The sequence below is a fragment of the Microcoleus sp. AT3-D2 genome (assembly GCF_036705715.1).
GTDB lineage: Bacteria > Cyanobacteriota > Cyanobacteriia > Cyanobacteriales > Microcoleaceae > Microcoleus.
This window is the reverse complement of record NZ_JAUBVE010000026.1, coordinates 1-57,671: the sequence shown is the minus strand read 5'-3', so window position 1 is coordinate 57,671 and position 57,671 is coordinate 1. Positions and strand designations below refer to the sequence as shown.

General features: G+C 44.7%; 47 protein-coding genes and 1 pseudogene (1 of these 48 running past the window's edge). 18 read left to right on the top strand and 30 right to left on the bottom strand.

What is annotated here, in order from left to right:
- From QUB44_RS13890 to QUB44_RS13870, 5 genes are all read right to left on the bottom strand, one after another.
- Positions 1 to 29: the 5' portion of a D-hexose-6-phosphate mutarotase gene (locus QUB44_RS13890; RefSeq protein ID WP_333368199.1), read on the bottom strand. Its footprint begins 1,141 nt before the window's first position; 29 of the gene's 1,170 nt are visible here — the first part of the coding sequence; its start codon is at positions 27 to 29; its stop codon lies beyond the left edge, outside the window.
- 88 nt (positions 30 to 117) lie between these two features.
- Positions 118 to 261 (bottom strand): SDR family NAD(P)-dependent oxidoreductase, encoded by a 144-nt coding sequence (locus QUB44_RS13885; RefSeq protein ID WP_333167455.1) that lies wholly within the window; start codon positions 259 to 261, stop codon positions 118 to 120.
- 59 nt (positions 262 to 320) lie between these two features.
- Positions 321 to 1,382 carry an NADH:flavin oxidoreductase/NADH oxidase gene (locus QUB44_RS13880; protein ID WP_333368196.1) on the bottom strand — a complete coding sequence of 354 codons (1,062 nt, stop codon included), beginning with the start codon at positions 1,380 to 1,382 and terminating at the stop codon, positions 321 to 323.
- 36 nt (positions 1,383 to 1,418) lie between these two features.
- Positions 1,419 to 1,610: a hypothetical protein gene (locus tag QUB44_RS13875; RefSeq protein WP_333368192.1), complete on the bottom strand. Its 192-nt coding sequence runs from the start codon at positions 1,608 to 1,610 to the stop codon at positions 1,419 to 1,421.
- A 9-nt stretch (positions 1,611 to 1,619) separates the two neighbouring features.
- A complete protein-coding gene (locus tag QUB44_RS13870) occupies positions 1,620 to 2,762 on the bottom strand; it encodes a transposase (protein ID WP_333368190.1) in 1,143 nt (380 codons plus the stop codon).
- 52 nt (positions 2,763 to 2,814) lie between these two features.
- On the opposite strand from QUB44_RS13870, the gene tnpA reads away from it, so the two are divergent.
- The gene (tnpA, locus tag QUB44_RS13865) at positions 2,815 to 3,213 is read left to right on the top strand and encodes an IS200/IS605 family transposase (protein ID WP_333368187.1); all 399 of its coding nucleotides are present in this window, start codon (positions 2,815 to 2,817) and stop codon (positions 3,211 to 3,213) included.
- A gap of 371 nt (positions 3,214 to 3,584) precedes the next feature.
- Here tnpA and QUB44_RS13860 read toward each other — a convergent pair whose 3' ends face one another.
- On the bottom strand, positions 3,585 to 4,679 hold the full coding sequence (locus QUB44_RS13860; RefSeq protein ID WP_333368184.1) for an acyltransferase: 1,095 nt from the start codon (positions 4,677 to 4,679) through the stop codon (positions 3,585 to 3,587).
- Positions 4,680 to 4,797: 118 nt separating this feature from the next.
- Between QUB44_RS13860 and QUB44_RS13855 the strand changes: the two genes are divergently transcribed.
- Positions 4,798 to 5,094 carry a cation:proton antiporter domain-containing protein gene (locus tag QUB44_RS13855; RefSeq protein ID WP_333368181.1) on the top strand — a complete coding sequence of 99 codons (297 nt, stop codon included), beginning with the start codon at positions 4,798 to 4,800 and terminating at the stop codon, positions 5,092 to 5,094.
- 85 nt (positions 5,095 to 5,179) lie between these two features.
- On the opposite strand, the gene QUB44_RS13850 is transcribed toward QUB44_RS13855, so the two are convergent.
- A complete protein-coding gene (locus tag QUB44_RS13850; protein WP_333368178.1) occupies positions 5,180 to 6,289 on the bottom strand; it encodes an acyltransferase in 1,110 nt (369 codons plus the stop codon).
- Between the two features lie 118 nt (positions 6,290 to 6,407).
- Between QUB44_RS13850 and QUB44_RS13845 the strand changes: the two genes are divergently transcribed.
- A complete protein-coding gene (locus QUB44_RS13845) occupies positions 6,408 to 8,723 on the top strand; it encodes a cation:proton antiporter domain-containing protein (protein WP_333368175.1) in 2,316 nt (771 codons plus the stop codon).
- Between the two features lie 188 nt (positions 8,724 to 8,911).
- Here QUB44_RS13845 and QUB44_RS13840 read toward each other — a convergent pair whose 3' ends face one another.
- Entirely contained in the window at positions 8,912 to 9,124 is a 213-nt protein-coding gene (locus tag QUB44_RS13840) for an Hfq-related RNA-binding protein (protein WP_333368172.1), read from the bottom strand.
- 311 nt (positions 9,125 to 9,435) lie between these two features.
- Here QUB44_RS13840 and dapF point away from each other — a divergent pair, with 311 nt between their 5' ends.
- Both dapF and QUB44_RS13830 read left to right on the top strand, forming a co-directional pair.
- Complete coding sequence (gene dapF, locus QUB44_RS13835; RefSeq protein ID WP_333368169.1) at positions 9,436 to 10,278, top strand: diaminopimelate epimerase; 843 nt, start codon at positions 9,436 to 9,438, stop codon at positions 10,276 to 10,278.
- Positions 10,279 to 10,507: 229 nt separating this feature from the next.
- Positions 10,508 to 11,650: a hypothetical protein gene (locus QUB44_RS13830; RefSeq protein ID WP_333368166.1), complete on the top strand. Its 1,143-nt coding sequence runs from the start codon at positions 10,508 to 10,510 to the stop codon at positions 11,648 to 11,650.
- A gap of 194 nt (positions 11,651 to 11,844) precedes the next feature.
- Here the strand turns inward: QUB44_RS13830 and QUB44_RS13825 are convergent, their stop codons facing one another.
- Positions 11,845 to 13,029 carry an aspartate aminotransferase gene (locus QUB44_RS13825; protein ID WP_333368163.1) on the bottom strand — a complete coding sequence of 395 codons (1,185 nt, stop codon included), beginning with the start codon at positions 13,027 to 13,029 and terminating at the stop codon, positions 11,845 to 11,847.
- Between the two features lie 99 nt (positions 13,030 to 13,128).
- Positions 13,129 to 14,274, bottom strand: coding sequence for an iron-containing alcohol dehydrogenase family protein (locus QUB44_RS13820; protein ID WP_333368159.1), 1,146 nt, complete (start codon positions 14,272 to 14,274; stop codon positions 13,129 to 13,131).
- Positions 14,275 to 14,475: 201 nt separating this feature from the next.
- Here QUB44_RS13820 and QUB44_RS13815 point away from each other — a divergent pair, with 201 nt between their 5' ends.
- Entirely contained in the window at positions 14,476 to 14,919 is a 444-nt protein-coding gene (locus tag QUB44_RS13815; protein WP_333368156.1) for a DUF29 domain-containing protein, read from the top strand.
- Here QUB44_RS13815 and QUB44_RS13810 read toward each other — a convergent pair.
- Positions 14,856 to 15,254 (bottom strand): hypothetical protein, encoded by a 399-nt coding sequence (locus QUB44_RS13810; protein ID WP_333368153.1) that lies wholly within the window; start codon positions 15,252 to 15,254, stop codon positions 14,856 to 14,858. The two genes, QUB44_RS13815 and QUB44_RS13810, sit on opposite strands and share 64 nt — an antisense overlap.
- A 105-nt stretch (positions 15,255 to 15,359) precedes the next feature.
- Positions 15,360 to 17,423 carry a WD40 domain-containing protein gene (locus tag QUB44_RS13805; RefSeq protein ID WP_333368150.1) on the bottom strand — a complete coding sequence of 688 codons (2,064 nt, stop codon included), beginning with the start codon at positions 17,421 to 17,423 and terminating at the stop codon, positions 15,360 to 15,362.
- Between the two features lie 315 nt (positions 17,424 to 17,738).
- Here QUB44_RS13805 and QUB44_RS13800 point away from each other — a divergent pair, with 315 nt between their 5' ends.
- The 3 genes from QUB44_RS13800 (at position 17,739) to QUB44_RS13790 (ending at position 19,205) form a co-directional block, all read left to right on the top strand.
- Positions 17,739 to 18,158, top strand: a complete 420-nt coding sequence (locus QUB44_RS13800) for a GIY-YIG nuclease family protein (RefSeq protein WP_333368147.1) — start codon at positions 17,739 to 17,741, stop codon at positions 18,156 to 18,158.
- A gap of 5 nt (positions 18,159 to 18,163) precedes the next feature.
- Positions 18,164 to 18,370, top strand: coding sequence for a hypothetical protein (locus tag QUB44_RS13795; RefSeq protein WP_006631417.1), 207 nt, complete (start codon positions 18,164 to 18,166; stop codon positions 18,368 to 18,370).
- Positions 18,371 to 18,560: 190 nt separating this feature from the next.
- Positions 18,561 to 19,205 (top strand): peptidase M15, encoded by a 645-nt coding sequence (locus tag QUB44_RS13790; RefSeq protein WP_333368144.1) that lies wholly within the window; start codon positions 18,561 to 18,563, stop codon positions 19,203 to 19,205.
- On the opposite strand, the gene QUB44_RS13785 is transcribed toward QUB44_RS13790, so the two are convergent.
- On the bottom strand, positions 19,206 to 20,894 hold the full coding sequence (locus QUB44_RS13785) for a DNA repair helicase XPB (RefSeq protein ID WP_333368141.1): 1,689 nt from the start codon (positions 20,892 to 20,894) through the stop codon (positions 19,206 to 19,208). It lies immediately after the preceding gene.
- A 379-nt stretch (positions 20,895 to 21,273) separates the two neighbouring features.
- Positions 21,274 to 23,139 carry a hypothetical protein gene (locus tag QUB44_RS13780; RefSeq protein ID WP_333368138.1) on the bottom strand — a complete coding sequence of 622 codons (1,866 nt, stop codon included), beginning with the start codon at positions 23,137 to 23,139 and terminating at the stop codon, positions 21,274 to 21,276.
- 374 nt (positions 23,140 to 23,513) lie between these two features.
- Here QUB44_RS13780 and QUB44_RS13775 point away from each other — a divergent pair, with 374 nt between their 5' ends.
- The 4 genes from QUB44_RS13775 to QUB44_RS13760 all read left to right on the top strand — a co-directional run bounded on the left by QUB44_RS13775 (position 23,514) and on the right by QUB44_RS13760 (position 28,367).
- Positions 23,514 to 24,938, top strand: coding sequence for an aspartate ammonia-lyase (locus QUB44_RS13775; RefSeq protein WP_333368135.1), 1,425 nt, complete (start codon positions 23,514 to 23,516; stop codon positions 24,936 to 24,938).
- A 173-nt stretch (positions 24,939 to 25,111) separates the two neighbouring features.
- Positions 25,112 to 25,438: a hypothetical protein gene (locus QUB44_RS13770; protein WP_333167491.1), complete on the top strand. Its 327-nt coding sequence runs from the start codon at positions 25,112 to 25,114 to the stop codon at positions 25,436 to 25,438.
- A gap of 125 nt (positions 25,439 to 25,563) precedes the next feature.
- Entirely contained in the window at positions 25,564 to 26,523 is a 960-nt protein-coding gene (locus QUB44_RS13765) for a DUF362 domain-containing protein (protein ID WP_333368132.1), read from the top strand.
- Between the two features lie 584 nt (positions 26,524 to 27,107).
- Positions 27,108 to 28,367, top strand: a complete 1,260-nt coding sequence (locus QUB44_RS13760) for a glycosyltransferase (protein WP_333368129.1) — start codon at positions 27,108 to 27,110, stop codon at positions 28,365 to 28,367.
- 186 nt (positions 28,368 to 28,553) lie between these two features.
- Here QUB44_RS13760 and QUB44_RS13755 read toward each other — a convergent pair whose 3' ends face one another.
- Positions 28,554 to 28,727 (bottom strand): hypothetical protein, encoded by a 174-nt coding sequence (locus QUB44_RS13755; protein ID WP_333368126.1) that lies wholly within the window; start codon positions 28,725 to 28,727, stop codon positions 28,554 to 28,556.
- 773 nt (positions 28,728 to 29,500) lie between these two features.
- Here QUB44_RS13755 and QUB44_RS13750 point away from each other — a divergent pair.
- Positions 29,501 to 30,046, top strand: a pseudogene (locus tag QUB44_RS13750) (class I SAM-dependent methyltransferase); the annotation flags it as partial.
- A gap of 474 nt (positions 30,047 to 30,520) precedes the next feature.
- Here the strand turns inward: QUB44_RS13750 and QUB44_RS13745 are convergent.
- The 7 genes from QUB44_RS13745 to QUB44_RS13715 all read right to left on the bottom strand — a co-directional run bounded on the left by QUB44_RS13745 (position 30,521) and on the right by QUB44_RS13715 (position 38,269).
- The gene (locus QUB44_RS13745) at positions 30,521 to 31,366 is read right to left on the bottom strand and encodes a WecB/TagA/CpsF family glycosyltransferase (protein ID WP_333368123.1); all 846 of its coding nucleotides are present in this window, start codon (positions 31,364 to 31,366) and stop codon (positions 30,521 to 30,523) included.
- Between the two features lie 78 nt (positions 31,367 to 31,444).
- Positions 31,445 to 32,527, bottom strand: a complete 1,083-nt coding sequence (locus QUB44_RS13740; protein WP_333368120.1) for an NAD-dependent epimerase/dehydratase family protein — start codon at positions 32,525 to 32,527, stop codon at positions 31,445 to 31,447.
- A gap of 59 nt (positions 32,528 to 32,586) precedes the next feature.
- Positions 32,587 to 33,816: a glycosyltransferase gene (locus QUB44_RS13735; protein ID WP_333368117.1), complete on the bottom strand. Its 1,230-nt coding sequence runs from the start codon at positions 33,814 to 33,816 to the stop codon at positions 32,587 to 32,589.
- Positions 33,817 to 33,916: 100 nt separating this feature from the next.
- The gene (locus QUB44_RS13730; protein ID WP_333368114.1) at positions 33,917 to 35,077 is read right to left on the bottom strand and encodes a glycosyltransferase family 4 protein; all 1,161 of its coding nucleotides are present in this window, start codon (positions 35,075 to 35,077) and stop codon (positions 33,917 to 33,919) included.
- Between the two features lies 1 nt (position 35,078).
- A complete protein-coding gene (locus QUB44_RS13725; RefSeq protein ID WP_333368112.1) occupies positions 35,079 to 35,987 on the bottom strand; it encodes a glycosyltransferase family 2 protein in 909 nt (302 codons plus the stop codon).
- 62 nt (positions 35,988 to 36,049) lie between these two features.
- On the bottom strand, positions 36,050 to 37,303 hold the full coding sequence (locus QUB44_RS13720; RefSeq protein ID WP_333368109.1) for a glycosyltransferase family 4 protein: 1,254 nt from the start codon (positions 37,301 to 37,303) through the stop codon (positions 36,050 to 36,052).
- A 24-nt stretch (positions 37,304 to 37,327) separates the two neighbouring features.
- Positions 37,328 to 38,269, bottom strand: a complete 942-nt coding sequence (locus QUB44_RS13715) for a glycosyltransferase family 2 protein (RefSeq protein ID WP_333368106.1) — start codon at positions 38,267 to 38,269, stop codon at positions 37,328 to 37,330.
- A gap of 554 nt (positions 38,270 to 38,823) precedes the next feature.
- Here QUB44_RS13715 and QUB44_RS13710 point away from each other — a divergent pair.
- Positions 38,824 to 39,726 carry a class I SAM-dependent methyltransferase gene (locus QUB44_RS13710; RefSeq protein ID WP_333368103.1) on the top strand — a complete coding sequence of 301 codons (903 nt, stop codon included), beginning with the start codon at positions 38,824 to 38,826 and terminating at the stop codon, positions 39,724 to 39,726.
- 145 nt (positions 39,727 to 39,871) lie between these two features.
- On the opposite strand, the gene QUB44_RS13705 is transcribed toward QUB44_RS13710, so the two are convergent.
- The 3 genes from QUB44_RS13705 to QUB44_RS13695 form a co-directional block, all read right to left on the bottom strand.
- Entirely contained in the window at positions 39,872 to 41,086 is a 1,215-nt protein-coding gene (locus QUB44_RS13705; RefSeq protein WP_333368100.1) for a hypothetical protein, read from the bottom strand.
- Entirely contained in the window at positions 41,083 to 42,420 is a 1,338-nt protein-coding gene (locus QUB44_RS13700; protein WP_333368097.1) for a flippase, read from the bottom strand. The genes QUB44_RS13705 and QUB44_RS13700 overlap by 4 nt, the downstream gene beginning before the upstream one ends.
- A gap of 127 nt (positions 42,421 to 42,547) precedes the next feature.
- Complete coding sequence (locus tag QUB44_RS13695; RefSeq protein WP_333368094.1) at positions 42,548 to 43,969, bottom strand: O-antigen ligase family protein; 1,422 nt, start codon at positions 43,967 to 43,969, stop codon at positions 42,548 to 42,550.
- Between the two features lie 205 nt (positions 43,970 to 44,174).
- On the opposite strand from QUB44_RS13695, the gene QUB44_RS13690 reads away from it, so the two are divergent.
- The 3 genes from QUB44_RS13690 (at position 44,175) to QUB44_RS13680 (ending at position 48,807) form a co-directional block, all read left to right on the top strand.
- Positions 44,175 to 45,647, top strand: coding sequence for a polysaccharide biosynthesis/export family protein (locus QUB44_RS13690; RefSeq protein ID WP_333368090.1), 1,473 nt, complete (start codon positions 44,175 to 44,177; stop codon positions 45,645 to 45,647).
- Between the two features lie 135 nt (positions 45,648 to 45,782).
- Positions 45,783 to 48,119, top strand: coding sequence for a polysaccharide biosynthesis tyrosine autokinase (locus QUB44_RS13685; protein WP_333368087.1), 2,337 nt, complete (start codon positions 45,783 to 45,785; stop codon positions 48,117 to 48,119).
- A gap of 322 nt (positions 48,120 to 48,441) precedes the next feature.
- Positions 48,442 to 48,807 carry a response regulator transcription factor gene (locus QUB44_RS13680; protein WP_039886668.1) on the top strand — a complete coding sequence of 122 codons (366 nt, stop codon included), beginning with the start codon at positions 48,442 to 48,444 and terminating at the stop codon, positions 48,805 to 48,807.
- Between the two features lie 66 nt (positions 48,808 to 48,873).
- On the opposite strand, the gene QUB44_RS13675 is transcribed toward QUB44_RS13680, so the two are convergent.
- The 5 genes from QUB44_RS13675 to QUB44_RS13655 form a co-directional block, all read right to left on the bottom strand.
- Complete coding sequence (locus QUB44_RS13675; RefSeq protein ID WP_333163936.1) at positions 48,874 to 49,371, bottom strand: hypothetical protein; 498 nt, start codon at positions 49,369 to 49,371, stop codon at positions 48,874 to 48,876.
- 491 nt (positions 49,372 to 49,862) lie between these two features.
- Positions 49,863 to 52,781: a response regulator gene (locus QUB44_RS13670; protein WP_333368083.1), complete on the bottom strand. Its 2,919-nt coding sequence runs from the start codon at positions 52,779 to 52,781 to the stop codon at positions 49,863 to 49,865.
- A 424-nt stretch (positions 52,782 to 53,205) separates the two neighbouring features.
- Positions 53,206 to 54,681 carry an ATP-binding protein gene (locus QUB44_RS13665; RefSeq protein WP_333368080.1) on the bottom strand — a complete coding sequence of 492 codons (1,476 nt, stop codon included), beginning with the start codon at positions 54,679 to 54,681 and terminating at the stop codon, positions 53,206 to 53,208.
- A gap of 175 nt (positions 54,682 to 54,856) precedes the next feature.
- Positions 54,857 to 55,318, bottom strand: coding sequence for a response regulator (locus QUB44_RS13660; protein WP_333368077.1), 462 nt, complete (start codon positions 55,316 to 55,318; stop codon positions 54,857 to 54,859).
- Positions 55,281 to 57,239, bottom strand: coding sequence for a CHASE3 domain-containing protein (locus QUB44_RS13655; RefSeq protein ID WP_333368074.1), 1,959 nt, complete (start codon positions 57,237 to 57,239; stop codon positions 55,281 to 55,283). Before QUB44_RS13655 ends, QUB44_RS13660 begins: the two co-directional genes overlap by 38 nt.
- Positions 57,240 to 57,671: the final 432 nt, after the last annotated feature.

Sequence of the window (57,671 nt, the reverse complement as noted above, 5' to 3'; positions counted from 1 at the left end):
CCCTGATCGCCAGCTTCGGGCCAAACCATGAATCAGCAGCAAGGCCTTACCTGTGCAACCTCGAATTTAGTGCATTTCACCAGCCATTCGGTCTCCAGTTCAGCCGTTAGGTTAAATTCAGTTGAGTAGATCGACTCTATCTTCAGGGTGAGCAGCAAACATCAGTTTGGTACCGCTGGCGGCTAAACGATGAGCGGTGGCTTCACCTAAACCGCTACTTGCTCCAGTAATGATGACAACCTTGTTTTGAATTTCAGACATATTCACTCCTGTTAATTGATTAAATCGGCTCACCTAAAATCGATCGCAAATCCGCTTAATTACCAAGCCCGATCGTATTGAATAGGAGCAGGCACGGATTGACGTAGTTGCTTCGCAGCCCGCATCGGCCAATAAGGATCGCGCAGCAGTTCTCTGGCAAGTAATACCATATCTGCTTGACCTGTACGGATGATGTGGTCAGCCTGCGCGGGTGCAGTAATCATACCAACGGCTCCGGTGGCGATGTTGGCGGAGCGTCGAATGCGATCGGCAAAAATAGTTTGATAACCTGCACCCGTCGGAATCTTTTCACCCGGTACAATTGCGCCTGATGAACAATCGATTAAATCAACCCCCAGTGACTTTAATTTATCGCTGAGTGCAATACTTTGTTCAATGTCCCAACCATTTGGAACCCAATCGGTTGCAGAGATGCGAACCCAAAGCGGTGTTCTATCGGGCAAAACATTTCGCACCGCTTGTACGACTTCACATAAAAACCGGATGCGATGCTCAAAACTGCCACCATAGTCATCTGTGCGTTGATTGCTCAAGGGAGACATAAATTCATGCAGTAGGTAGCCGTGAGCAGCATGAATTTCTATTACGTCAAATCCGGCTTCGAGGGCGCGTTGAGCTGCGCTGACAAAGAGTGTCGTCTGCTTTTCAATGTCTTCGATACTCAGAGCGATCGGGGCGGGGCTATCGGGAGTAAATGGAATGGCGCTAGGGGCGATCGAAGTCCATCCTCCTTGGGATTCCGAAAGCACGTCGCCGCCATCCCACGGAGCTGCTGTACTGGCTTTTCGACCTGCATGAGCAAGTTGAATCCCCGCAACCGCACCATTGCGGTGAATCAACTCAACGATTCGCGCCCACATTTCAATGTGAGGATCTTGCCACATTCCCAAATCTTGCGGCGTAATTCGTCCTTCAGGCTCGACAGCCGCTGCTTCAGTCATCACCAGCCCTGCCCCTCCTACGGCTCGACTGACGAGATGAACCAAATGCCAATCATTGGCGAATCCATCAACGCTTGAATATTGACACATGGGAGAAACTGCAATGCGATTTCGGAATGTAACACCGCGTTGATCGAATGGCTCAAATAAATGCGACATAGTTGTAAACCCGTGAGTTATATAAATGCACAGATGTCAAGTACAGACTTTCTTGACGCTGGGAAGTTGACTGACCTCATTCCACCAAGTCCGCAGCTTTGAAGTTCGGGCGATCGTTGCTTCGTACTCTGGGGTCTGCGATAGGTACGTGAAGACCGGAATGAGGTAGAAATTGGCAATGTTGAAATACTCACCGTCCTGAAGGAGCGGTGATTCTTGACGCTTCATAGGGTTCTGCTAACCGTTGCTAGTCTGACAATCCCTCTGCGCCCGTTTTGAGTCGTGGCGATTCCCCATCCCGACTTTTTCGATATTTTTGGATGCGTTTTGATCTCTATCTTGCTCAGCACCACAACTAACACAAAGCACTGAACGAATAGACAAATCAATCTTGCCCCATTTAAAACCACAATCCGCACAAACTTGGCTAGTAGGTTCCCACCTACTAATCACTTGAAACTCTCTACCAAACTTTTCAGACTTAGCCTCACAGAGAGTTCTAAACTCCCTCCACCCTTGTTGGCTAATTGCCCGTGAAAGTTTCCGGTTTTTCACCATTCCTGATATATTTAAATCTTCCCAAACAATCACTTGGTTTTCGTTGACTACTTTGGTCGATAATTTATGTATAAAATCTTTGCGGGTATCAGCAATGCGGTTATGGAACCTAGCAATTTTGATTTGAGTTACATTTCTCCTTTTGGAGTCTTTTGGTTGACGAGCTAATTTGCGTTGGAGTTTGCGGATTTTCCGGTCTAACTTTTTATAGTTAGGACTTTCAGCTTTTTCACCATTGCTCATCACTGCAAAAGTTTTTATTCCCAAATCGATTCCGATACTTGGGTTTTTGGCATCAGAATGGACGGGTTGAACTTCTACAACAAAGCTTAGGAAATAACGATTTGCACAATCTTTGATTACTGTGACCGAGCTAGGTTTGGACGGGAGTTCTCTTGACCATATTGGCTGGACAATACCAATTTTGGCTAAATAGACACCGCCATTTTTAAAAGAAAAGCCTCCAATCCGAAATCTGGCAGACTGGCTGTTTGTTCTTTTTTTGAACTTAGGATAACCAACCTTGCGACCTTTCCGTTTTCCTTTACAGGAATCGAAAAAGTTCTTGAAAGCTGTTTCTAAATCCGCTACAGATTGCTGTAGAGGAATATTAGAAACTTCGCTCAGCCAGACTCTTTCTTCTGTCTTTTTCGCTTGAGTTATTACGATTTTTTGCACATCGGCTGAACTTGGCTTTTTTTCAGACTGCTTGCAGAGAGCTAGACTGTCGTTCCAGACTTTTCTGACACAGCCAAACAGCCGAGCCAAGCTCTGCTTTTGTTCTGTTGTCGGATAAAATCTGTACTTAAATCTCGCCTTCATGGTTATATTGAATGTTGGTCTGTAAGTTTGATTATATATTGGTTAGTAAACAATGACAACGTTTTACCGTCGAGAACGAAATTCTGTTACAGAACTTAAAGTACACTTGGTCTGTATAACGAAATATCGTCGGTCTGTATTCACGAGCGAAAGTCTTTCCTTGGTTGAAAAGTCGTTTCGAGATGTAGCTCAAAAAATGAACTTTCAAGTGCTAGAGTTCAATGGCGAAGAGGATCACGTTCATGCGCTGATCGAATATCCGCCCAAATTGTCGATATCTCAAATCGTTAACGCATTGAAAGGCGTATCCAGTCGTCGTTACGGACAAGCTGGACACAAAAAACCCCACAAAGAAGCATTGTGGAGTCCTAGTTATTTTGCTGTTTCTGCTGGGGGTGCGCCTTTAGAAGTTTTGAAGGAGTATATTAGAAATCAAGAAAAGCCGTCCTAGAAGGACGGGGCTTGTATCCCATTTTTCTTGGTCAGTTCGTGACCGAGCTAATACGGGTGTCCTACAGTTAGGGACTCGATCGCTTCTAGCGCAGTCTTTACAGGTGCTACTGCAGCTTTCACCTAATCCTCGTCAGTTTGACTTGAGCGCGGTTGCATAGAGATGGCTTTCCACAATGCCCATAATCTGGGGCATCCGAGAGCTTGTCACTATACAGCTCAGATATCTCGACTGAGTGCGTTTTTGAGGAATAAAATCACAGTTTAGGCTTGCGAGTCCGAAAGTAACAATAACCCGTTAGAAGGAGATTAATTTTACAGCAGACAGTATCGGGATTCTTAGCTTCTAATGGCGGCAAACCTTCGGATTTTTTAAATTCCGCCTTCTGCTTTGGGACGAAACATTTTTTCAACAATATTTTTCCGCAGAAAAACTGTCAATGGTTTTTCTATCAAAGAGTAGAATATGCAACCGAAAACTACGGTGAACACTGCCAGTAGAGCCGGAGCAAAGAAACCGTCGAAATATTTTCCTAAATTCGCCTTTTGCAGAATTTTTGTACTTGCTGAAATCACCGGTCCGTGGGTCAAAAATATCGAGTATGAGGCATCTCCCAAGAAAATTAAAAAAGCAGGAATTTTCGGGGAATCCTTGAGGTCTATCGAAGTGGCAGCAATGATTAACAGAGCTGCTAGCACTGCAAAAGTAGTGACGCGCTCCAAGTCTGTGTTTCCCCATGCGACGAGCATTCCTAAAATAACATATCCTAAATTTGCTATTCCAAACAATATCCACCTGTACTTACCGATCTTATTGTTATAGTTAATAACTATATAGGCAGCCAAGCAGCCCAAAACAAATTCTAGATTCATATTGCCAAATACTTGATTTAGCAAGAAAAAAGATTGGGGGAAGTTTATAAGCTTACAAAACTTTAAAATAGTTACCAATAGCCAAGTCGAAAGTATCGGTACAGAATGTTTTGGTTTCAACCAGATAGCTATACTGAACAGGAAGTAAAAATATAATTCGTAAATTAAAGTCCAACCTACATCCAGAATGGGCTTGTCCTTTTGAGGAATCAAGAGCAGGGAAATAATTACCTGTCCCAAACTTAAATCTTTATTGTTAGCAAAACCGGGAATTACTAGAAAGAAACACAAAACTGTTAGAGTAATTATCCAGTAGATGGGGTAAATTCGCACGCCACGTTTGACTAAAAAAGACTTTAACTGGTCTTTTTTACCGATCGCCGATCGGTGAACATACACCATGATGAAACCGCTCAATACAAAAAAGTAATCAACACCGCTCCACCCTGCCTGAAATAAATTAAAAAAAGTAACTTGATTTAATCTCTCGGCGCTCATATCGTTGAGGTGAAACATTACCACTAAAACAGCCGCAATCCCTCGATAAACTTGCAATAGGTTAAGCTTTTTGTGAGGAGTTGAACTCTGTGCCATGAGAAAATACCTGGGTCAAGGGTAGCCGTTGTGCTTGTTCTCCAACTATAGTCAACGCCCCAAACATAGTCAACACATCAGACACTATAATATAACTTTATACTTTTTTCATAAACTTGTGCAAGAAGACTTCCGACTGATGATCGTTGACTTAGTTCTAGTTCTCGCTGCTGCCGCAGCAGGAGAGCTTTTTGCATCGCTTTTGCGACAGCCGGTAATTCTCGGGTATCTCCTGGGAGGGATCGTAGTTGGGCCGGCAGGTTTGGGGCTGATTAAAGAATTAATTCAGGTAGACACCCTGGCTGAATTCGGGGTTGCTTTTCTGTTATTTGTCTTGGGAGTGGAATTTTCTTTCGCCGAACTCCAGAAAGTAAAAGCTATTAGTTTGGGCGGGGAGGCTTGCAAATTGTGCTGACGATAGCCATTACGGAAGGAGATTAATTTCACAGCAGACAGTATCGGGATTTTTAGCTTCTAATGCAGTCAAACCTTTGGCTTTTTTAGATTCTGCCTTCTGCTTTGGGACGAAACATTTTTTCAACAATATTTTTCCGCAGAAAAACTGTCAATGGTTTTTCTATCAAAGAGTAGAATATGCAACCGAAAACTACGGCGAACACTGCCAGTAGAGCCGGAGCAAAGAAACCGTCGAAATAGTTTCCTAAATTCGCATTTTGCAGAATTTTTGTACTTGCTGAAATCACCGGCATGTGGGTCAAAAATATCGAGTATGAGGCGTCACCCAAGAAAATTAAAAAAGCAGGAATTTTCGGGGAATCCTTGAGGTCTATGGAGGTGGCAGCAATGATTAACAGAGCTGCTAGCACTCCAAAAGTAGTGACGCGCCCTAACCCAATCTTTCCCGATGCCGTGAGGATTTCTAAAATAACATATCCTAAATTTGCTATCCCAAACAATATCCACCTATACTTACCGATCTTATTGTTATATTTAATCACAATATACGCAGCCAAGCAGCCCAAAACAAATTCTAGATTCATCTCTCCAAATACTGTTACCAGCAAAAAAAAATCGTCGGGGAATCTTACAATTTTACGATAATGTAAAAGCGTTACTAATAGCCAAGCCGAAAGAATAGGCACAGAATGTTTAGGTTTCAGCCAGATAGCTATGCTGAACAATAAATAAAAATATATTTCGTAAATTAAAGTCCAACCTACCTCCAGAATGAACTTGTCCTTATAGTGAGGGTCCTTTTGAGGAATCAAGAGCAGCGACTCAATTACCTGTCCCAAACTTAAATCTTGATTGTTAGCAAAAGCTGGAATAACTAGAAATAAACACCAAACAGTCAGAGTAATTATCCAGTATATCGGATAAATTCGCACGGCGCGCTTGACTAAAAACGATTTTAACTGGTCTTTTTTACCGATCGCCGATCGGTGAACGTACACCATGATGAAACCGCTCAATACAAAAAAGTAATCAACACCGCTCCACCCTGCCTGAAATAAATTAAAAAAAGCAACTTGATCTAATCTCTTCGCACTCATCTGGCTGAGGTGAACCATGACCACCAATACAGCCGCAATCCCTCGATAAACTTGCAAGAGGTTAAGCTTTTTGTGAGGAGTTGAACTCTGTGCCATGAAAAAATACCTGGGTCAAGGGTAGCCGTTGTGCTTGTTCCTCAACTATAGTCAACGCCCCAAACATAGTCAACACATCAGACACTATAATATAACTTTATACTTTTTTCATAAACTTGTGCAAGAAGACTTCCGACTGATCGTTGACTTAGTTCTAGTTCTCGCTGCTGCCGCAGCAGGAGGACTCTTTGCATCGCTTTTGCGACAGCCGGTAATTCTCGGGTATCTCCTGGGAGGGATCGTAGTTGGGCCGGCAGGTTTGGGGCTGATTAAAGAATTAATTCAGGTAGACACCCTGGCTGAATTCGGGGTTGCTTTTCTGTTATTTGCCTTGGGAGTAGAATTTTCTTTCGCCGAACTCCAGAAAGTAAAAGCCATTAGTTTGGGCGGAGGGGGCTTGCAAATTGTGCTGACGATCGCCATTACTACTGCAATTTCCTTGGCTGTAGGGTGGGTAGAATCGCCCGCTCAAGGCGTGTTTTTAGGAGCGATTCTGTCGCTTTCCTCGACTGCAGTCGTCCTGAAATGCTTGATGGAACGCAATGAATCCGGTACTTCCCACGGCCAAGTCATGCTGGGAATATTAGTAGTTCAAGATTTGGCTTTGGGGCTAATGTTAGCAGTTTTGCCGGCACTCAATCAGCCAGCAGAAGAGATCGGCATGACGGTAGCGTGGGCCCTGCTGCGGATCGGGTTATTTGCTGCCGGTGCTGTAGTAGCGGGCATTTGGATGGTACCGCAGTTGCTGCGATACCTAGCGAAAACAGAAAGTCGAGAACTGTTTTTGCTGGGAGTTGTGGTTTTGGCTTTAGGGATTGCGCTGCTGACAGAATATTTGGGTTTTTCGATCGAGATGGGCGCATTTGTGGCGGGTTTAATGATTTCGGAGGTGGAATATGCCGACCAAACTCTAACTTATGTCGAGCCTTTGCGAGATATTTTTGCATCCTTATTTTTTGTCACCATCGGAATGTTAATAGACCCGATGTTTCTGTGGAACCATCTAGAAGTAATTCTGGGACTGGTATTTATAGTATTTGTCGGCAAATTCTTGATTATAACGCCGATCGTCCGACTATTTGGCTATCCGTTAAAAACAGCATTAATCGCAGGTTTGGGCTTAGCTCAAATAGGAGAATTCTCCTTTGTACTCGCTAGTGCCGGCCAAGCTATGGGGCTGGTTTCGCGGAATGTTTACCTGTTAATTTTAGGCACGACAGCAGTCACCCTCGTGCTAACTCCGTTTGTGTTGAGAAGCGTGCCCCAGTTATTGAAATGGGCGGAAAATTTCGGGCCTTTACAGCGCTATTTTGACGAAACATCTCAACCTGTGGCAATAGCTGAAAGTTTGCCAGAACAAAATTATGTTGTGGTTTGTGGCTACGGGCGAGTCGGCAGAATTTTAGTCAAAATGCTGCAAAGCCGCAACTGTTCTGTTGTGGTGATCGACGAGTCAGAAAGTAGAATTCAAGAGTGCAGAGTCCAAGGAATTCCTTACATTTACGGGAATGCTGCCAGCTTGCACGTATTGGAAGCCGCCCGGGTGGAACGGGCAAAAGCAATGGCGATCGCCCTTCCCGATCCCATGAGCACTCGCTTGTGTCTGAAGCGGGCTTTAGAATTAGTCCCGGATTTGGATATTGTGGTGCGGGCCAACCAAGATAAAGACATTGAACTGCTTTACCAACTGGGGGCCTGGGAAGTAGTGCAGCCGGAGTTTGAGGCCAGTTTAGAACTGTCTTCCCACTTGTTGGCTAGTATTGGGATCTCGGCAATGGCGATCGCGCGGGAAGTTCAGCAAATTCGCAGCAGCCGCTATCTGGAATTGCGGCCACCGCGCGAACCTTTGGCGGTTTCGCGGGATTTGAAAGTGGCGGTTCGAGATATGAACAGCGAGTGGTACAACTTGCCGTCAGGTTCTCCCATCGCCAGCATGACTCTGGAAGAAACTAACTTGCGACAGTTGACAGGGGTCAGCGTAATGGCGATCGTCCGCGAGAATGGCGAGGAAATTGATTATCCTAACGGGAAGACAGCTTTGCAGTCGGGCGATCGACTTTTTGTAGTGGGAGAACCGGAAGAACTCATCAGTTTTGAGTTGCTGGCGAAGGGCGAAGTTGCAGTGCCGCAGGGCGACAGTTCTTGCCAGTGGCTGAGACTGCCAGCAAACAGCCCTTGGGCGGGCAAAAAACTGTCAGAGGTAGATGTGCTGACCCAATACGGGGTGCAGGTGCGGGCGATCCGCCGGGAAGGGAAATTTACTCGCTGGCCCGACGGAAGTAGTAATTTGCAAGAAGGCGATCGTTTGCTGCTGTGTGGTGGCTTCTACGAGCTCGGCTTGATGCAGCGGACGGCCTCACCGCCTGTGCCGCAACCTGCTTTAAAACTGCCTTTGGTCAAGGCCCAAGTCAGTGAAAAGCTGTTTAGCGATTAGGGAGGGAAGAAGGAAGAAGGAAGAAGGAAGAAGGAAGAAAGGGAAGAGGGAAGAGGGAAGAAGGAAGAAAGGGAAGAGGGAAGAGGGAAGAAGGAAGAAAGGGAAGAGGGAAGAAAGGGAAGAGGGAAGATTTTTCCCCTCCCCCCTCTCTCCCCCCCCTCTCCCCCTCTCCCACTCTCCCCGTCTCCTCAGCCGTTGGGTTTGAGATAAGCAATTGCTGGCCGCGAGATCAGAATTTGTGTTTCTGAGGGATCGACGAGGCAAATGCAGCTATGATCCTGCCAAAAAATTCTACCCGCTAGTAAGTCGCCGGTCAGGAGTTTGATTTCCACCTGTTGTTTGTCTTTGATGTAGCTTTGTATTAAGCGAACGCTGGGCAATCCGGTTTCAAATTCAGACATAGTTCAGAAAAATATAGTCAAATATTACCTTAAACCATATTCTTCGGTTTATACCATTTAACCCATACTGGCGCAATTACAAGCGCCTCTACCGGATGAGAGACAAACCCCTTGGCGGCTACTTTTCGAGGGATATTCATTGAGCCATTGACATCAGCATTAATTAGATATCCCTGTGGAGTTACAAATATTATATTTGTTTATATTTCACTATAAAGGACTATAAATTGCATAAAGTTTTATAATACTGGGAAATGGGTAATTTGGTCAGCAAATTATCTATCAGTTTTAACCAAAAAAGGTTTGTTTTTATGCCGATCGAGTTTGCGAAGTATCACGGACTGGGAAATGATTTTATTCTGATTGACAACCGCCAGTCGTCAGAACCGGTGATCACGCCAGAACAAGCTGTGGATTTGTGCGATCGACATTTCGGGATTGGCGCAGACGGTGTGATATTTGCTCTTCCGGGTCAAAACGACACTGACTATACGATGCGGATTTTTAACTCCGATGGTTCGGAACCGGAAATGTGTGGCAACGGAATTCGCTGTTTGGCTAAGTTTATCGCCGATTTGGAAGGGTCAGAGGCGAAAACTCAGTACCGCATCCACACTCTGGCTGGTGTGATTAGCCCGGAATTGCGATCGGACGGTCAGGTGAAGGTGGATATGGGGGTTCCCCGGCTGCTGGCTGCGGAAATTCCGACAACTTTGGCTGCAGCGGATGCCAAAGCTATTGATGTGCCGATCAAAGTTGCTGATAAATCTTGGTCTGTTACCTGCGTCAGCATGGGCAATCCTCACTGCATTACTTTTGTAGAGGATGTTTCGGCTGTTGCTTTAGAAAGTGTCGGGCCTCAATTCGAGAACAACCAAGCCTTCCCGCAGCGTACCAATACGGAATTTATTCAAGTGATCCGTTCGGACTACGTAAAAATGCGGGTGTGGGAAAGAGGTGCGGGTGTTACTCTAGCTTGTGGGACTGGTGCTTGTGCTGCTGTGGTAGCTGGAGTGTTGGTAGGGAAGTGCGATCGGGCAACTGCGGTTGAGCTCCCCGGCGGCGTTTTGGAAATCGAATGGGCAGAAGTTTCTGGGCGGATTTACATGACCGGGCCGGCACAGCGAGTATTTACTGGTTCTATGAGTGATTAGTCATTAGTCATTAGTTATTAGTCATCAGTCATTAGTCAGAAGGGATTTTTTGTTGAATTAACAAACAATAAAAATTATTGACTTCAAAATTTTTATTGAATTCTGACCAATGCCTTCTGCCTTCACAAATTATTGGCTGCGGACTGAAGACTGAAGACTAATAACTAAGCCTAAAATCTAAAATCTAAGATCTAAAATCTAAAATCTAAAATTAAGTAGGTGGGCTTGCATGGCTGGAGGTATTTATCTGATTCAGGACGACGACAGGCTGGTAGAAATGATGGAACAGCCCTACGACTCGGAAGACCAGTTACAAGATTTGCTAGTAACTTATCCTAATTTGATCGCGGGAGATCAAATCGATCGGGCGACGGCGCGGAGGTGGCTGTTAATTTCGCGGGAAGCTGCACCCAGCGATGAGGAAACAGCGGTGCAGTGGTCGCTGGATCATTTGTTTCTCGACCAAAATGCCGTTCCTACTTTGGTCGATGTCCGGCGAACTCCTAATGCCGAACTGCGGCAAAAAGTTTTGGGTCAGTCGATCGACTATGCTGCTAATGCGTTGGTTTACTGGCCGGTCGATTCAATTATTTCTCTGTTTGAAGCTAATTGTCGCGATCGGGGTCGCGATCCCGAACAGATTTTTGAAGAGTTTCTCGGTGCGGATGCTAATGAAGACAGATTTTGGCAAAAGGTTAAAACTAATTTGCAAGCGGGTAAAGTTCGCTTAGTGTTTGTAGCTGACGAGATTTCCGCTGAAATGCGCCGAGTTGTCGAATTTCTCAACGAACAAATGGACCCCGTTGAAGTTTTGGCCCTGGAAATTAAGCAGTATGTAAGTGAAGATGGTTTGAAAACGCTCGTTCCCAGAGTGATCGGTCAGACAGCGGAAGCACAGCAGAAAAAATCCAGCGCAACGCGCGAAAGAAGGCGCTGGGATGAATCTTCATTTTTTGCGGAAATCAAAGCTAGACGGGGCGCGGACGAGGCGCAAATGGCAAGAGCAATTTACCTTTGGGCAAAAAGTCAAGAACCCGAAGTTCAAATCCAGTGGGGAACGGGGGACGCCTACGGCGGTTTCGCGGCTCAATTACCTCAAAAGGGAAGAAAACCCTATCAGTTATTCACTGTAGATATTGCTGGCAGAATGGAGATTTCTGCTGATAATTACGGTTCCCAGCCGCCCTTTAATGCTGAACACAATTGGCTGGAATTGAGAAGTAAGCTGAGTGTGATCGGTCTGTCGCTACCTACAGAACCGGGCGAGAGAAGGTCGCCGAGTCTGGCTTTGTTTACTTTGCAAGACGAATCTGCCCTCAAGCAAGTTATACAAACTTTTGATTGGGTGATTGAGCAAATTAAAACGTTATAGTCAGTGGTCAGTGGTCATTAGTCAGTAGTCATTAGTCAGTAGTCCTTGGTGTTAATAATTGGTTACGATCGCCAACAAATAACAAATAACCAATAACAACTAACAACCCACAAATAACCAATAACAACTAACAACCCACAAATAACCAATAACAACTAACAACTGACTCATGACTACTGACTCATGACTATTGACTATTGATATCGAATATTTGCTTGTTTCAAACGCCGCAGGGCTTCTCCCAAGCGATCGCAATCTGCAATTAAACTAATTCTCACATATCCTTCGCCGCCCGGCCCAAAAGCATTACCAGGAGTCACCACAACACCCGTTTGCTGCAAAACATTGAGGGCAAAATCAGTCGAACTCATGCCCGGAGTGCAGGGAACCCAAAGATACATGGCAGCCAGAGGTTTAGGAATATTCCACCCTAATTCTGCCAATCCTTCAACCATGAAATCCCGGCGAGTCCTGTAACGATTCTGCACTTCGTGCAAGTAACTGTCGGGCAATTGCAGTGCTGTTTCTGCTGCTGTTTGCAATGCGGAAAATATACCGTAATCTAGGTTAGTTTTTAATGTCCGCAAACCTTGAATAATTTTGCTATTTCCTACTACAAAACCGACGCGCCAGCCGGCCATATTGTAGGTTTTGGACATCGTGTGAAATTCGACACCGATTTCTTTACCGCCGGGAATTTCTAATAAACTTGTCGGTTGATAGCCGTCAAAGGCTAATTCCGCATAACACAAGTCGTGAACCAGCAAGATTTGATGTTTGTGTGCGAAAGCAACAATATCTTTGTAAAATTCGCGGGGTGCAGTCGCTCCAGTCGGATTACTGGGATAATTGAAATAGAGGATTTTAGCTTGTTCGGCTACGCTGTCGGGAATGTCGGCTAAGTCAATTACCCAGTCATTTTCTGGTTTGAGGATGATGTTGTGAACTTTTGCGCCGGCGATTATTGGGCCGCGAAATAATACGGGATAAGCAGGACTTGGTACTAATATTAAGTCCCCTGGATTGATATAGGCGATCGCAAAATGTGCTAAACCTTCTTTAGAACCCAACAAAGGCAATGCTTCGCTTTCTGGATCGAGTTCAACGTTGTAGCGACGGCTGTACCATTTAGTAATAGTACGGCGGAAACTGGCAGTTCCTTCAAAAGGTGGATAGCCGTGATTGGCAGAATTTTGGATGGCTGCGACAGCGGCTTCTACTACTGGTTTAGGAGTGGCACCGTCGGGGTTTCCCATTCCTAAGTCTATTAAATCGAGTCCTTGTTCGCGGGCGCGGGCTTTGAGTTCGTCGAGACGGGCAAATACGTAGGGCGGTAGTTTTTGCAACCTGTCAGCAGGGGTAATCCAATCCAAGGTCATTTATTTTTTGTCAGTTGTCAGTTTTCCTGGTTTGTAGTAAGGACTTTCGTCCTTGCTAGCACAGCCTTTTCAGGACTTTAGTCCTTACTACAAACTGTTTTAATTCTTAATCTTTAATTCTCCCACAGGTGCGGTGGTAGAAACCATCGCTGCCATTAATTGTTGGGGAACAACTTTAAAAGGCAGTCGGTGGATGTCGGAATTAGGATTGCAGGCTATGTCGGCGGCGCGCTGCAATTCTGTGAGGGTAATGTCTCCGAGTCCGAGGTTTTCTAAAGTTTGTGGCAATCCAATCTCGGCATAGAATTTTAGCAGTTGCTGTCTGGCGCTAGCGGCGAGTTGATTGTTTTGCAGCATTTCTTCTAGTCGCAGTTGTACTAAAATGCCGTAGGCGACTTTTTCGCCGTGCAATGTGCCGTGACTTGCTAATAGATGAGTTAGGCCGTTGTGGACGGCGTGGGCGGCGACGGTGCGACATTGAGCACCACCAATTCCGCCGATTACTCCTGCTAGCAATACGGCGGCATCTGTGACTTCTTGCCAGGTTTCGCTACCGGGTTCTTTGAGGGCAGCGGCTGATTTTTGGAATAATATATCGCGCAGTATTCTAGCTTGTTGAACGGCGGAAATTATCAGGGTTTGTTCGGAGTGTCCGCTGCTGACTGATGCTTCGTACCATTTGGCGATCGCATCTCCAATTCCTGCTACTAATGTCCGCTGTGGTGCGGTTTGAATCAAGCCGTAGTCGAGTATTAATAAATCGGGACATCTGGCTAATGTGACATCGTATTGGAATGCACCTTGTTCTGAATAAATGTTAGAAAGGGCTGTCCAAGCGGCACAGGTGGCTGCTGATGTGGGTATGGTGACGATCGGGATTTTGCACTGATGGGCGACGAGTTTGGCTGCGTCTAAGGCTTTGCCGCCGCCGACACCGATGATGAAGTCGGCTTGATGGGTTTGGGCTGCTTCGCGGAGGGTTTCGAGGCTGGTTTCGCTGCAATCCTTGCCGTATGCTGTTTCGGCGGATTTTAACTGCTGCTGTTCGAGGATTGGTTGCAGGTAGGGTTGGGCGGCGGCGAGGGAGTTGCTGCCGCCGACGATTAGCGGCCGCTTTCCGAAACGGGCGATCGCATCTCCGGCTTGTGCGATCGCCGATCGACCTCGCAATACACAGGCGGGAGCAATTGTCAAGGAATAAATTGCAGTTGGGGTGGCGGTTTTAGTGCTTTGGGTTTGAGTCATCGAACCACTGGATAAGTGACGAGAAGGTTGACGCTTTGCAGGATTGCTGGATTTTCTAGGATAACTCTAATCTATGCGGAAATGGTAAGTTTTATAAAGTTTTTATTAAGTATTGTTGGGCTGTTCGGGGATGGGAGGGGGGAGTTGAGGGGCGATCGCTATGATAAATTTAGGAATATAAGCAATTTCAAGGATAGGGCAATGCTGACTAAACAAGATTGGGACTGGTTAGCAGTGTGTTCTCATTATCAAACGGCTGTCACAGTCCAGACACTTCTCAAAGAAGGAAAATCTATGGAAGCAACGGCAGGTTTAGAATCTTTAATTGAAGCAATGGGAAGAACCGAAAAACGAGCATTAAAAAGCCAGTTAATTCGTTTAATGCTTCATATTATTAAATGGAAATCTCAACCTGAAAAACGAACGGCTAGCTGGGCTATTAGTATTCGTTCGGCGCGGCGAGAGATTGAAGAAAGTCAAGAAGAAATGCCGAGTCTAAATCGTGATTTTATTGAGTCTATCTGGGATAAATGTTTTCAAGTGGCGCTGAAAGATGCCGAGGATGAAATGGGTAAAAAATGTCAATTAACCTCACTTGCTTGGTCTGAAGTTTTTGAGGATGAATATAGTTTTGAGACTTTTTGAATTCTGTCATCCTCCCAGTCTTCGCCATCGAGTGCCCAAAACTCGGTTAATTCAGGATCTGCCAAAAAATCTTCGGCTGTAGCAGGTATAAATGGTGCTAGTATTTTATGGCGTTCTGCTATTGGCAAACTAGCAATCTCTCTAATTGATAGCTTGAGAGTAGGTGCGGTTGTTGACGAACTGTTAGACTCAGAACTTTCGGTGGATAACTGCTTTTTATCTTCCGCTTTTTGCACGAGTAATTGTGCAAATTCGAGCACTTCTTGTTGTTTCTCCGTTGGCAACTGTCGCAGTTTCTCTAACACTGCTTGCTCAAAATTAATTGTTTCTGACATTTAAATTACCTTCCCTAAGCGTTTATCGTTTGATTTCTCACGCAGTCAAGTTTTGTAGTTCCATATTGGCAAATCGCGCCATAATTTTGATCTTTCCCTCCTACTTCACCCATCACGCCGCCAAATTTTGATACTCCCATCAGAACTGCCACTAACCAGAGTGTTTCCATCCGGGCTAAAACTGACCGAATTAACCTGGGCTGAATGCCCTGTGAGAGTGAAAATTGTGTGTCCATTTTTTACATTCCACAGTTTGATTGTACTGTCTCCACTACCACTAACAAGAATTTGTCCATCCGGGCTAATGGCGACAGAATTAACATAGTCTGAATGCCCTCTGAGAGTGCGAACTTCCTTGCCAGCTTTCAGGTCGCAAAGCTTGATAGTATGGTCATAACTGCCACTAGCAAGAGTTTGCCCATCCGAGCTAATTGCAACAGAAGAAACCGACTTTGAATGCCCTATGAGAGTGCGAAATGCCTGACCATTTTTCAGATTCCACAGTTTGATAGTATGGTCATAACTGCCACTAGCAAGAGTTTGTCCATCCGGGCTGATAGCGACAGACCAAACCGAGGATGAATGCCCTATGAGAGTGCGAATTTCCTGCCCATTTTTCAGATTCCACAGTTTGATAGTCTGGTCTTGACTGCCACTAGCAAGAGTTTCTCCGTCTGGACTAAAAGCAAGAGACCGAATTAAACTTGAGTGACCCTTTATGGTTCTAAATTCTTGTCCAGTTTCCAGATTCCATAGCTTAATTTGTCTGTCATAACTTCCACTAGCTAAAATTGTTCCATTAGGGTTAATAGCAACACAATAAACCGCGACTGAATGCCCAGAAAAAGTACGAATTAGCTCTCCTGTATGGAGATTCCAAAGTTTGCTGCTATTACTAGCAAAAGTCTTGCCATCTGGACTAATAACTACGCAATCAACAGATGACATACCTACGCCATTAAGAGTTTTTACACATTTGAAGGAGTGAGCTTTTCTAATGATTTTTTCTTCTATTTGTTGTTTGCGTTGGGCTTCAGCTTTGGGTGCTTCTTGAGATTGACGTTCAGCCTCTACTTGCTGAATCAGCTTTTTCAACTCTTCTTCATACTGTTTTCCCTGTCGCCGCTGAATATCCTGAAGAATATCAAAATAAGGTTTCACCCATTCTTCTGCCAACCCATATTCAGCCAATTCATCCTTTAAATTAAACAACTGAGGTTCATAGCCAGGGTCAATATTGAGATAATACAAATCCGCTAAAAATCCCGCCAGCAACTTGTGAATCGCTACAATCAACTGCCGAATGATGCGGAGGGCTTTTTTCTCACTTACCCCAGATGCTAAAAGTGCATCTTTTGCCTCTTCCCAGTCAAAAACTTTGGTAGAAAACAGGGAGACTTCCTGATTATTCAGGAATCCCCAAAAGCCGACGCGAAAAGTTACGGCATAGTCGCTGATATCGCTATATAAAATTGTAGTCGGAACCGGAGATAAAATTCGCTGCAAGCGTTCCACATCAATATCACCAATCGACTCAGTGAAATAGTCGCTATAAAACTTAACCGGGCGTAAGACATCCTGTTGAGGATAATGCTGTCTGAGAAAATCTCCCACACTTCTCATCTCAATTGGCAAATCTTCACAGAATGTTTCCGGGCATTGCTTGCTAATTTTGGGCGGTGATAGTAAGATTAAGAGGCGATGTTGCTGCTGAAGTAAAATCTGCTTCGTTTCCTCTCGATTTAACTTAGAAAACCAAGTATCTTTATCCCAAATTGTTTGAATTTCAGCCAGCTTGACCTGAATATCCTTTGCTTGCAATTCCCGCATCAAATCCCGCTGCAAGGCTGCCAGCTTCACTCTATCCTGCTGTTCCTGTTCCTGTAACTCAAGGCGGCGTGCTGTTTGTGCTACTGTTAGCTTTAACAATTCCCGATCTCTGGTATCTTTGGCTTTCGCGTATTCCAGCATTTCTTGAGAATAACGCTGTTTTGCTTGCTCTATCTCCGTCGAATCCGATGAATTATTGGGAGCGGAAATCAGAATATCTCGGTACTTTTGAGAGTTCTTGCCGAAGGCTTCTCCTAGTTTGTAGCCAATATTTCTGGCGATGGGTGAGAGCACTTCCGAGATGTAGGGAGCGATAGCGGCGATGATTGTTGGAAGCATAAATCTGGGTGAGGATGCGGTTATTAATAGTGTAGCAGGATGTTAGGAGGTATAATTCGGATGGTTGCCCAATATTCTGCACTTGTTGCTTTTTAGATTTAATTTCATCATGAATACTCCTGGACGCAGAAACCAGGTTTTTTACGGAAATAACGTTACATTTTTTACCGACAGGTAAAACTCGCTCGCTCGCCCCTTTACCATATCCTAGAAAAACACAGCCACGGCCAAGGCTCAAATCAGCTCGGGATCGATCGCCTTCTCTGTGCGATCGTGCAGGAAACCATCCCTAGTTGATGATGGTTGTAACAGAATTTGTGGGATTATGATTTCTGTGCAATTAGCCTTCTTGCCTTCATGCCAACGAATGATTCTGACCTACAAATCCAAGCGCGAAGAATTCTAGACGCGATTGCTTTGATTCCTTTTGAGCAATGTCAACCCTTGACCCGTGGGTTTGAGAGCATTCCTGCGCGTCCTGGCATTTATGCAATCAGGCACAGAACTGATGGATTGCTCTACATCGGTAAAACCAAGAGCTTACGAGGTCGCTTCAGTGGTGGACACAAAGCTTTTTTGTGGGCATGGCTCGATAAATATAGCGATGAAGACATACGGATTGCAGTACAGACAATTTCTCACTGGCAGAACCCTGCGTTACTATTGGAGCTAGAAGCCATCATTCTAAGAGCTACTGAACCCCCTTACAACGTCCAAATTCCAACTGAGATGTAAATGCCATGCAAGCCAAACTTCAAGAGCAACTTTCCCTCGCTGATGCCGAAGTTATTTTAGGACGTTTTCCTGAGCGAATTCGTGCTGCCCTAATTGCTCGTGCTGCTGAAATTGAATATCCAATCGAAGCAGTCATTGAGATGGCGATCGCTAGTTTCCTTGACACGGAGGCATTAGGTTTTGCAGATTGCAAACCAGGACGCGGACAATAACAGCGTCAAATGGCGATCGCGGCGGTCTAACAACCCGGTTCGATCGGACTACCGAAAGATATTGGTGGTGATGCAAAAGTTATTTCTAGCCACTCAACCGGAACGTTGCTTTTGGCTGCAACCATGCTTCTAAATTATCTGCCAGTGTTTAACATTAAGCTATTCACCTCTAATTGCTGTAGTTCAGTCTATGAGAAAGCCACAAACTGTTAAAGCTTTGGAAGAGCTAGGACGGGTTCAACTCTCTAAGAGTTTTTTCATGCGCGAGTTTCTTTATTCAGAAATCTCTCAAATTGAAGGTATCCCTAACATCCCTAGCGATCCTGACTTGGCGATCGCAGCAGGAAAGAATTTGTGTGAGAGGGTGCTTGAACCAATTCAAGATGCGCTTGGTCGGATTAGTATCCGCTCAGCCTATCGTTCTTGTGCGGTGAACGCCAAAGGAGCAGAGAATAAAAATCAGTACAACTGTGCCAGTAATGAGGCCAACTATGCAGAACATATCTGGGACGTAAAAGATTCAGAGGGGTATATGGGAGCAACAGTATGTATTGTTGTTACATCATTCATCCCTTACTATGAACGCACTCAAGATTGGACAGCATTGGCATGGTGGATACATGACCACATTGATGCTTATGCAGCAATGACCTTTTTCCCAAACTATGCAGCGTTCAACATTAGGTGGAGCGAGAATCCTAATGTTTCAAAAGAAATTTATAGCTACGTAAAAAACCCGCACACTGGTAAGAAGAGCGGGTATCTGACAAAGGAGGGGATGGATAATTTCTTAGGTTTGCATGAGCAGTTTTACCAAGAATTTATCGATCGCTGACTAACCATCGCCTTGAACTTCTATGCGATAGTTGTAGCCCTGTTCAGTCAGAAACAGTTGCCGGTGTCGGGCAAAATCTTCCTCGCAAGTTTGTAGCGAGACTAATGTATAAAAGCTGGCATTGTGTCCGTCGGGTTTGGGGCGGAGAATTCGTCCGAGGCGCTGCGCTTCTTCTTGGCGAGAACCATACTTTCCCGATACTTGAATCAACACATCGGCATCGGGTAAATCGACGGCAAAATTGCCTACGCGAGATAGAATTAATCCGGGAATTTCTTTGTGACGGAATGCTTCGTATAACCGATCGCGATCTGCCTGTTTTGTCTTCCCCGTAATCAGAGGCAATTCGGTAATTTTGGCGATCGCATCCAACTGTTCGAGATACTCACCAATAATTAAAATACGGTGTCCCGCCTCCTTTTGCAACAAACTTTGTACCACATCCAACTTACCCGGATTTTCCGCAGCAATCCGAAACTGGCTGCGGCGGGGCGCTAGGGCATATTCCATTTTTTCCGCCTCATTTTGGGCGACGCGGATTTCCGTACAATTCGCAGTGGCAATAAATCCCTGTCCTTCCAATTCGCGCCAAGGTACGTCATAGCGCTTGGGCCCAATCAACGTGAAGACATCGCCTTCTTTCCCATCTTCGCGAATCAATGTCGCAGTTAAACCTAACCTGCGTCGTGCTTGTAATTCAGCAGTGATCCGAAATATCGGTGCAGGTAATAGATGGACTTCATCATAAATAATCAGTCCCCACGATTGGGCGTTAAACAACTCGAAATGCGGGAATTCATCATCTTTATTCGATCGATAACTGAGCATTTGGTAAGTCGAGAGAGTTACAGAAGCCGTTTTTTTGCTGTTGCTGCTGTACTCGGCGATCGCATCTTCAGTTAAACTCGTCTTGTCTAATATTTCCCTGCGCCACTGGTGTACCGAAGTCAAACTGCTGGTGAGAATCAATGTTTTTTGCTGCACCAAACTCATCGCAATCATCCCCACAATCGTCTTACCAGCGCCGCACGGTAGGACGATCGTACCGCTGCCACCTTTTACCTCTCCGCTCTGATAGAATGCTTCTACTGCTTCTTTTTGATAGGCACGCAAATTAAAGGGTAAATCGCTTCCTAAAGTGCGATCGCGCAATGCAATTGCTAACTCGGCACCCTCGACATATCCAGCCAAATCTTCCGCCGGATAACCCACGGCTAGCAAAGCTTGTTTGAGTACACCGCGATTCCCCGCATCGACTTGAAAGCAAAGATCCGAAATCCGCTTACCTAACAGCGGTTTTACGCGCTCGTCCCGCACTAGCAACTCCGTCAGCGGGCGATCGGCAATCCGCAGTTGTAAATCGGGATTTTCCGCATCAATCCTTTCAATTACCGTCAATCCGTAGCGCGTACCAAGCAGTTCGATTTCCTGCGCTACCGACTCAGGAATGTCATATTTAGCATACTTTCGCAAAGCTGCGATCATCAATTCAACTAACATTCCCGCCGCCCGCGCATTCCACACGCTGAGGGGCGTGATGCGATAGGTGTGGATGTGTTCGGGACTTTTGATTAATTCGGCAAAGGGGGCGATCGCTTCTCGTGCCTGTTGTGCTGTGGGAGCGTGAACTTCTAGTAAGATCGATCGATCGCTTTGTACGATTAAAGCATTTTCGGGAACGTAAGTCATAGGAAGAAGGAAGAAGGAAGACGGAAGAAGGAAGACGGAAGACGGAAGACGGAAGACGGAAGACGGAAGACGGAAGAAGGAAGACGGAAGAAGGAAGAAGGAAGACGGAAGACGGAAGAAGGAAGACGGAAGAAGGAAGACGGAAGAGGGAATAAGTTTGTTAGAACAGAAAAGTTTGGTTGATTTGCTCCAGTCCATGTTATAAGGTGCGTCGCGATTGAGATTGTCGATCTTTTTTTAGGATTTATCGCCAGCGATGCACCCTACAAATACTCAAAGTCCCCCTTTTTAAGGGTGATTTAGGGGGATCTGGACTCAGCTATAAACGAACAATAAAAAGGTTTTTGGGTGATTTTTGACACTAATAGTATCAGGTGTACTATTTATCCCGCTGGGGTAAGACGTAGCCGACTTGCCGCAGGGCGTTGCGAAACTTAGTTTCCTGGGACAATGGAACCGTCAAAGTGCGATCGCCCGCTAGCTGACAGAATTTTTTGGTACGGGAATCATTGGCAATCAACACTGCTAAATGGGCGTTTGTGCATTCGATTAACTTGACAGTTCCTATATCTTGCAAACTATTCGCTCGTTCTGTAACATCCGTCAGAAATCGCTGTACGGTTTCGGGTAGCGGTTCGATACTTCTTGTCTCTAAAACTTCTTTAAATTCTGCTAGCGGGTATCCGGCTTCAATGGCGGTAAATAGCTTTTGTCGATCGAGTTGCCAGACGACATCTGAAACTTTTTTAGCATAGAGATCGAGAACGATCGCATCTGATGTCGCGATGCCTTCTCCTGCTACAACAATATCTAAGTTGGGCAGTACGCGGAGTGTTTGACGGAACTCAATTGCTGGCGGAGTGTAATTCTGAGTCAATCCCAAACAGTAAGCCCCCAAAGCTGTCATGCGAAAAGATATTAAGCCGTCGTAGCGGCTGAGAAATCTCAAATCGTCCGTTCCCCAAAGATCGTCAAAATCGCTGGGTAGGAGGGACGGATCGGCATAGGCAACATCAATTATTCCCAGGGTAGCAACATACTCAAACAACAGGCAGCGCATATATCTTTCTTGCAGAATATGCCAATCGTGACTGCCCGAATATCCTAAGTTACCATACCCAAATTCAGAAATATAGAGATTGTCAGGATCGCGCGTTACTTCAAACCGATTGCCCGTTGCCAACATATATCTGCTAAATTCGCTAAACAGAACCCATTTACCGACAGGACATTCTGCTAGAATTGAGGCGATCGCCTCTCTCCGCCCCGCCACCGCTGTCATGCCGCGCGCCCCCTTGCCGGTTTGTCCTTTAATCGCATCAATGCGGCGAAATTCATCAAAAGAGTTTGTTTTTAACCAGCGCTTCCATGCTGTCTGCAATCCTTTGGCAGGTGATTCTTGTAAAGCTTTCTGTCCCGCTTTCGTCAACACTAGCTTTTTGCCCGATAGTTCGGCGAATTTGCTCGCTTGGGCGATCGTGGCCCAAGCAAAGGATTTGATGTTACCAACCTCGTAGAATATATCGCCCTTTTCCAAGGTAGCTTGGCGCTGTTCGTCGTTATAAAAATCACCCCCTTGCAATACAGCGGCGATCGCTTTCAGAGTTGCGGCACCAGGTAATGCGGTTTTCTCACTAACGGCAACTTTGCCCGACTGAATCAGACGCAAAACAGCTTCCAAATCCTTTGGGGCTGCCCGTTCCATTTCACAAGTTGTCAAAGGAACTTCGTACTCGGATACCTCTCTTTGAGATGTACGAAAGTTCTGTTTTTCTACACGAACAATAAAATTATCTGGCAGTACATCCCCAACCAGATTTAAGGGAGTTGCTTGAGGTTTTGGCACAAACTTCAGCAATTTTTGTTCAAGATCGTAGGGTATCGCAGTGCCGTAGAAGAACAAGCATAGTAGGGATGGTTCTCGGTTGTATCCATAGCGATCGCTTGTTCCCCAGTTTGGTTGTTGTCTGTATTTCGCCACAAATACATCGCCATCATAGCCACCACCTGACCCATGTATAACTTCCGCTACGGCCGCTTTTTGCAAATCGTCTAATTGCGCCCAAACTTGCTTAAGTTTTTCTCCCTGCATTTGCTGTTTAATCCCAGCAACCAGGTCAGCTTTGCGGGTTAATTTGCGATCGCCCGACAACAGTGCATTGAGCTTTTTTAAATCTTCAACAATTATTCCTTCGAGTGCCTCTTGGAGAGTAGGAACATCATCTATGGTTTGGTAACGCGGCATAATTTTTGGCAATTCGCCTGCTGCAAAATTGTTTGTGCTACCAAATATAACAACTTTCGGAAAATTTTAACTTGAATTTTTGTAACAAAATCCCCAAGTATGGTTTAATATTTATTGTTAAACACGAAAATTTTATCTAATAAAGTACAGAAGAATGCAAGCTAAAAAACTCGGAATTACACTACTATTATTGCACAATCTTAGGTAAATAATTTTAATTTAAAATTTGAGTTTTGAGATTTAACTCGGAGTGTGAGATAATTATTTACAATCGTGACTTGTGTTTTACTGAACCCGCCGGTGCGGTAAAAAAGGAGTCGCAGTCAGCATTCTTAAAAAAATTCTCAATTCCCAATCATCACAAACAAGGCGATATGAGCGAACACCCAACCATCAGCTACCGCACCGAAAGCGACTCGATGGGAGACAAACAAATCCCATCTAATGTCTACTACGGCATCCAAACTCTGCGCGCCGTTGAAAATTTCCCGATTAGCGGTATTAAGCCTTTATCAACATACGTTGATGCTTGTGTTTTAATTAAAAAAGCAACAGCGATCGCCAATGGCGAACTCGGCTGCATTGCCCAAGACATCAGTCAAGCAATTGTCCAAGCAGCAGATGAAATTCTAGCGGGAAAATTGCGCGATCAATTTGTAGTTGATGTCTACCAAGCCGGCGCCGGAACTTCTCACCACATGAATGTTAATGAAGTTCTTTCAAATCGCGCTTTGGAAATTATGGGCGAGGAAAAAGGCAATTACAAGCGCATCAGTCCTAACGATCATGTAAACTACGGTCAATCGACAAATGATGTGATTCCGACGGCGATTCGGATCGGCGGATTGTTGGCGTTAGAAAAAACTCTTTTTCCAGCATTATCGGATGCCGTAGTCGCCCTAGAAAACAAAGCCGAAGAATTCAAAGATATTGTTAAATCCGGCCGCACTCATATGCAAGATGCCGTACCGGTTCGACTCGGCGATACCTTCGGCGCTTGGGCGCAAATTCTCAGAGAACATACATTGAGAATTGACAGGGCATCCGATGATTTGACATCTCTGGGATTGGGGGGAAGTGCGGCCGGAACAGGGTTAAATACTCACCCTGAATATTGTCAAAAAGTTGCTGAAATTCTCTCCGAATTAATTGACCACCCCCTGAAACCAGCAAAGCATTTAATGGCTGCTATGCAGAGTATGGCACCGTTTGTAAATGTGTCTGGTGCACTGCGAAATCTCGCTCAGGATTGCGTTAAAATCTCCCATGACTTGCGTTTGATGGACTCCGGGCCGAAAACGGGTTTGAAAGAAATTCAACTGCCTCCTGTGCAACCTGGTTCGTCTATTATGCCGGGAAAATACAATCCTGTGATGGCAGAAATGACATCGATGGTGTGTTTTCAAGTTATGGGTTACGATAGCGCGATCGCCCTGGCAGCCCAAGCGGGACAATTAGAATTGAACGTGATGATGCCCCTGATTGCCTACAATCTCATTCACAGCATCGAAATTTTAGGCAATACCATCAGCGCTTTGACTACACAATGCCTCGAAAAAATAGAAGCTAAGGGCGATCGGTGTCTCGCTTATGCTGAAGGTAGTCTCGCCCTCGTTACCGCCCTCAACACTCACATTGGCTATCTCAACGCCGCCGCCGTCGCCAAAGAATCCTTAGAAACGGGCAAATCTTTGCGACAAATTGTGCTAGAACGGGGTTTAATGAGTGCAGAAGACTTGGCAAAAGTTCTAGATTTAGAGAAAATGAGTGCGATGCCGGGATCTTCTGCTAACGTTTAGGATCTCAGAGGTATCAGCTAGAAACTAGAAGGCTGAAATTGATTGAATTCTGCATTCTGCCTTCCGAGTTCTCCCTAAATGCTGTCACAGGTTAAAGTTAAAGAATTCAGAATTCAATCTTTTTCATTTAATTCTGAATTTTTTTTATAGTCTAAAGTTTTGGAGCAAGATTTATGCGCGCAGGTTCTTTTGCAAAATTAACTCAAGATAAAGAGAACACAACTCAAGTGACATTTCATTATGTGGAAGGTCACGCAGAAACGTTTACTATTCCGATGCCGGCACAAGAATTCCAAGACGAAGTGCTGACTTTGTTAAGTCAACCTTGGTTGACTTTCCATTTAGCCGATCAAACGGTTTTTATCTGTACTGCCCGGTTGGTGAAAGTAGAAGTTAAACCTGCTATCCCTGAACTGCAAGGTCAAGGAGTATTCTCTAACTCGCTGCGAGTTAGTACCATGCAGCGGGCTGCTGCTGGTAGATTGCCGATGGATACTTAGGACTCATTTGTATTGAGATTATTCTTGGTAACGCACGCGCGAAACACCCTAAGCAGGGTGTTCCGCGCGTGCGTTATATTGAGATTATTCCCGATCGATAACCAATTACCAATCAATTCATAATTATGTCTGCTGTTAGTTTAATTCAGGCCAATTCATACGATCGGCAAATCTTGCAAGCATCTTTAGAAAGTTTGCTGGCACCCTTGGGCGGAATCTCGGCTTTTGTCAAAGCGGGCGATCGGGTTTTACTCAAACCCAATCTCCTCACAGGTTCTCGCCCTACAAAAGAATGCGTCACCCGCCCAGAATTGGTTTACTGCGTCGCTAAAATGGTCATGGAAGCGGGAGGAAAACCCTTTTTAGGTGATAGTCCGGCTTTTGGCAGCGCTATGGGTGTAGCCAAAGCCAATGGTTATTTGCCGCTGTTGGAAGAACTGAATTTGCCAGTAGTTGAGTTTCAAGGAAAACGCTACGAAACTCTCAGCGAAGATTTCAATCATCTGCGAATTTGCAAAGAAGCAATGGAAGCGGATGTAGTGATTAATTTGCCCAAACTCAAATCTCACGTTCAATTAACGGTGACAATGGGCGTGAAAAATTTATTCGGCTGCGTCCCCGGCAAAATGAAGGCTTGGTGGCACATGGAAGCTGGCAAAGATAGCGCCAGATTCGGTGAAATGCTGGTAGAAACTGCCCGGGCAATTAACCCAAATTTGACGATTTTGGATGGCATTATCGGTCACGAAGGTAACGGGCCAAGCGGCGGCGAACCTAAGTTTTTGGGAATTTTGGCCGCCTCTGATGATGTCTTTGCTTTGGACAGAACTTTAGTTGAAATCATTAACGCTGATCCGGCGGCGGTTCCCACTGTAGCTGCGGCGATGAGATTGGGGCTTTGCTCGAATTTAGAGGCGATTGATTTTCCGCTTTTGCAGCCGGAAAATCTCAAGGTTTTGGATTGGAAGTTGCCCGAAAGCATGATGGCGATCGACTTTGGTATGCCCCGCGTGGTGAAGTCGGCTTTCAAGCACCTTTATATCCGGTTTATAAAAGAAAAGTTCAGCATCAAGGCTTCGCATTAGCGAAGAGAGAAGGGGTAAAATTTCTTTTTTTTATTCCTTCTCCTTTGCCTTGCTAATTGTAAAGAAATATAATTTGTATGTTACAAAGTATGTATTTATGTAAGCTTTCAATAACTTTGTTATAACTCTATGGTTTAAAGCATTGGTTTCGCCGTATTCGGGACTCGCGCTCATTCTTGCTACCTAAAAACAGTTGCATAATTGTAGTTAGGTAAAAATACTTAAAACAGCCGTCATTTTAACCAAATTAACCCTAAAATTTGCCTCTTCTTTATAATTAACAATAATTTATAAAGATTCAGTAAAGCTCGGAAAAGGCTATTGACACTTATACGTAGATCGCAGATGATTGCTACATATCAAACAGACCTAAGATTCAATCATAAAGGTCTAATCCAGTTGCTGAATCTATCTTAAGTATTAGATATCTCCGACACAGAGCCTGAAATTCTGCTCGTATCAGGCTGCAAAATTTAAATTCGGTAGATGTCTGTTATATCGATCGATCAACAGCCCTTGCCAAGTAAACTAAATATTCACTACCCATCACCAGTAAAAATTCAAAATCAGGAAGTACCTAACCTATGCTTACTAACAACAATCTGACAATTTTACAGCCACTCAAAGCTAAGCTTTTGCCAAACGGTGAAGTTTTACTCACCCGCAAATTGATTGAAGCAGTTGGTGAGTTAGCCAAGTATTGGTCGGGTTCCATTACTGTGATGATGGAAGAAACCAAAGAAGACAGCGACCAGATAGATTCAAAAAAATTCAAACTTGATGAATTGCCATTCAAACTCGAAATAATTTCTTTTGACAAAATCACCCCATCTTTACTACATCAGCATCAGAGTTCGCTGGTATTGGCAGCCCCGGAATACAGACAGAACCATATCAGTCAAGTGTGTAAAATAGCGGGAGTACCGTGTATTTACGTTTCCGAATACAGTCTGAAAACTCGCAAACAAATCGTGAATGTGAGTACGAGAAATCCCCTACTCCGGTTGCGGAGAATAATCTGGACTTACACTCAAGAATATAAGCAGCGCAAGGCGATCGCAATGGCAGAGGGATTGCAGTGCAACGGCACCCCTACCTACCAAGAATACAAGCATCTCAATCGCAACGCACAGTTGTTCTTGGACACGCGGATTAGCGAGGAAATGTTAGCAACAGAAGCTGACATTGAACGGCGCACTGAAAACCGCTCTCAAGATATGCCTCTGCGGCTGGTATTCTCAGGTCGCCTAATTAAGATGAAAGGAGCAGATCATTTACTTGAGGTCGCTAAAGAACTCAAACAACTGAAGGTGAACTTTGAAATGTTCATCAGTGGTGTTGGTGAATTAGAAGAGATGATGCACCAGCAAATAGCTGCCAATCAACTTAATGATTGCGTGAAAATGCTCGGAGTGCCTGACTTTAAAACAAAGTTTTTCCCCTTTGTGAAGAACAATATTGATTTGTTTGTTTGCTGTCACCGGCAGGGCGATCCTTCTTGTACTTACATAGAAACTATGGCTGGTGGCGTGCCGATTGTTGGGTATGCTAACGAAGCATTCCAGGGAATTGCAGAAATGTCGGAGACAGGATGGGTTGTGCCAATGAATCAGCCTAAACAGATGGCGAAGAAAATTGCAGAACTCAGCCACAACCGGGAAGAAATTAAATCGATGTCGTTCAAGTCGCTGAAGTTTGCTCAACAGCACACATTTGAGAAGACTTTTCAAGCTCGCATAAAACATATGCAGGCTATTGCCTACTCAAGGCGGCCTAATCCAGTCACCGAAAGTCAAGTATGTGATGCTCCCGATATGGTGTTGGCGTACAGTCAACTGCCTTAAGAATCCTTCTGCCTATGATTTAGACAGGTTTCATTAAGGTAGCCACGGAAATCGGAGGTTTTGTAAAGGCAATGGTTGAGGTGAGCGATCGCCATTAGATTTAGATGTTTTTTTCAAACTTAATAGCATCAAACTCGACTGGGCGATCGCACTTCTTCCATAGGTTCTCAAGTCTCCTTTAACGGGTTACATTTTCTTGGCAACTACCAGAGCCCACAGCAACTCTAAACCATCGAGCGACCAACTCATTTTCCTTTCCACCGGAACTGGCAAAACTAACAGGGGTTTTAGTTTAAATCTTGTTAAATCAACTGCTTCATTATTTAGATACAAATGCACAAATGCTTTTATTAGTATCATAGCCTAGAGGTCTACCCTGTTTATAACTTAATGTATACTTGAATTATTGCTGAATTATTGACTAGAGAAAAACTTACTCACAGCCCGCTCGCGGCAGGTGTAGTTTTTTATCAAAAGTGACAAAGTAAGTTAAATGCGTTAGCTTAAATTCGATGTTACCTGAAAACCACGCCTCAGCAATTGTATTCCCAAAACTTCATAAGTTTTAGGCATTCATCTGCTGTATCTCGGATTCCGCAATTGTCAAGGGTACATAACGTCCCGGATTGCTTCAACATGAGTGGTTATTAGTACATCAAGTTCCTAAGTAAGGAAAACTAAAATGCAAAGTCAGACGTGCTTAAACCCTACCCTCGTCTGCCCGATATCGGGACAGAGTATGAAACCGTGGCTATTCATACCCGGTGATTGGCGCAGACCTCGAAACAAAGAGTCATTTCAATTGTAATGGTGCGAAAAGTCACAACTTGGATGCATTCATCCTCTACCCGAACTCAATAAAATCGCCAGCTTCTACGACATCGATGAGTATTATACTCATCATATAGACTTTACAGGCTTCGTATCTGCCTCTCCTATTTCCTTCTTCGATAAATTGCGTACCCCATCTAGCTTGGCGTTTCGATCGCGGAGTAGATGTCACAAGTAAATGATGGAAGCAACAGTTCGGGACTGCTTCCACCTCGATCTTAGAAATTGGTTGTGCCAACGGGCAACTGCTGCAAGAAATGCGAGCAGATGGTCATAAAGTCTGAGGCGTAGAACCCGATCGACAAGCTTTGGTTTTGGCCGAGCAGCGAGGCCTTAATGTATTTTATGGTACTGCTGAATCTTTGCCCCCGGAAGTCAAGTCTAGACAGTACGACATAATTGTGATGAACCACGTACTCGAACATACCAGAGATCCTTTACTTGCACTCCGCAATGCCATGCAGTTACTCGTGGATGGCGGCAAATTGGTCATGGAAGTACCAAATAACTCTTGTATTGGGCTGAAGTCATCAGGGATTGCTTGGATGCATCTAGATGTACCAAGGCATTTGTATTTTTTCACACCGCAGAGCTTTCGCGCTATCTGTGAAAAAGTAGGATTTGAGATAATTGCTACCCAGTTTAATGGCTACTATCGCCAATTTGACAACACTTGGATCAATGATGAAAGAAAAATTTTCAGTGTGTTCGATTCAATGGCATCTCATCAGATAGTAAAGCCCAAAGAAAACAGCAAACTCCAAGCTTGGAAGCTACTGCTGAAAACAATTTTTGCTGCTGATGAAAACAAGTACGATTCGATTCGGATTGTGGCACAAAAGCCATAGCAAGATCGAGGTAATGGCAATAAACTTTGGGTTTGATTATCAAGTTTGGTTACACGCTCACCATACTTTTGCGATCCCCTGCGATCATCGCTTATGCCAGGAGTACAGTCCAACCAAATGCGACTATTGACCCAGGAATCCACCTGACTTGATCAAGAATGACACACAAACTTTGTATGTAGTGTGTGCAGTCCGTAGCTTACCACATAGATAATGTAAAACTTGTTTTCTGGCGTAAAATCGTTTTCGGTTGCATCGGAATAATATCTTTGGATCATGTCAGTGGGAGCTTAAGAGACCGCTACCCAAATCGCGAGTTCTTAAGCTCCCACTATAATTCCGATGTCACCAGATTTGATATAAGTTTTCTTGAATATGCGATCGTAGTTGCACCTCAAAACGATTAGTTACGATGTGTTTGCTTTTTTACTTTTGTCTTGTGAGCACCCATAATTCACAAGAAACTTTTAAATTTCAACCATATAATACTTCTTCTACAGGCGGCGTGGCGTCTGTGGGGTCGAACTGTTTGATTTTCAAAGCTTGTAGCAAAAACAGCCAGATATAAAGCGGATTCAAAAAAACATACCGCTGCCAAAGGCGCCGAGGTTCCTTAATCATCCGAAACAGCCATTCCAAACCTATTTTAGATAAAAAGTCAGGAGATTTAGCCAAATTACCCGCATGAAAATCGTAAGCAGCACCTACAGCAATCAACGGCATTGATAAGTCGTCCCGGTATTCGTAAGCCCAGACTTCTTGCCGGGGACACCCCAAACCGACAAAAGTAATTGCTGCACCGCTGTTGCGAATTTGCTGTGCAATTTCTTGTTTCTCTTGGGGCGAAACCTGCCTAAATTTAGAAGGCTGAGTTCCAGCAATAATTAACTTGGGAAAACGCTGGCAGAGATTGCGAGATAAAGCTTCCAGTACAGAAGCTTGAGAGCCGTACAAATAGATAGGTAATCCTTCTTCTGCCGCACGTTCGCAGATTTGTAACATCGCATTCGGCCCGCAAACTCGATCGGGCAATTCGGTATGGTAGAGCCAATTTAACGCCCACCTGACCGGCTGTCCGTCTGGCAATACTAAGTCAATGTGATTAATCCGATAACGATGAGTGCTGTCGAGAACCCCAGTCATTACCCCGTGAACCGCTAGAGCAGAAACTGACATTGGTTTTCCGGCGCTGGCTGCTGCAATAATTTTGCTAACAGCCGCTTCATAATTAACGGCATTTACTAATATGCCCAGTACATTCTTTTTCCCTTTATCAATCATGGAGCACCTCTTTAAGTCAACGCTCGCAGTTACACTCATAAATCTCCCCTAAGATTTGTTTAACTTTGTATTCTTCAATCGTTTACCGAAATTCCCAGCACATTCTTTTTGCCCCGCTCAATCATTGGAATCCTCTTTCAGCCAACGATCGCGGTTACATTCATAAATCTCCTGTAGGATTTGTTTAACGTTATATTTCATTTTCCAGTTGGGATAGTGACTGGAAAATTTTGAATTGTCGCTAATCCACCAAATGTGATCGCCAATGCGATTCCCTTCAGCATAAGTCCAATTAAACTTGCGTTCCGCAATTGCCTCGCACATCTGGATAGCTTCTAACATCGAACAATTGCTGTACCGGCCTCCTCCTGTATTATAAACTTGGGCGCTTTTGGGAGCTTTATAAAATTCATAAAATGCCGAGATTAAATCAGCGCTATGAATGTTATCGCGAACTTGCTTGCCTTTGTAGCCAAACACTGTGTAAGGAGTTCCCGTGACAGCACACTTCATCAAGTAGGCTAGGAAGCCGTGCAATTGAGCTCCAGAGTGATTTGGACCCGTCAAACAGCCGCCGCGAAAACAAGCGGTGTTCATATTAAAATATCGACCGTATTCTTGTACTAAAACGTCAGCAGCTACCTTAGAAGCACCAAACAAACTGTGCAGGCACTGATCGATTGACATATCTTCCCGAATGCCACCTTCGTAAGTATGTCCGGGTTCAATTTCCCACCTGTGTTCTAATTCAATTAAAGGCAAATTATTAGGCGTATCGCCGTATACTTTGTTTGTAGAAGTGAAAATAAAAACCGCTTTGGGACAGTACAGGCGAGTTACTTCTAGAAGATTGAGAGTGCCGTTGGCATTGACTGTAAAGTCTATTTTCGGAGCACGGGAAGCCCAATCATGGCTGGGCTGGGCTGCTGTGTGAATTACTAATTCGATCGACTCGCCGTACCGCTGAAAGATATTGGTAATCGCTTCATAGTCGCGAATGTCCACATCTAAGTGATAATACTTGGTACCCAAAGACTTTTCGAGCAGTTGGCGGTTCCAGTTTGTAGAACCATCAGCACCAAAAAAGAACTGGCGCATATTATTGTCGATCCCAACTATATCTAAGCCTTGTTTGGCAAAGAACTGACACGCCTCAGAGCCAATTAAACCCGCCGAGCCAGTAATGATTGCAACGCCCACGTTTCACCGCCTGAAAAAATATAGTTTTCTTTGTTTTGCCCGATCGAACCCATCAGAAGTTATCCTGATTTTCCATCGAATACATCTTCGCACAATTGGGCAAAGAATAGACCTTTAACATCCCAATCATAGATTTCCCTGACGCGCGTTTGGCCCGATCGACCCAAGCGATCTCGCAATTCACGATCTTGGGCTAAACACACTATAGCTTCTGCTAGACCTTGCACAGTGCGATCGGGGTCAGTAGCAGCCACTTTAATTCCCGTTTGAGCCGTCACTTGAGTAGCCGGTCCCCCCAAATCCAAACAAATCGTGGGACGACCAACCCCCATCATTTCCGTGCACACAAAACCACCAGAGTCATGCAAACTCGGATGGAGGAGAACGTGAGACTCCCCCATTTTAGAAAGAGTTTCAGTGCGAGATAAAGTTCCCCAAAAAAATACTTTATTTGCCAGTCCCAATTCTGTTGCCAAAGCTTCCAAACGCTGCCTTTCCGGGCCATCTCCGACAATCCAGTATTCCGATTGTTCCAGCTTCGCCTCCGCAAATGCACGGAGTCCTAAGTGCACCCCTTTCCAATGTAAGAGACGACCAACACTGATGAATCTAATTGGTTGCTCAGGCGGGATAGGAAATTGCTCTAGTTCTTGAATTTCCTGCTGCGATAAACCGACTTGCGAGAAAATCTTCACGTTTTTTGCTTTGAGAAATCGCAGTCTGGCAGCAGTTTCTTCCGTAGTTGCCAGCGCAACGGCACTGCGGCGCGCCGTCAGCCCCACAAACGGATCGCGTTCTCCTACGCTTTGAGCCAATGCCCGCAGCGTTTCGTAAATTTTTCCCCGGCGGCTAAAATCTTGCCAAAAAGCCTTTGGTGCTGCTTCTGCGCCCCCCACAGGCCCCCAAATAAAAGGATGCGGCAACAGCGCCAAGAAACTTGGAGACCAATGTTTGACATAAGTTACGTGATGTACTATGTCAAAACCAATTTCGCGATCGAGCTTACGAGCGATAAAATAAGCCCAGATTTGCCACAGATAGTAGTGAAGTTGCAGCAATCCTTGTTTCCCCTTCCAATCTTCGCTCCACCCAAACGGATCAAAATAAACAAAGTGCAGGTTGGGCACTGGGTTCCGCTCTAGTTCTGCTTCAATGTACGATCGACAAAACGTGCGAGTAAATACCCAGCTTTCGTGATGTTTAGCAGATTGGATAACAGTATTCCATCCTACTCCCTCTTCGGAGCCGAGATTCGGTTCGCAAGCAAACGCAGATAATAAAACTTTCATGGCTAAGTGGTAATTGCTAATTGGTAATTGCTAAATTTTCCCTCTTCCCTCTTCCCTCTCTCCGTTAAATCCTTTACACTCATCCGTTGCCGAACTTTCTTCACCTATTCTCCATCAAAAAAGATGTAACTTCGACGTAAGCTTTAGCTGCTGCTTCGGGAGTTTTTTGAGAAATTATCTGTCGTGAACGCTCTCCCATCGACTCAATCAAATCAGGAGCATCTAGAAAAATTTGCATTTTATCCGCTAACTCTTGAGCACTGCTAGGGTCAAAAATGTAACCGTTCTCGCCTGACATAATTAACTCACAGGAAGCAGCACCATTTGAACACAATACTGGTTTTCCCAACACCATCGCTTCGGGTACAACCATACCCCAGACATCCTCAAAAGTAGGAAACACAAAAATATCAGCTTGCTGAAAATAAGCACCTAAATTTCCATATTCTACCCATCCCGCCCACATTACTTGCTCTTCAAAATCGCACTCTTTAATAAATGCTTCCAGTTCTTCCCGCTGATCTCCCTTGCCAATAATCAACAGCGAATAATCAACATAACCTTGATTTTTAAGAATAGCGCAAGCTTCTAAAAGCGTTTTAATTCCCTTTCTCGCCGTGATGCGCCCTACATACATAAAAATCGGGCGTTTCAACTGCAAGTTTGGCGGCTGAGTTTGATCTAATCGTTTCAGCAAAGCTCCCGCATCAGGTACGAGATAGGTTCTGGTAAAAATTTTATCCTCCGGTACGTTTAGAACTTCCATCAGATATTTTTTACCCGCATTGCTGTTGGCAACAAAAGCATCGGCAAACCGCACCAGAATGCGGCGCACAAATGTCCTAAAATTGGAATCTCGAAAGTCTGTATTTGGGGAACTACCATCGTAAATAATGGCTATTTTCCACCGCAGTAGCGGTTTTAAAAATGCAACAATTACAGTCCACAAAGAGAAAGCTTGGGGAAAGACCACATGAGGTCTAAATTTTAGTAAATAGCCGATAATACTAGGCGATACTACAATGAATCCGCGATCGTATCCTGTTTCTATCTTTTCCGTCTCGACAAATTTAGTCTCCCCTACCAACTGAATTGCCGATGCTCCCGGCAGGGTCGGATCGAACCCCGACCAAACACGACCAGTATAAAATACAGTATTCTTAAAAATTTTTGTAAATTCCCTCAAAACAGGCTGCCAGTAAGCTCCCAGTTCCACTTCCGGGACAAGCCAAGCAATGCGGAGTTCATTTCTATCAACCATCCTATTCACCTTGAGTTTTGTTTTTAGTCAATCCCAGTTTGCTCAACACTGAAAGCCAAACTAACCTGCGATAAGGTAGCAGCCAATAAATTGGCCACAACCAGCCACCATGCCGCTGAGTAAATACTTTCCACTCTTGAGCCGGTTGCAAGGTAGTATCTTTGAATGATAAACCTTTCGGTTTGCTCATTTTATCCAATCCTTCACTTAAATTATCAGCAGCCGTTTTGGTCACCTGGGGGTTGAGAGAACAAGTTCCTAAATAGCCAGGAGCAATCCAAACTGTACATCCTTTCTGTCTGGCTCGTAAACCATAATCCCAATCGCCAATATAATGGACAAAAGCTGGATCGAGGTTGCCGACCATTTGCACAACACTGCGGGGAATTAATACGCAGTTGCCGTGCATAGTATCGCACATCTGAGGCTCTTTTGTTGGCTCTAGGATACCATACCGGAATGGGTGCAAAGGGTTATTTCGCACCACACCGCCGTATGTTATTTGACCCGTTTCGGGGTTGCAGGTAGAACCGCCAATTATGGCTTTGGTTTCTCCTTTTTCTGATAACTTTTGAGTGGTTTCTAGCAAGACACTTACGGTTTCTGGATAAATAAGAGTGTCATCATTTAACCATAGGTAGTAGTCGGGATCATCTTTCATTGATTCGGTGAAAGCCCCACGCATTCCCCCGTTCCAAAATAGGTTCCCATCGCCGGAAAAAATCTTGACTTGAGGATAGGTTTGACGAACTGCCTCGCTGGTGCCATCGGTACTGGCGTCATCGACTAAATAGGCTAAAACATCAACATCGGCTGGAAGTGCCTGCTTAAAAAGAGCCTCTAAGCAAGCTAATGTTTTCTCTTTGCGGTTGAAGCAAGTTAAAAGGGCGGCGATTTTAGTACGGTTCATTATTCGCAATTTGGTGGCTTTTAGCGATAGCTAAGTAAAATTTACTACGTAAAATCTGATGTTTACTTTGGAATGGACACAAGATCGTTAAAAACAGACAAATAGCGATTTGCTTGTATGTCTAAAGTAAATTCTTGTTCCACTTTCTGGCGGGCGCGAATACAAAGTTTTTGATGCCGATTGGGATCTTCTAAAACCCAAGCAATTCCTCGCGCTAAGTCTTCTGTTTCATAAGGTTTAGCTAAATAGCCATTTGAGCAGTGTTCGATCATATCGGGCAGTCCCCCAATATTAAATGCGGCGCTGGGGATGCCACAAGCAAGGGCTTCCATGACTGTATTTGGCAAGTTATCTATCACGGAAGGGGCGACAAAAATATCTGCTGCTGCATAAACCGTTGCTAGGGAAATATCATCTGCGAGTCTCCCCAAATAGTTAGTTTTAAAACCAAGTTCAATGGGATTTTCGGGTTCAGAAGAGCCAAAAACCAGCAACTCTATCCGATCTTTCCAGCCTGATTTACTGAGGCTTTGTAAAGCGGGTACGAGCAAGTTAAATCCTTTCCAGCGATCGCCTGTTCCACTTGCACCTCCAAAGAGTACAATTTGTTTATCTTGAGGTAAATTCAGGATTTCTCGCGCCCACTGACGATTTATTGGTTTGTACTTTTGAGTATTGATGCCATTAGGAATTATTTCAACTCGAAAATTTTTGAATAAAGAACTAGAATGAGCGCATTTCGCTAACCAAACACTAGGGCTAACCAAAGTTAGGTTAAGCTTATCCCAAGCTTTAGCTTTCCTCTGCCACACCCACCGCGACAGATCCAAATCTTTATTACTGTGGAGTTGCGGACAACTACCACAAGATTGAGTATAGCGATCGCAATCTTCACTATAATGACAGCCACCTGTAAAAGGCCACATATCATGCAGCGTCCAAACTAAGGGCTGCTTAAACTTGGGAATACTTTCAACTTGTAAATAACCCCCACAAACCCAGTGTAAATTAATAATATCAGGAGCGAGTATATCCAGTTGATTCGATAGAGCATCTGGCAGCACTTCTGTAGAAAATATAACGGGGTTTCTCTGAGGGTAGAGCCGCAATGGTGCGTTAGATAAAGTTGAAATAATCTTGTCAAACTTATTCGCAATACTATTCTGTGACGAAATTACATTGCGATCGCCACTACTCTTATTTTTTACCAGCATTTGCGAAGACACACCAATCCCCTGGAAACCTTGGTGCAGTCGATAAGCGGCGCGGGCAGCCCCCCCTTCACTATCAGAACTATTGAGAAGTACAACCTTCATTTCCCCTGCCTATCCTCTAAATTTCTAGCTGACTTTGCCTGATTTTTTCAAAATTTTATTAACTTTTTTTTGCACCTTTCTTAGCAAGGGGGGATCGTAATCAAATAAAGTTTTTTGTGTAAAATTATCTGCTTGCGTATCCCTAATTACAAAAGGCGGGTGTTTCATCGGAAATGTTATAGCTTCTACAGGCATATTACTGTAAGGACTGTTGACATCCTCCGTATTAGTTCCCCCTACACCATGTCCGATATTAGAAACTAAATTGACATTGGCAAGAATATTCGTACCATTTTGAATAAAACTAGCAAAAGTCCACTGACAAGCCCAACTCTGTAATTTTCTTTCATAACAAAGCTGAAAAATATTTTTCCAAACTTTTACAGCATGGGAGTCTCCCAGTACATCCATCAAAAAATTACCATCACGAATTTCTGGCCACAGCTTCATATCTAAATCATAGTGCTGCCAAGCTCGCCTCCAACTCGCCCAGCTCCAGCAGTGATTGTAGCGAGAAAAATAGTAGCTGTAATCAGTTCTTTTCCGCCCAAACTGAACATTTTGACCAGAGATTGACAGAATCCGCTGATCGTCTCGGTAACGCTCCAGCAATTCTTCAGCGAAGCGGAAAAAAGTAGGATGAGGGAGACAGTCATCCTCAAGAATAATTGCCTCTTCAACCGTATCAAACACCCAATTTATACCGCTAGAAACCCGCAGGCGACAACCGAGATTTACCTCTGCATAATTTTTCAAAACTTCGCATTCCCAATCTACTTGGTCAATAATAGCTCTAGTTGCAGCACATTCTTGATCTTCTCCAGGCTTATTTGGACGTGGACCGTCAGCAATTACTAGCAATTTAGGGGGTTTTGCCTGACGAATTGCCTCAAATACTCTAGCCGTTGTATCTGGACGTTTGAAGATGATAAAAGCGACAGGTGTTTGGATTTTGTAATTGGACATTTCTTGAACTCTATTTAATTGTTTTAATTATACTACGCTTTCCACAATCGTCTATAGGGTATTGTGATTTGGCTTCCGGCGATGGTTGACTTGGGCTATGGTTGTCTACCAGTAGCCCATCAAAACCAAAAAACTTAGCCGTCTCAGTCCCTACATCATCTCTTCTGTGAGCGTCCAACTTCTATCCTAGTCCTGATCTCCGGCTGCCTTACGGTTGTCTCATCTTAAATTTAGAATTGCTTGCCCTTCATCCACAGTAATTACTACTGGTTGTGATACAATCAGCCCAAGAGGCATAACTGCAAGAGTTAGCTCTAGTTAGCAATAGAGATGCTAACATAAATATATAGCAGTCGCCATGATGATTAGGATTTTTTTTAACAACTTACGGATACCTGTCCTAATCACCTTGGCGGTTGTTATACATCTCAATAGCGTTGATACTTCTGCTTTATACACAGATCCAAGTCAGTCTCCCAACCGTAATTCATAAGCTTTTTAAGAGGAATTTTATGAGTATAGTCTGCCCACTTAGCGGAAGCTCAAACATAACTTTGATTGAACAAATCAATGCAAGTGACTTAATAAAAATGTACAACAAGTTCCTCCAATCGGATATATCAAAGGAATTTGGTGATGTCAAAAAGATTGGATATTATCATTGTATAGATTCTGATCTTAGATTCTTTTATCCGATGGTAACAGGTTCCGAAAAATTTTACGAACACTTGCAGAACCTTGAATGGTACTACATGGATGAGAAAGCTGAGTATGATTATGCGAATAATTTTATAAAAGAATCAGATTTAGTTCTGGAAATTGGTTGTGGTAAAGGCGCTTTTGCCCAGAAAATATCCACTAAAAAATACGTGGGCCTTGAATTTAGTCGAAAAGCGAAAGAAATTGCTTTGAGCAAGGGAATTATAATTGAGAATGAATCGATTCAGTCACATTCGGTTGCCCACCCTGCAAAATATGATGTTGTTTGTGCATTTCAAGTTCTGGAACATGTTTCAGAAATACGTTCATTTATAGAATCAAGTATTAAGGCACTTAAACCTGGTGGTTTATTAATTTATTCAATTCCCAGTGCGGACTCATTTCTATCTATTATCACCAATCACATTTTCAATATGCCACCACACCACGTGAGCTTTTGGTCAGATAAGTGCCTGAAACATATAGCTGAGATATTTGGAATGAAGATAGTAAATATTGAGCATGAAAAATTAGCCGATATTCACAAAGTATGGTGGGCATCCTCTATCATTTTAGAGAGTCTGAGGAATTGGCTTGGTGTTCAAAGTGACGTGGTAGATATGTCACTGAAATACAAGGTATTAAAAAAAATTTCGTTATTGACAGGTGAAGTTCTGGCCAAGGGGCTGATTAACCCCAAAGTTTTGCCTCAAGGACACTCGGTAACTGTTGTGTATCAGAAACCAGAGCATATATAGGCATTGTTCTAAAAACATAGCTTCTCCTTAAAAAACACTTTTCTAGGAAACTTGTAGCGCGAGTGCTGTAGCAAGCAAAAAAGTGTGAAATTGACAAGATAAGTTCCTGCTCGCGCGTTAACATTTTGCTTCTTTCTCTTTTCTACTACTCTTCAATATCTGAATTAACAAGCTCAGCAGTCATCTGCGATTTAAAATTAAACCACTTCTGAAGCATTACAGCCGCTATGTATGCCAGTGTATCATTGCTAGTCTGATAGGGCAAAAATCTATAGCGAAAACTCGCCATTCTAGGGTCGCTTTCTTGGTATAAAATATCTTGTGCAAAGTTCCCCCAACGCTCATCTATCAAATCAATTGTCATACCAGCATGAGCCGAAGGTAGCAACATATTAGAGCCGTGAAGACCAATTACTAAGCGGCTTTGTGAATAAACACGGCACATTTCCTTTTCAACTTTTTCATTAAAACTATCCACTCTGTAATCTTCAATCCATTCTGGAAACTTAGTTTTTGTCCCCAAACCAGCTACTGCAAATTTTGCTTCTGGTAGTTGCAACCTGATTTTCTCAAATAACTGCTGAATTTTTAAATTTTGCAATGGCAATGCCCTTTCTCGTTGATTTAGCTTTTTCAGAGTTCGGAACAGCAAACCGTTAACTAATAAACGATCTTCCCGCCAAATAAAAGTAATTCTTGTTTCTGGTTCCTCAAATTTGTGTTTGGGAACTCTAGTAAACTGCGTGATGTCAAACTGGCTAGGATGAGAATGAGCTTCGCTGACATAAATTTCCTCAAACCGTTTATTTTCTTCTTCAACAAACTCGGCGAAACTGGGATAGTAATTCTGACCATTTTTTAAAGAAATAGGTACTGTCCAGATTTCTGCAACTTCATCGGGAACCATCCACCTTAGAAACTTAGGAACTATCACAACTAACCCGCAGTCCGAGTTGTATTTTAAGTGCCTTTGTGCATTTAGCAACTTCAGCAGGGAATGACCATAAAGATGATCGATACAGTTTAAGATAATTACCCGCTTGCAGGGTTTAAAAATCTCTTTTACAATCTCAAGTTTTTCTGGTTGAGGATTTTGGAGTGAATTGAGTAATGGTTTGCCTAGCCATTCTTTTATGTTAGCAAATTTTGCAAAAACTTCACCTTTGATTGTATCAACTTGGACGGAGTTTCTGACTCCATGACCTACTCTCAACTCGTCGATTATTTCGCTACCACATCCCGCGCACTTACAATCCAGAACAATATGTATCCCTTGCCACAAAATTTTTTGGGCCTTGAGTTCCGTGTCGCAATAGGGGCAATTCGAGCGCTGTTCGATTTTAGGTTTAATTTGAATCACTTTACTAATCCTCTGATTCTACAAGCTGCCTTGTATAAGTTAAGGGAGCGCCAGATGAAATTTCCGAAGGGGCGCAATTCCTTAATCAAGAAATTGAGTAATATAATCACGTAAAAATAAGTTATCAGAGTAGCTGCCGTTGCTCCAAAAGCTCCATACTTAGGAATTAGCAAAAAGTTCAACGCTACATTAAAAATAGATCCGACTACAGTCAAGTAAAGACCGTAGCGCAACTGACCTTCTATGTTCAAATATGTACTCCGTGCTACTCCAAAGTTACTGCCAAATTGCGCCCAAACATAGATTGCCAGTACCGCTGCTGACTTTGCATAGTTTTCCCCGTAAAGCAGATTCACTATCCAGGGAGAAAGTAATGATATCGGTATCGCCACTGCCAACCATAAAAATATCATAATATCCGAGTAAATTTGAAATTTATTTAGATATTCTTCATAATTTGTCTTTCTCAAATTCGCTAATTTGGGAAAAATAGAGCTGGATATGATCATCGGCAAAAAATCGCAGATTTCCGAAATTTTAACAGCTGCAGCATAATATCCCAGTTGAGCATTTTGATTCATCGCACCGAGCATTATCTGATCGGTTTTTGAGTACACATAAACTGCCAATCCCGACAAAATTATCGGCCAACTCTCCGATAGCAGTTCCTTACACCGTTCCCAACTAAAATGCCAATCCTTAATTTTATTCCCCGTAAGCTGATAAAAATATACATAAGCCATTCCTACTAATGCGACCTCTGTCAATCTAACCCAGGCGAAGGCAAGCAGGGGGGCTTTAATTGTTACTAACCCAATTCTGACAGCAGCAACTAAAAAACATACCGAATTTTTAGCCAACACTGTATATTTTGACTGGATTTGGGACTGGAACCAAAAATTGATAGCCTCAAAAGCATTAAAGATAGTTCCTGCAGCGATGATACCTACCAGCCACCGAGTCAGAGTGTCGTTGGGCTTGACTAGCGCAATCACGGTGACAGTTAACAACAAAGTGATGCAGCCACCAGTAAATTGCAGTCCGAAGGCAGTTCCCAGGGTCTCATTTTTGCATTCTGGGTCGCGAGCGATATTCCTCACTACCAGAGTACCCAACCCCATTGTTGCCACCGAACTAAACAGCGACACAAAGGCGATCGCGTAGTTGAGCAATCCAAATTGTGTCGGACCAAGATAGCGAGCCACCCAAAGGCCTACAAACAGGCCTAGACCCATCTGCAAGATTTGGTCAGTGAACAGCCAAGCTATGTTGCTGAGTACCTGGCGCAGACTAGGGCCGAGCCTTTGACTGACCGCAGTTAACTTATCTAGCATCAGAATATTTTAAATCTTTACAAAACACAAACGCGGTTCTGGCAGGGTCGGCAATCTCGCAAAATTAGACTGGTTGATCCTATAACAACATACCACAACTTGACCCACGATCCGCCCCATGGTTACTTCAATGGACTGTGCGAGTTAAAGAACGCCTTTGAGGGTTACTGGTGCTACTGTTAGAACTATTGTTAGCATTATCTATCGCAAGTCGAACCGTCAACATTGCGTAACTCAGCCAAGGATTTGCTATCTCTATAATATAACCTTCTGTGATGTTGCTTATAATAATAGACACTAGAAAACAAATAGGTATTCCCGCTTCTTCCAGGGTGCTACGACTCAAATACCGAACTGCGTAAGCTAAATTGAGCAGCAAGGAAGTCATCATTAAAATTAATCCCGGCCAACCAAAGGCTAACAAGATACCGATCGCGCCATTGTGAGGATTTTTCGGTTGAAATCCATTAGGAGTATAAATAAAATAAGCAGGAGTACCGGCTCCTAACTTATCTTGTTGAAAAAATCCATCGTATCCGTAGCCAAACCAGGGACGCTGATTGACCGCAGCCATTAACTGTGGCCAGAATTCTGTCCGCCCAGTTAGAGTCAAGTCCTTACCTAACCCACCTACAATAATATCCTCCAGGTTGTCTACTACAAAAACAGTCATAATTATGCTGACCACCAGGAAACATATAATCGCAGTAAAGGCCCACTGAAAACTTAATTTTTTTAGAAAATTTAGTGACGACACAGAAATTATTAATATGATAGTAATCACTAGAGCCGATCCCGATTTATTAGCCCTTACTAGGTAAAATGAAAAGAACATCATTCCCAAAGAAATCCAGCGATCTTTCTGAGTTTTAGCTCCTTGAAAATAGTGCAAATACCAAAATGCTGTACAGAGAGCTAAGACTCCCCCCAAAGAATTTTTAGATTGGGTTAAGCCGACAAAATCGCCTGATCCAGGGGGTTTCATTACAAAACTTGCCAAACCGATTGCCGTGTATCCCCACCGCCAAAAACGAGATAAATCCTCCCATTTATATTGCGCTGCAATGTAAAACCCGAAAGCAGTAAATCCTGAAAATGCTAGGCCTGCTCTTAGCGTTTCTTCAGGAACTATAGACCATAATGTAGACAGTAATGGAAGTAATATATAAAGTAAAAAGAAAGGATTCATTATCAATATTTTGGCAAGAATCTCTATAAAAGTGCTAGTGAAAATTTTAAATCTTGAAATTAAAATTAATACTACCCAGGGGTAAAAAAAATAAGGTATGAGTTTTAATATGCCACCTTCTGGATCTTTCAAGTTAATAAAATGCAAGTAATTAAAAGGAGGTTGTGTCAGAAAGGGAGAGATAAAAATATAAAGACCAGCAAAGCTTTTTTCTAAAGCCAAACCTATTTTTCTATGACTAGAAAATTGAAACAATAGTAGAGTTGCCATCGCGACTATAGCAAGTAGCATCCATGTCAATGAAGAACTACCTAAAATTAGCTCTTTCAGCATATTTGGTAGAGACACTGGTTCAGTCATGATTGATTTCCTTTATCAGAAACAATAGCAAATAATCTAGATATAAAATATAGCCGTCAACCCGCAACCACGCTAACATAGAAATTAGGCATAAAGCAAAAATACAGCATCGTTTTTTCGGCGATCGCTTAAAATAATGAGCTTTTTGCCCAGCACTAAAAAGGCTACACTTATATAAATCATAGTCAATAAAATTAGGTGGTGTATGGTTAACACCCATTTTCCAAGACAGATAGCCCGGTCGGTTGTGGGTGTTGTCTTGTTTGCTTCCACTGTCATCGCTGACGCCAGAAGCACCCCGGCACAACTTCCCATCCCCCTAGGCACAGACCAAGCCCAGACCGTTGCGCCAGTTAGGAGAGCGCCGGAAAGCTATAAACTCGGCGGCGGCGATCGCATTCAAGTAGAAATACTCGAAGTACCCGAACTTAGCCGCGGCTACGAAGTCCTTTCCGACGGTTCAGTCAACCTGCCCCTGATCGGCTTGGTCTCCGTCCGTGGCCGCACCTTAGTAGAAGCCACCAACATCATCCGCAACGCCTACCGCCGCGTCCTCAAAGACCCCATTGTCACAGTCAGCCTCGTCGCCGCCCGCCCCCTCAACGTCGGCGTCATCGGAGAAGTCACCAGGCCCGGAAACTTCACCATTACCCTAACTCCCGGGCCGGGAGCCACGCCGAGTGTCCAGTACCCCACCGTCACCCAAGCGATCAGACTCGCAGAAGGCGTCACGGGTGTCGCCGACATCCGCAACATCCGCGTCCGCCGTCCCCAACGAGACGGCCCCGATCAAGTGCTCAACGTCAACTTGTGGAAATTCTTGCAAGAAGGAGACATCTCTCAAGACATCATTTTGCAAGACAGAGACACAATCGTGGTTCCCACAGTCGCCAACTTCAACCAAGCAGAAGCTCGTCAATTTGCGACGGCCAACTTTTCGCCACCCCCAGAAAAACCTCGATCGATCTCCATCGTTGGTCAAGTCACCCGCCCTGGGGCTTACGTCGTGATCGGTGGCAACACCACAAACGACCTCAGCCGCGAAGGTTTCCCCACCGTCATCCGAGCCATTCAGCTAGCTGGCGGCATCACCTCCGATGCCGACATCCGGCAAATCCAAGTGCGGCGAGTCACCAGAAGAGGCGAACAAATTATCCCAGTTAACCTGTGGCAGTTCCTAGAGTCCGGCGACGGCGCCCAAGATACCATCCTCCAGGAGGGAGACACGATCATCGTGCCCAAAGCTACGATCGTCAACCCTGCAGAAGCTGGTGTGCTCGCCAACACTAACTTTGCTCCCACCGGCATTAACGTTTTTGTAGTAGGAGAACTCAGAACATCCCTCGATCCCTTGAGGCTCCCAGCTAATGCCACACTGAATCAAGCTTTAGTTTCCAGAGGATTTTTTGGCTACGAGAATACCAGAGCTAGAAGGGATAAAGTTGAGCTAGTCCGCCTCAATAACGACGGTACAGCTACTAAACGGACGATCGAAGTCAATTTAACTCAAGGAATTAACGAAGAAACTAATCCTCAACTTCGCAACAACGACATGATTATCGTATCTCGCAAGGGTCTCGTCAATTTTGTCGATCGCATGAACGCTGTCATCGGACCTGTCGGGCCAGCTACGGGAGTGTTAAATTTTATAAACGTTCTCCGATTTTTATTCAGGTAAGAACGCGGCGGGTGAGGTGGATAATTCCTGGGAAAGGCTAGAATAAACTAAACAATAAGATTACCCCGCCGCGACCTGGCCGCTTCAAAAATATCAACCTCAAAAATATCAACCTCAAAAATACCCAGGCTGAATATGGATAGCAGACAAGATTATCAACCCTTCACACCCAAATCAAATGGCAAACTGCCGGAGTTATCTGCTCAGAACTACAGAGATCACTTGGTAGAGGAGAGAGAAGAAGAAAAGCTAGACTTGTCCTGGCTGTTAGGCGTCGTGCGCCGTCGCTTCTTGGTCATGGCAGCAGCCACAATTGCTTTGAGCGCTCTGGCAGGAACAGCGATCGTCCTCACGTCTAAACAGATTACGGTCGAGTATGAAGGCTCCTTTTCCCTGTTGGTAGAACCACCCACGGCTGAAGGTTTGCTATCCAAACAATTAAACAACACCCAAGCTGCCGACTTAGCAAGAATTAATATAGAAGGAATTAGCTTAGTAGACTACGAAACCCAAATTAGGATTTTGCGTAGCCCCAAATTGATGCAGCCCGTGCTTGAGGAATTGCGAGCGTGGTATCCCAAAATGACCTATACGGAACTGATCTCAAAAATGTCTATCAACCGCGTCAGCTACGCGAAAGATGGCAAACAGCAAGGCACAAAAATTTTACAAGTTCGCTACAAAGATTCAAACCGAAAAAAAATTTACGGCGTATTGGACAAAATTTCTAAAGCTTATCTAGACTACAGCTTGCAGCAACGGCTAATGGGCATTAATCAAGGTATTAATTTTATAGATACGGAGCTGCCCAAGCTCCGAGAAAGGGTAGAAGTTCTGCAATTGCAAGTCCAAAGACTGCGGCAGCAGAGCAACTTGTTTGAACCCCAGCTAGAGGGAAAATCTCTGTCTGAACAAGTTCAAAGCATTCGGGGCAAGCAAGTAGAAATTAGAGTGCAGCTACAAGGGATGCGAAACCTCTACCAAAGCTATGAAAAACTACTCAACGAAAATAATCCCCAGGGGCTGCTGATGACCCAAGGACAAGCTTACGGCGGACTCTTAGGTCAAATTCAGAGAATAGACTCGGAATTGTCATTAAAATTAGCTCAGTACAGAGAAGACAGTTTGCCAGTTTTAGCGCTGCGAAAAAGTCGGGAAGAACTGATTTTAACCGCCACTCAACAAGCAAAAGAAGTGGTGATGGGAAATTTAGAGACCCAAATCAAAGAAATTGAAGCGCGCGATCGCGAAATGACAGCTTCGCAAAATGCTCTCAACCAAAAAATTAGAAACTTTTCAGTTACAACCCGACAATACGACAATTTACAGCGGGAACTGCAAGTAGTTACTAAGAGTTTGTCGGACTTCTTGGCAAAACGAGAAGCCTTGCGGATTGATGCGGCTCAGGAGCAAATACCCTGGGTGCTGATAAATCCTCCGCAAATTCCGCTAGACAAATTCGGCATCCCTATAACAGCTACCGTCAAACAAACCAAAAAACAGTTAGCGCTGGCAGTAATTTTAAGCGCTCTCCTGGGCATAGCAGTCGGCTTGCTGGTAGAGGTACTAAATACTGTGTTCCACACTCCTGAATCACTGAGAATCGCCACAAGATTGCCAATACTCGGAGTGATTCCGTTTACCAAAAAAGTCAAGCGGAGACCGCCAGCCAGACAGAGGAAACTTACATCGGCTCGATCGAACTCGAAAGTGGAAGTAGTCGAACTGGGCGAACCTAGAGATACTGGTTCGATGAGCGGGGGGCCCAGTATTTTGAGCGACTTGGACTATCAATTTTTAGAAGCATTTCGATCGCTATACACGAACATTCACTTGCTGAGTGCAGGCACGGCAATTCGATCGCTCTTAATCGGCTCTGCCGTAGCAGGAGACGGCAAATCTACAGTAGCTTTGCACCTAGCAGCCACAGCAGCAGCAGTCGGACAGCGAGTATTGTTAGTAGATGCAGATTTGCGCTGCCCGCAACTGCACGCTAAGTTAGGACTGCCAAACGTGCGTGGCCTGGGCGATGCCATCTCCACGGATCTCAGCCTCAACGACGCGATTCAACGAGCCCCGAACCAAGAAAATTTGTTTGTACTCACCGCAGGCCAAATTCCTCCCGATCCGATCAAGCTTCTTTCTTCCAAAAAAATGCAGTATCTAATGGAGCAATTTCAAGCATTTTTTGACTTAGTAATTTATGACACCCCGCCACTAGCAGGCTTGGCAGACACCCACTTGATCGCAGCTCACACAGACGCTACGATTATGGTCGTCCAAATTGGGCAAACAGACCGATCGCAAGTTCGCAAAGTTTTAGAAGAATTAAAAATTTCTGGAGCTTCCGTCTTGGGAATCGTTGCTAACGGCTGCAAAAACACCGGTCACAGCTACCGCCAGCGCCCGGTCGTTTTAGACACGCTCTACGACCAAAAACTATCGGCTTTAGGTACGAAAAATCCTAATTAGACAAATGTTGATGTAGGCTGCCGAGCGCCGCCGTCCTCAACGGGAAACGCACAACCAAGCTATACCCTCATTTTTTGATAATAGTACCATTTGAGAAAGAAAATGATAGACTAACGGACATAGCCTCGTGTGTCAACCGAGATTGCGCGGAACTTTAAATTTTGCGGTAATTACTCAGAAAATGATTGAGAAATCAGCAGAAGTGGGTAAACTACCTTTAGCCGAGCGCAATCTCAATCAGGAAAAGACACCTTGGAAGGTGAACGTTAGTGTAAACGTTAATGAGAACGTTTCAACCCAGAAACTTGGTAGGGATTATTCTATGAGTACAGTTATGGTTGTTGATGATAGCGTCACTCTGCGGGAGATGATCGCCGACTTGCTCAAAGGTAGAGGACTCAACGTCACGGTAGCGAGTGATGGCGTAGAAGCTCTAGAGCAAATCAAGGCTAACCGCCCAGATTTAGTCGTTCTGGATATCGTGATGCCCCGGATGAACGGCTACGAAGTCTGTCGCCGGCTCAAAAGCGACCCTAAAACCCAAAATTTGCCGGTGGTAATGTGTTCGAGCAAAAGCGAAGAGTTTGATCGCTATTGGGGAATGAAACAAGGAGCCGACGCTTACATCGCCAAGCCATTTCACCCTCAAGAATTGGTCGGCACTATTAAGCAACTGCTGCGAGGTTGAGGTGGAGGAATAGGGACAGGAAAAAAATTGTCTTGATCACTGATTATTTCTGCTCCCGCAGCCTCTCTAAACTACTCGATTGACAATAGTCCAAACATCCCCGTCCGATCGCACGTAGGGAACAGAAATACTCTTAAAACCAGTAATAAAAGGCTTGTAATAAACCTGCCAGTAGCTGGGACTAATTTGGTCGGCGATGGCTTTGAGTCCCTTCACTTCCGCCGCCAGTTCCGCCGCCAGTTCATTAATCCGTTCCGCGTGTCCCTGAGCTAGTAATCTTCCTTCTTCAACTTGCTCCTCCATCGGAGTGATTCTTTGCAACTTTACCGACTTCTGCTGTTTCTGACTTAGTTGAGCAGACAGAGCAGCGATCGCATCATCTATACCCTTGACTTCTGCCGACACTTGTGCGGTTTCCCTTGCGTGACGCCGATAAGCATCGGCGATCGCTTGGGGCGAATCACCGGCTGGGACAACATCGGCAATACTAAGCTGCTGGCGTTCCCGGCGCAATTCCTCAATTTGAGAGTAAATTGCCTCTATATCTGTCTGAAGTTTGTCCACCTAATTATTACCGCGTGGTTGTTGCATATTTTAGCATATTAACACAAACCCATCACCTAATCGGCATAGAAATTGCATATTTTAGGCGGGCTAGAGGCAAAGCCCCACAAGCAGAAGTTGAATAGTTTGAAAAATCCAAATTTTTATATTTCTGAGTTGAGCGATTTCCGTCGATATCGAGTCGAGTTAATCAGGTCGTATCCGGTAAAATCAGCATTATAGATTGGTAGTGAGGAATGCAAGTCCGAGCGAGTTTTACGAGGATTAAAGTCGTCAATAGATTTTAGATTGTAGATTTTAGAATTGAAGAATTGAAGAATTGACCCCACGGATAAATTCGGAGGGCAAGTTTCATCGGATACAGGTTTTTTATTTCTGGGTCCTGAGTCTGCGAAGGAATGAATCTGGGGGCTTGTATCCTGGATGCTTTCGGTCACTACAAACACAATTGCCAATTCCCATTACCAATTACCATTTATTAATTGAATTTTTTAAGTTGTTCGCCCTTGCTGCCTCAACTGGACTATAGTTTCTACCAAAACATCGGGTTGCACAGGTTTAGACAGATGTCGATCGAAACCCGCAGCAAAAGCACGATCGCGGTCTTCATCCCTAGCATAAGCCGTCAGAGCGATCGCCCAAAATTTCCCTGTCTGCGTGTCCAAAGAACGCAGCCTTCGTAGCAGCGAATAGCCATCTTCCTCCGGCATTCCGATATCGCTGACAACAACATCCGGCCCAAACTGCGAAGCCACCTCAAACGCCTCAGCAGCAGACGATGCAGCCATGACAGCGGCCCCAGAATCGGCCAAGACAAACCTCATAAATTCCCGCGAATCAACCTCATCATCAACCAGCAAAACCTTAACTCCCAGTAAATTACCAGCGCCAGCCAAAACCTGCGCTTCCTCGCGGACGATCGAATTTAGCTGCATCGCAGGGAGGCGGAAACTAAAAGTCGATCCCATATCCAGTCCCGGACTCTGGGCCCAAACCGTGCCGCCGTGGAGTTCTACCAACTGTCGGACGATCGCCAGACCCAGCCCCAAACCGCTATAATTGCGAGTAATCGTAGCATCCGCTTGCCGGAAAGAGTCAAACACGTAAGGCAAAAAATTCGGTGCAACCCCAATTCCCGTGTCGGTAACAGCCAGCTCAACCTCCGAATCAACTCTCGAAAGCCGGATTTCAACTCGCCCCCCGCGCGGCGTAAACTTAATCGCATTCGTCAGCAAATTCCAAATCACTTGCTGCAAGCGGCCGGGATCTCCTGATACCCAAAATTTCGGATTTAACGGAGATTCTGGATTGCCAGAAACCTTCCCAAGTTCGGAAAATTCAGCAGTCTCCAAGCCCAAATCTACAATTGCAAACCGCAAATCGATCGACTTAGCATCGGCGGCCAACCGCACCGTATTCACCGCTCCTTCCACCATCGAAATCAAATTTACCGCACAAGGATTCAAAGTCAACTTGCCGCGAATAATTCTAGAAATATCCAGCAAATCATCAATCAATTGAGTTTGCAATTTAGCATTTCGCTCGATAGTTTCTAAAGCCCGCCCAGTAGCAGCCGGATTGAAATTGCGTTGCTGCAGCAGTTGCGCCCAGCCCAAAATCGCGTTTAAGGGCGATCGCAACTCATGAGAAAGAGTTGCCAAAAACTCATCTTTCATGCGATTTGCTTGCTGAGATTCCTCGTAAAGTCGGGCATTGTCGATCGCCCCCGACACCGCCTGAGCCAACTGCATTAAAATACTTTGGTCATCTTCGGCAAACTCCCCCTCATACTTGTCCGACAACTGAATCAATCCCAGATTTCTGCCGTCCCGAGTCGTCAGCGGTACAGCCAGCCAGCCCCGCATCGGCGGGTGTTTCCCCGCAGCCTTGCCGAACCCCCGCCAGGCCGGGTGAGCCTCTAACTCGGTTTGAGTCATTCGCATCGCCTGTTGCTGCTGGCAAACTTGTTGGTAAATGCCCGTACCGTCTGGCTCTTCGCAGTAATCTTGCCACGCGGCGTATTTTTCTGACATGGAAAACTTGCTAATTCCCGCATCCCAGTTGGCGGCCGGGTTGAGGTTGACCGCTACCTGGTGGACTTCCAGAATTTGGCGGGCGCTATCGGCAGCTAACTGAAGTATTTCTGCCACCGACAGTGTGGAGTTGATAGCAACTGACGCGGAGGTTAACTTTTGCAGGCGGCGTAAATACGACCGCTCGCGGGCCAACGCGCGCGAGCGTTCGTATTCTAACTGTTTGCGCTCCGTAATGTCGATCGCCACGCCAGACAACCGAAGGGGTGTGCCAGATGCGTCAAAAAACACCCGCCCTTTGTCGTGAAGCCAAATCACCGAGCCGTCGGGTCGCACTTTGCGGTATTCCGACTCGTAAACTCCCGGACCGCTAAGTGCGGCATCCACATCTGCCAAAAACCTTTCGCGGTCTTCTGGATGCACCGCATTCTTTTTTTGCTCAAAAGTACCAAAGGTGCTGTCTGGGCCCAAACCCATCTGTGTTTCGGCATTGGACGAGCGGCGGACTTCCCCCGATGCCACATCCCAGGTAAAGGCGATCATGTTAGCTGCTTCTAGGGCAAAGCGCAAGTTTTCCTCGCTTTCTTGCACCCTGGCTTCCGATAATTTACGATCGGTAATATCCCAAACCACGCCGCTCGATCGCACCGATTTACCCGTATCATCATCAAAAAACTTGCCCCTAGCCGCGATCCAGTGCAAGCTGCCGTCGGGCCAAATGACTCTAAATTCGTATTGGTATTCTATTTTGTTTTCTAAAGCAAAGGCAACAGCCCGGGCGATCGATGCCTGGTCATCCGGGTGAATGCAGGCAAAAAACGCTTCGTAAGTTCCCAGAAAACTGCCTTTTTCCAGCCCAAATAACAGTTCGTGTCCCTCCGACCAAACGACCTCGCCATTTAATACATTCCAATCCCAAGTTCCCATTTTCGAGGCTTCGATAGCCAATCTCAGCCTTTCCTCCGAAATTGCCAACTGCGCCGACGTTTTCGCGTAGTTCTCGCGCAACTGCTGTTTTTTCAAGCTTTCGCCCACTGCCGCCGCCAGCCGCTTTAAGTGCCTCCCTTTGAACACGTAATCGCTCAAACCCGCTTTCATAGCTTCGACTGCCACTTGTTCGCTGCCGCTGTCAGTACACATAATTACCGGACAATTCGGGTAGCGACTGTGAACTTTTTGGAGAATAGTTAATCCGTCGCTCCAGTGCAGTTGATAGTCGGTAATTACTATATCAAAACCCCCGGCTGCCAGGATGTGTTCTAGAGTTTGGATATCAATAACGGATTTTATTTCTAAATCGGGAAAACTTTTCCTCAGTTCTCGATCGATCATTAGGCGATCGTTCGGGTTGTCGTCGATTAACAGAATAGACAGCATTAGCCTTTTAGTTTTTGTATCAGCGAAAACATTCTTAAATCTAACAATACGTTATTGAGCAATCTCGACAATTTAAATATGTACTTGGTGGGTTAATTAGACTTGCCAATAAATTTATTGTATTTGCTTGTATTTTATTATATTTTACAGCTTGTAATATTCTCAACCCGCCTTTTAGGGGCGTGCCAACAACCAAATGAATTAAGTAAGTTGTTGTAAAACCGATCAGAAACCATGCTCAGCCGGGAACGGTGCAAGAGCTCAGTTAACTCTCACTATACTACTTGTTTATTCTGTGTGCTGGTGTGAAGAAGAGCGGGGATTGATGCTTGTCAGCTACAGCAGAATATTGCTGTTAAAAGCCTCTTAGTGGCAACCTCATCTTTTAAATCACGATTCACTGCGCGTTGCCGAACTTCCTTCCTCAACTCTGGCACTTACGTAATTTTACCCAGAAGCGGGTACCGATTCCCAGAGTCGATTTCAGCCCGATCGCACCCCCCATTCGATCGACTCCTTTGTTCGCTATCGCCAGCCCTATTCCCGTCCCTGGGTACACTTCTTGACCGTGCAGGCGATCGAACAACCCAAAAATCCTCTCTTGAAATTTTTCTGCAATACCAATGCCGTTGTCTTCTACCCAAAGATAGATACATTCCTCCTCAGCTTCTGCATAAACTCGCACCTGCGGCTCTATCCCAGGTTCCACGAACTTAATAGCATTGGAGAGCAAGTTAACCAAGACTTGCAGCAGCGTAGCAGGATTGGCCAACACCGTAGGTAGCGGTTCGACAACCGTTATCCGAGCTTGTTTTTGGGCAATTTCAGCCTCTAGTTGCGCGATTGATCGAACCACAATTAAATTAAGAGAGACTGCTTTTAGTGGCAAGTTAGCTTTGCTGAGGCGGCTGTACTCTAGCAAATTTTCGATTAAAGTATTCATCAGACTTGCAGCGTCATTAATCCGAGACAAGTAATCCTGTGCGGTAGCATCCAACTCGCTGGCTTTATCTTGGAGCAACATTTCAGCAAAAAACAAAATTCCCCGCAGAGGAGCGCGCAAGTCGTGAGAAACTGAATAGGTAAACGATTCGAGCTGTGCGTTAACTTCTTCTAACTCAGCAGTACGCTCTCTCACCCGCTCTTCCAAAGTTTCATTAAATTCCCGCAAAGCAAGTTCAGCCTGCTTGAGATCAGTAATATCTTCAACCAATCCCTCAATTGTACTTTCACCTTCTGCGCTGTAGAGATATTGAGTAAACCGAATCCATTTTACTCGACCGTCTGCCAAAGGAAATGTAATTTCTAGATTTTGATACCGAGACTCCCCTGAATCTACAGGTTGCAAAAACAATTGCTGCAGATAAATCCCTTGGACATCTGCTAAATTGCTGGCATCAAACAAGCGCAAAAAAGCTTGATTGCTTTCCAAAAGCTTCCCCTCGGAAGTCGCTCGAAAAACTCCGACATTTAAGCGTTCTAGCAGAGAATTAAGTTGATTTTCTAGTCGGGCGACTCGTTCCCAGGCGGCAACTCTATCGAGTACGCCGCGAACCGCAACGCCAAGGCGGACATAGTGCTTCGGCGACTTGATAATGTAGTCGTCCAATCCGGCTTTCATCGCCTCTACAGCAATTTCTTCGTTGCCAGTATTCGTAAACATTACAATCGGGCATTGTGGATAACTGGCTTTGATAGTTCTCAGCACATCTAAACCGCTTGTCCAGCGTAGTTGGTAATCGGTAATTACCAGATGGAATCCCCCTCGTTTCAGTGCTTCCCCGAATAATCTATCGTCTGGAATTTCCGTTATTTGCAATTGCGGCAATTGCCGCTCTAACTCACGTTTGACGAGCAGCCTATCTGTTGGGTTGTCGTCAATTACTAGAATGTGTACCACTTTAACAACTTATAATTTGGCTGTTAGCTAAAGTCCCGATCAATCACTCATAATAAAAATCTGGGAGGTTGCCCTTTAAAAAAATGACGGGATTCCTCACTAAAAACTTAATTCACTCGTTACCAGAAACAGCTTGGTAACGAGGAAACAAGCAATAAAAACCGATAAACAGCCACTACAAACCACTAAAATCTCTCGGTTCCGGTAGTTCGGTATAGTTGAACCAATACTCCCTAAAACTCTGCATCATTTCTACTAAAGAAGCAAACCCGACTGGTTTGACTAAATAAGAATTTACCCCTAAATCGTAAGCTCGCTTGACATCAAGTGTTTGCCTAGAAGAAGTAAGCATAACCACCGGCAAGCGTTTTAGTTCCGGCTGCTGCCTCAGCCAAACCAGAACTTCGTGACCGGATCGCCTGGGCAATTTCAAATCTAGTAAAATTATCGCAGGTAAAGGATAGCGATCGCGATCGCTGTATTCTCCGTCCCCATTTAAATAAAAAACCGCTGCATCTCCATCTCGGACAATTTGCAGCGAAGTATTAGCAAAAGTCTCATTCCGAAATGCCCGCTGCATCAATAGAATATCAACGGGATTATCTTCCACCAGCAAAATCGTCTGCGTTTGCGTCATGCTTCCTCAGTTGTATCCAAAATCGACTGCCTTGTCCTAATTGAGATTCCACTCCAACTTGACCGCCCATGCGATCGACTCCTTTTTTTACAATAGCTAATCCTATACCAGTTCCGGGGTAAGATTCGATACCGTGCAGCCGTTCAAAAACCCGAAAAATGCGTTTTTGATGTTCTGCAGCAATACCGATGCCATTGTCTTCTACCCAAAGACGGATGAAGCCGACTGGCAATAGGCAACTGGCCATAAGTAACTGGGAATGTTCCCACTCTCCCACAGTTCCCCTTTCCAATTCTCCCGCTGTATCCGTGTCTGTCTGTCCCTCTTGAGGCAGCTCAATTTCCTCGGCCCATATCTGCACTTGGGGTGATACGCCTTCCACAAATTTTATAGCATTGGTGAGCAGATTGGCGATTACTTGAACTAAAGTAATGCGGTGGGCAATTACCGCAGGCAAGGGTGATTGAACACTGATTTGAGCGTGCCTGGATTTAGCGTCAGCTTTTACCATAGCAATTGCCTCGGCCACAACTGATTCTAAATCTAAAACTTGCAGCGATAAATCAGTGCGGCTGAGGCGGCTGTAAGCTAGCAAATCTTGGATTAATTCTTCTAATTGTTGCCCCGAATTAACAATTTGCTGGGCGTATTCTTGACCTAGTTCGTCGAGGATGTCGCGGTAATCTTCTAATAAAGCTTCAGCCAATCCCTGCATTCCCCGCAGAGGAGCACGCAAATCGTGAGCAACGGTATAGGCGAAAGATTCTAATTCTTCGTTAGCTGCTTGAAGCTGATTGGTGCGGAGTTCCACTCGCCGTTCTAACGTAGCGTTGAGCATCCGAATTTCCGCTTCTGCTTGTTTGCGCACAGTCACGTCAATGGCGGTACTAATTACTAAACTTCTGCCGTCAAAAAGCTTGCCTAAAGGTGCGGAAAAAAAGTCCCAAATTCGACTTTCGCCACTGGCTGTGGCAATCATATATTCGCCTTCAGAAATGCGCGCGTTTAATTGGTGCAGTCGATCGATATCTGCTTGCACTAGCGATTTGCGGCTGTGGTAAGCTTTTTCTGTCCAATCTTCAATTGTGGGAATTTCTGAGTGTTCGTAGCCTGAGAGTTCTGTCCAAGCGCAGTTAATTTGCAAAACTTCTCCGTTTTCAGCGTGCAGCATAATTGGCAGCGGTGCGTTGAGAATGGCGAGGCGGAAACGTTCTTCGGTTAATTGTAGGGAGTGGCGATCGTGTTCTAGCTGTTCTAACAGTTGATTTTGCTTGATTTCGGCCTTGTCGCGCAAAGTTCGATCGCGCTTGACCAAATAGTAAACCAACACCATCAACAGGAAATTTACTAAAGCAGCAACGGTAAAAGTCAGGATTGTCAAATTAGCACTCGCTTGAGATTCTCGGGCGCGCTGCTGCAATAGCTGAGTTTCTTCCGCCGTCATGGTGGCTATCTGCTGCCGAATGTCCCCCATGATTTGCTTTCCCCTACCGGTTTTTACTTGTCGCAGGGCTGCTGCTAAGTTTTGTTTGCGTCGCACATTGAGGGTTCTTTCAAGGTCGGCTAATTTAGAGTCGATCGCAATTTTCAAGTCGCGAATGCGCTGTTGCTGCCGATTATTGTCAGCGGTTAGCTGCTGCAATCCGACTACTTGTTGGTTGATGCGGGCGATCGCGCTGTGATACGGTTCTAAATACCGTTCTTCTCCCGTCAGCAAATAACCGCGCTGTCCGGTTTCAGCATCTTTTAATGTGGAAAGCGTGGCTTCGAGTTCGGTTAAAACTCGGTGAGTGTGGCTCACCCAGCGTTCGTTTTCGACTAACTTGAGAGTATTGCGGTAGGAAGTTGCTACATTGACAATTAGCAGCGCCACGACCATTCCGATACCTGCGGTGATTTGGGGAGTCAGTGATTGTTTCATGAAATACTCGGCGCGCGAGTCCTGCTTTTTTTTATTTTAGCTGGATTAAGACTACCCGAGTTTTTGGCGCGCTCAGAGACGGCGACTAAAGCCTATCAATTTAAGGTTCAAATGTGCGATCAATCTTGTGTTTAGTTTAGCCTCGCTCCTCCTCGCATCCCTCTTAAGTCGGAGATGGCATAAATCGCTCTCTTGCGTCTCGTGATTCAGGCAGACACCAGACAATCTAGGATAACCTGCAAAGCTTAATTCGCCTTTTTTTGTATCGAGTTTTATATCGTTCCTGTTACTTGGGCAGTTTCAAATTGCGGCGCAAATAAAAGAGTTTTTACCTATTGACTCCAGTTGATTTTTGTCAATACTCCGGACAGTTTTTAAAGAGAGATGCGACGCCTACGGCAAGCAACGCTTACGCAATAAATCACAGAAGCG

Excerpts from the sequence above, each read along its gene's own strand:
- QUB44_RS13885 (WP_333167455.1), bottom strand. The coding sequence starts at position 261 with ATGTCTGAAATTCAAAACAAGGTTGTCATCATTACTGGAGCAAGTAGC.
- QUB44_RS13880 (WP_333368196.1), bottom strand. The coding sequence starts at position 1,382 with ATGTCGCATTTATTTGAGCCATTCGATCAACGCGGTGTTACATTCCGA.
- QUB44_RS13875 (WP_333368192.1), bottom strand. The coding sequence starts at position 1,610 with ATGAAGCGTCAAGAATCACCGCTCCTTCAGGACGGTGAGTATTTCAAC.
- QUB44_RS13870 (WP_333368190.1), bottom strand. The coding sequence starts at position 2,762 with ATGAAGGCGAGATTTAAGTACAGATTTTATCCGACAACAGAACAAAAG.
- tnpA (WP_333368187.1), top strand. The coding sequence starts at position 2,815 with ATGACAACGTTTTACCGTCGAGAACGAAATTCTGTTACAGAACTTAAA.
- QUB44_RS13860 (WP_333368184.1), bottom strand. The coding sequence starts at position 4,679 with ATGGCACAGAGTTCAACTCCTCACAAAAAGCTTAACCTATTGCAAGTT.
- QUB44_RS13850 (WP_333368178.1), bottom strand. The coding sequence starts at position 6,289 with ATGGCACAGAGTTCAACTCCTCACAAAAAGCTTAACCTCTTGCAAGTT.
- QUB44_RS13840 (WP_333368172.1), bottom strand. The coding sequence starts at position 9,124 with ATGTCTGAATTTGAAACCGGATTGCCCAGCGTTCGCTTAATACAAAGC.
- dapF (WP_333368169.1), top strand. The coding sequence starts at position 9,436 with ATGCCGATCGAGTTTGCGAAGTATCACGGACTGGGAAATGATTTTATT.
- QUB44_RS13830 (WP_333368166.1), top strand. The coding sequence starts at position 10,508 with ATGGCTGGAGGTATTTATCTGATTCAGGACGACGACAGGCTGGTAGAA.
- QUB44_RS13825 (WP_333368163.1), bottom strand. The coding sequence starts at position 13,029 with ATGACCTTGGATTGGATTACCCCTGCTGACAGGTTGCAAAAACTACCG.
- QUB44_RS13820 (WP_333368159.1), bottom strand. The coding sequence starts at position 14,274 with ATGACTCAAACCCAAAGCACTAAAACCGCCACCCCAACTGCAATTTAT.
- QUB44_RS13815 (WP_333368156.1), top strand. The coding sequence starts at position 14,476 with ATGCTGACTAAACAAGATTGGGACTGGTTAGCAGTGTGTTCTCATTAT.
- QUB44_RS13810 (WP_333368153.1), bottom strand. The coding sequence starts at position 15,254 with ATGTCAGAAACAATTAATTTTGAGCAAGCAGTGTTAGAGAAACTGCGA.
- QUB44_RS13805 (WP_333368150.1), bottom strand. The coding sequence starts at position 17,423 with ATGCTTCCAACAATCATCGCCGCTATCGCTCCCTACATCTCGGAAGTG.
- QUB44_RS13795 (WP_006631417.1), top strand. The coding sequence starts at position 18,164 with ATGCAAGCCAAACTTCAAGAGCAACTTTCCCTCGCTGATGCCGAAGTT.
- QUB44_RS13790 (WP_333368144.1), top strand. The coding sequence starts at position 18,561 with ATGAGAAAGCCACAAACTGTTAAAGCTTTGGAAGAGCTAGGACGGGTT.
- QUB44_RS13785 (WP_333368141.1), bottom strand. The coding sequence starts at position 20,894 with ATGACTTACGTTCCCGAAAATGCTTTAATCGTACAAAGCGATCGATCG.
- QUB44_RS13780 (WP_333368138.1), bottom strand. The coding sequence starts at position 23,139 with ATGCCGCGTTACCAAACCATAGATGATGTTCCTACTCTCCAAGAGGCA.
- QUB44_RS13775 (WP_333368135.1), top strand. The coding sequence starts at position 23,514 with ATGAGCGAACACCCAACCATCAGCTACCGCACCGAAAGCGACTCGATG.
- QUB44_RS13770 (WP_333167491.1), top strand. The coding sequence starts at position 25,112 with ATGCGCGCAGGTTCTTTTGCAAAATTAACTCAAGATAAAGAGAACACA.
- QUB44_RS13765 (WP_333368132.1), top strand. The coding sequence starts at position 25,564 with ATGTCTGCTGTTAGTTTAATTCAGGCCAATTCATACGATCGGCAAATC.
- QUB44_RS13760 (WP_333368129.1), top strand. The coding sequence starts at position 27,108 with ATGCTTACTAACAACAATCTGACAATTTTACAGCCACTCAAAGCTAAG.
- QUB44_RS13755 (WP_333368126.1), bottom strand. The coding sequence starts at position 28,727 with ATGATACTAATAAAAGCATTTGTGCATTTGTATCTAAATAATGAAGCA.
- QUB44_RS13745 (WP_333368123.1), bottom strand. The coding sequence starts at position 31,366 with ATGAGTGTAACTGCGAGCGTTGACTTAAAGAGGTGCTCCATGATTGAT.
- QUB44_RS13735 (WP_333368117.1), bottom strand. The coding sequence starts at position 33,816 with ATGAAAGTTTTATTATCTGCGTTTGCTTGCGAACCGAATCTCGGCTCC.
- QUB44_RS13730 (WP_333368114.1), bottom strand. The coding sequence starts at position 35,077 with ATGGTTGATAGAAATGAACTCCGCATTGCTTGGCTTGTCCCGGAAGTG.
- QUB44_RS13725 (WP_333368112.1), bottom strand. The coding sequence starts at position 35,987 with ATGAACCGTACTAAAATCGCCGCCCTTTTAACTTGCTTCAACCGCAAA.
- QUB44_RS13720 (WP_333368109.1), bottom strand. The coding sequence starts at position 37,303 with ATGAAGGTTGTACTTCTCAATAGTTCTGATAGTGAAGGGGGGGCTGCC.
- QUB44_RS13715 (WP_333368106.1), bottom strand. The coding sequence starts at position 38,269 with ATGTCCAATTACAAAATCCAAACACCTGTCGCTTTTATCATCTTCAAA.
- QUB44_RS13700 (WP_333368097.1), bottom strand. The coding sequence starts at position 42,420 with ATGCTAGATAAGTTAACTGCGGTCAGTCAAAGGCTCGGCCCTAGTCTG.
- QUB44_RS13695 (WP_333368094.1), bottom strand. The coding sequence starts at position 43,969 with ATGACTGAACCAGTGTCTCTACCAAATATGCTGAAAGAGCTAATTTTA.
- QUB44_RS13690 (WP_333368090.1), top strand. The coding sequence starts at position 44,175 with ATGGTTAACACCCATTTTCCAAGACAGATAGCCCGGTCGGTTGTGGGT.
- QUB44_RS13685 (WP_333368087.1), top strand. The coding sequence starts at position 45,783 with ATGGATAGCAGACAAGATTATCAACCCTTCACACCCAAATCAAATGGC.
- QUB44_RS13680 (WP_039886668.1), top strand. The coding sequence starts at position 48,442 with ATGAGTACAGTTATGGTTGTTGATGATAGCGTCACTCTGCGGGAGATG.
- QUB44_RS13670 (WP_333368083.1), bottom strand. The coding sequence starts at position 52,781 with ATGCTGTCTATTCTGTTAATCGACGACAACCCGAACGATCGCCTAATG.
- QUB44_RS13660 (WP_333368077.1), bottom strand. The coding sequence starts at position 55,318 with ATGACGCAAACGCAGACGATTTTGCTGGTGGAAGATAATCCCGTTGAT.
- QUB44_RS13655 (WP_333368074.1), bottom strand. The coding sequence starts at position 57,239 with ATGAAACAATCACTGACTCCCCAAATCACCGCAGGTATCGGAATGGTC.